Genomic DNA, 54,164 nt, shown 5'->3' on the forward strand with positions numbered 1-54,164 from the left:
GAACCCGGAAGCTAAGACTCTCAGCGCCGATGGTACTGCAGGGGGGACCCTGTGGGAGAGTAGGACACCGCCGGACACCATTCACGATGGCCACCCAGAGATGGGTGGCCATCGCTGTTTAACCACCACCTCTGATCCTCGCTGCTTGCTGGAGCGCGGTGCGGGTTAGGGTGGTGCGACGGCTGCGGCCGTCCTCCTCGCCCTCGGGCGGGTCAACTCCACAGAGCATCACCACGACAGGCGAGGAACGCATGGACGACTCAGGATCCGACCGCAACGACCGGGACTCCGGACGGCGTGACGAGCGCCCGCCCCGTGCCGGCGGCTCCGACCGCTCCTCGAACGACCGCGGTGGCTCGGGCGACTCCCGCCCCCGCCGCGATGGTGATGCTCGTCCTCCGTATCGTGGTGGCGGCGATTCGCGTCCGCAGCGTGATGGTGACTCCCGCCCTCCGTATCGCGGTGGTGGCGACTCTCGTCCGCAGCGTGACGGTGACTCGCGTCCTCCGTACCGCGGTGGCGGCGACTCTCGTCCGCAGCGTGATGGTGACTCGCGTCCGCAGCGTGATGGTGGCTCTCGTCCTCCCTACCGCGGTGGCGATTCCCGTCCGCAGCGTGATGGTGGCTCTCGTCCTCCTTACCGCGGTGGCGATTCCCGTCCGCAGCGCGATGGTGACTCGCGTCCTCCTTATCGCGGTGGTGGCGACTCTCGTCCGCAGCGTGACGGTGACTCCCGTCCTCCGTACCGTGGTGGTGGCGACTCTCGTCCGCAGCGTGACGGTGACTCTCGCCCTCCCTACCGCGGTGGCGACTCCCGCCCGCAGCGCGATGGTGATTCCCGTCCTCCGTACCGTGGTGGTGGAGATTCCCGCCCGCAGCGTGACGGTGACTCTCGTCCTCCTTATCGCGGTGGTGGAGATGCCCGTCCGCAGCGTGACGGTGATTCCCGTCCTCCCTACCGCGGTGGCGATTCCCGTCCGCAGCGTGACGGTGACGCGCGTCCTCCGTACCGCGGTGGCTCGCGCGACGGTGGAAGCCGCCCGTGGTCGGACGATCGGCGCGGCGGCGGAGACCGTCAGGGCGGCGGACGCGGACGCGAGGGCTTCGGCGGCGGACGCGGCGGCCCCCGCGAGGAGCCGGAACTCACCGAGGAGGAGCGCGAGCGGCGCTCCCTCCAATCGGTGCGCCCGCGCCACGACGACCCGGACCTTCCGGACGACGTGCAGCCCAAGGACCTCGACAAGGTCGCCCGCAACGAGCTGCGCACGCTCTCGAAGGACAACGCCGAATGGGTCGCTCGTCACCTGGTGATGGCCGGCCGCCTCCTCGAGGAGGACCCCGAGCTGGCGCACCGCCACGTGCTCTCGGCGGCCCGCCGCGCGGGACGCATCGCCGTGGTCCGCGAGTCGCTCGCGATCTCGGCGTACGCGACGGGCGACTTCGCTTTGGCGCTGCGCGAGCTGCGGACCTTCCGTCGGATCTCCGGGTCGGACGAGCAGGTGCCGCTGATGGTCGACTCCGAGCGCGGCGTCGGGCGGCCGGACAAGGCGCTCGAGCTGGGACGGTCGATCGACCGCACCACGCTGAGCCCCGGCGCGCAGGTGTCGCTGGCCATCGCCATGTCCGGCGCCCGTCTCGACCTCGGCCAGGCGGAGCTCGCCCTCATGGAGCTCGAGATCCCGCAGCTGGACCCGGACCGCGCCTTCTCCTACAGCCCGGATCTCTTCGCCGCCTACGCACTCGTCCTCGAGGAGGTCGGGCGCTCCGAGGAGGCGGCGGAGTGGCAGCGCCGTGCCGACATCGCGGCGCAGGCCGTCTTCGCGGCCGAGGGCGGCGGCGACGACGAGACGATCGAGGTGATCGAAGAGGAGCACGAGACGGCCGGCGCCGGGTCCGCTCCTGATGGCGTCGTGGGGGAGACCGCGGTCGACGCCGCGGACGAGCACCTCGACACCGAGCGCGAGGACGACCCGATCGTCGTCGACGACGCGGATGCGGACGACGACGCCGACGCGAGGGCTCACGCCGAGGCCGACCTCGTCGACACGGACGAGCCGACCTCTGCGGACGAGTCCCTCGAGTCCGACGATCTCGCCGAGACGGACCCGGACGAGGCTGTCGGTTCGGCTGAGCCGACCGCCGACGAGTCCGTCGAGCCCGCCGACGCCGACGCCGTCGAGACGGACGACTCCCCGGACGCCCGCGAGACCGACGACTCCGACGACTTCGACGAGCACGTCGCGAGCACCCGCCCCACCACGCCCGCCGACGCCGCCGAGGAGGACGCCGATGTTCCGCAGCAGCAGGACTGAGCCCACTCCGCTCGACGGCCGCGACTCCGTCCTGGCCGACCTCGACGGGGTCGTCTACACGGGCGCCGACGCGATCCCGTTCGCGGTGGAGAGCCTCAACCGAGCGGCCGAGACGCTGCGCGTCGGCTACATCACGAACAACGCCTCCCGCACGGACGCCTCCGTCGCCGGGCACCTCTCCGAGCTGGGGCTGAGCGTCCGACCCGAGGACGTCGTCACTTCTCCGCAGGCGGCCGTCGTGCTGCTCGCCGACCTGGTGCCGGCCGGCTCGACGATCCTGGTCGTCGGAGCGGAGGGCCTCACCTCCGAGGTCGAGCGCGCGGGCTTCACGGTGACGCGCAGTGCGGAGGACTCGCCGGCGGCGGTCATCCAGGGCTTCGCGCCCACGGTCGGCTGGGAGCAGCTGGCCGAGGCCTCGTTCGCTCTCCACACGGGGATCCCGTGGGTCGCGACGAACACCGACTGGACGATTCCCGTCGCGCGCGGCATCGCCCCGGGCAACGGGACCCTCGTCTCGGCCGTGCACACCGCGGTCGGCCGGCTCCCGGTCGTCGCGGGCAAGCCCGAGCGTGCGATCTTCGACGCGGCGACCGCACGCTTCGGCTCGGCCAACCCGTTGTTCCTCGGCGACCGGCTCGACACCGACATCGCCGGCGCGAACGGCGCAGACATGGAGAGCGCCCACGTGCTCACCGGGATCGACCGGGCCAAGCAGCTCCTCGCCGCGGAGCCCAAGCTCCGGCCGACGTACATCCTCAGCGACCTGCGCGAGCTGCACCTGCCCTATCCAGCGACCACCGTCTCGCGGAACGGCGTGCACGCCGTCCGCGGCGCCAAGGTCCGCCTCGACGGCGACTCCGTGGTGATCGTGGACGCCGGCGACGACGCGACCGATCTGCTCCGGGCCGCCTGCTCGGTGATCTGGTCGTCCGGCCGCGCGATCTACGGCCTCGACGTGCCGGAGTCGCTCTACAGCTGAGCGCGCCCGGCGGGCTCCCGGCGTCCCTCGCGGCGCAGGAGCCCGTCGAGCCGGCCGGCCAGACCGACCGCGACGATCGCGATCAGCGCGGCGTACGAGAAGGTCGCGGCGAAGACCCCGGTCCCGGCCCCGATCAGGCCGGTGACCGCCGCCGCGAGGAGGCCCGTCAGCGCGAGGGAGACCGAGGCGCCGGTCGAGTCGGCGATCTGCAGGGCCGAGCTGTTGAAGCCCTCCCGGCCCGGAGCGGAGAGCGCGAGCGTCATCGTCCCCATCCGCGGGAACATCGTGCCCATGCCGCCGCCGGCCAGGAACCAGCCCACGCCCGCGACGATCGGGCTGAGGGCGAGCACCGTGACGAGCAGCACGACGCCGATGCCGGCGAGCACGAGCGACGTGCCGAGCCGCATCGCTCCGCCGTGGCTGAGGCGGGTACCCGGGCGTCCCTGGAGGTTCGAGCCGAGAGCCCAGGAGACGGCGCCCGCGGTGAGCATGGCGCCCGAGAGCCAAGGCGGCAGGCCGTACTGCTCCGAGAGCAGCAGCGGCAGGTAGACCTCGGTGCCGAAGAACGCCGCGGCGACGAGGGCGCGGAGGAGGATCACCGACGGCAGGACGCCCCGGGCGCGCAGCGTGCCCGCGGGCAGGAGCGCGCGAACCCCCACGACCACGACCACCACGGCGGCCGCGGCCAGGAGCCCGGCGAGGTCGGGCGCGAGCTCGGCGCTCGTGCTCAGCACGACGACTCCGGCCGAGACGACGACGGCGCGGGCGATCCGGCCCACGGCCCGGCGGTCGAAGGGGAGGCGCTCGCGCGGCTCGAGCGCACGGAGGGTGGGCGCGATCGCGGCGCTCGCGAGGGCCACCAGGGCGACGACTCCGAAGAAGACCCAGTGCCAGCTCGCGAGCTCGGCGACGACTCCGGCCACCAGCGGCCCCACCAGCGACGGCACGACCCAGGCCGCGGCGAAGGCGCCGAAGATCCGCGGATGCAGCTCGCTCGGGTAGACCCGCGCGACGAGCACGTAGAGGGTGACGGTGATCCCTCCGCTGCCCAGCCCCTGCAGCAGGCGGGCCGCCACGAAGACCGGCATCGACTGGGCGGCGCCCGCGGCGACGAGACCCAGGGTGAAGAGCAGGATCGCGACCACGAGCGACGGCGTCGGGCCGCGGCGGTCGGCGGAGGAGCCGGCCGCGACCATCCCGACCACGGCGGCGGCGAGCGTCGCCGCGAAGGCCAGGGGGTAGAGGGCGCGACCGTCGAGGTCGGCGCTGACGATCGGCATGATCGTCGTCACGGCGAGCGACTCGAACGCGCAGAGGAAGACGAGGCTCGTCGTTCCGATGGTCGTCAGGAGGAGGGGAGCCGAGGTGATGCCGCGGCGATCACGGGAACGCACCCGCTCAACAGTACGCCGAGCGCACGGCCGGTCAGCGGTAGACGGCCCAGTCGTCCTTCGCGAGGACCGTCGGGGTGCCCTCGATCTCGACCAGCCAGCCGCGGTCGTCGCGCTCGAGGTAGCGCCCCTGCACGATCTCGGGGGCCCAGCCGCCGTCGCGGGACGAGATCCAGCGGACGAAGCGGACGGTGCCTCCGCGACGGAACAGTGTGCCGTTGTGGTCGCTCATGCGGGGATCTTCTTCACGGAGAGGTCGTCGGGCGACGAGGGTTCGGGGAGGAGGTGGAGACCGAGGCGGCCGTTGGAGGCGTTCGAGAGCTCGCGCAGCCAGTGCGGGTTGAGCTCGATCGAGGCGGTGCCGTCGTACTCGTAGCGGGTCGGGATGCCGGGGTGCAGCCACAGCTCGGACCGGCGGCCCTCGGCGTCCTCGATCGTCAGCAGGAAGCCCTCGCCGCGGCGGAACCGCGAGGTGATCACGGTCTGGAGGTGGGCCAGGGCGCGGTCCTCGAAGGAGTGCGAGCTGGCGGGTGCGCCGTAGAGCAGTCGTCCCATCGCGCGCACCTCCTCACCGTCGGCGGCGCACGGAAGGCGTGCCGCACCGTCGACACTAGGTATTGCTAAGTCGGTTGACTAACAGTCTCGGCGCCGACTGCGCTTTCGGGACACACGCCGTCCGATCGCCGGAGAAGTGGTTCGATGGGGGCAGCGAGTTCCCGTCCGGGGCGCCTGCCGCTCGGAAGGTGCACCTCGATGGACGCTCGGCCAGACCTGTTCGCTCTGCTCACGCGATTGCGCACGGCGGAGCGCGACTACGACGGCCGCGTGGAGCGCCGCCTGGGCATCGGCGCCACGGATCTCGCGGCCCTGCGGCTGATCGGGGTCGGGGAGCGGCGCGACGAGATCGTCCGCGCCGTCGACCTGTCCGCGGCCCTGTCGATCACGACGGCGGCCGTCTCCCTCCTCGTCGACCGCCTCGCCCGCGCCGGCTACGTGGACCGCACTCCCGACCCGTCCGACGGCCGCGGCCGCATCCTCTGCCTGACGGAGCGCGCGCAGAAGGCCATCGTCGGCACCGACGACCCGACCTACGAGCAGATCCGCGCGATGGTCGCGAAGGTGCCCGAATCGGAGGCCGCGACCGTCGCGGTGCTGCTCGACGGCCTCAGCCGCATCCTCGAGGGGCAGCCGCCGCCCGAGCTCGTCGACTGATCAGCGCTGCAGCGTGGCGCTCGGCGACTCGCCGAATCGCTCCGCGTAGGCCGCGCTGAAGCGGCCCGCGTTCCCGAAGCCCCAGTGCCGGGCGACGGCGGCGACCGTCGTCCCGAGGGGCGGACTCACGGCGAGCTCCTCCCGGGCGCGGTCGAGCCGCACCAGGCGCAGGTAGGCGATCGGGCGCATCCCGAGCACCCGCTGGAACGCGGACTGCAGGCCCCGGACGGTCAGGCCCGACGCCGCCGCCATCTCGGCGGGGCCGATCGGCTCGCTGCAGTGGGCGTGCACGTACTCGACGGCCGTGCGGATCCGTGCGTTCCGGGGGGCGAGGAGCTCGGGCGGGACCGGAGCGGACTCCGGAGGGTAGAGGTCGAGCAGCGCGGAGGCCGTGGCACGGGTGAGCTCGTCCCAGAGCAGCGGCTCGACGCGCTCGCTGCGCAGCGCGCGGGCGGAGTCGGCGACGGCCGTGCGCCAGCGGCGGATCGCCGCGGCGTCGGGGCGGTGCTCGGAGTCGAAGACGAGGGAGCCGACGAGGCCGCGCTCGGCGGCGACCCGGTCGACCACTCCCCGGTCGAGGTGCACCAGGCGCTGGTCGAAGTCGACGTAGTCGAAGGCGAACGGCCGGCCGACGGGGAAGAGGACGGGACGGTTCTCCTCCATCGCGATCGAGGCGCGGCCGACGTCGATCCGGCCGGAGCCGCCCACGATCCACTGCACGACGACGTCGTCCGAGTCGCCCACGCCGCCCGCGAGGCGCCCGGACATCCGCGAGGTGCGGAGGGTCATCCCGCCGTCGCCGATGGCCGCGTAGCGGTAGCTGAAGTCGGCCGCGGTGGTGGCGGCGCGCCACTCGTCGCCGTTGTAGAGCCGCGCGAGGCTGTGCCGCGCCTCGTCCGGATCCTCGCCGCGGGCCTCCAGCCGGACGCGAGGGTGGTGATCGTCCACAGGTCGTACCGGTGCCTCAGCGCGTGAGGCGCTCGATGAGCTCGCGGTAGCGCGCGGCCGTGCGCTCGACGATCTCGGACGGGAGGGTCGGCGGGAGGCCCTGGCCGTCCCAGTTGTCGGCGAGCCAGTCGCGCACGATCTGCTTGTCGAACGAGCGGCCGCGGATGCCGGCGTCGTAGTCCTCGGCGTCCCAGTAGCGGGAGGAGTCGCTGGTGAGGACCTCGTCGCCGAGGGTGACGACTCCGGTCCCGCGGTCGACCCCGAACTCGAACTTGGTGTCGGCCAGCAGCACGCCGCGGGCCAGGGCGATGGTGGACGCCTCGCGGAAGACCGCGAGCGAGAGGGTGCGCAGCGCCTCCGCGGCCTCCTCCCCGACGATCTCGACCGTGCGCTCGAAGGTGATGTTCTCGTCGTGCTCGCCCTGCGGGGCCTTCCACGCGGGGGTGTAGATCGGCTCGGGGAGCGGGTCGCCGTCCTGGAGGCCCTCGGGGAGCGGGACGCCGCAGACGGAGCCCGTCTCCCGGTACTCCTTCCAGCCGCTGCCGGAGAGGTAGCCGCGCACGACGCACTCGATCGGGAACATGTCGAGCGTCCTCACCAGCATCGACCGGCCGCGGACCGCCTCCGGGATCGCGCCCGGGATCAGGTGGTTGGGGACGTCGGAGAGCTGTGCGAACCACCAGAGGGAGAGCGTGGTCAGCAACTCGCCCTTGCCGGGGATGCCGGGCTCGAGGACCGCGTCGAACGCGCTGACCCGGTCGCTGGCGACCACGAGCATGCGGTCGGCGCCGAGCACGGGGTCGGCGTCGTCGGGGGTGTAGAGGTCGCGCACCTTGCCGGAGTAGGCGTGCTGCCAGCCGGGGAGCGGCGCCGTGGTGTCGAAGGACAGGGAGTCGTCGCGGGTCACCGCACCATTCTCCCCGATCCGGGGGGCTCCGCGGCTCCTGAAGGCCTCCTGTGTCCTGGCGGATCGGGGCTGTCAAGCACGCGCGGCCGCGGATCCCGCGCGCCTAGCGTCGAGACATGACTTCGCAGAACGACCAGACTCCGCAGAACGACCAGTACACGTTCCAAGACCCGACCGCGATGTTCGCCCACATCGACACGGAGGCCCAGTACCAGGAGGGCCCCGGCCTCGACTCGGAGATGGACGACCCCGCCGACCGCGGCGAGTCGACCTACCGCGGCTCCGGCCGCCTCACCGGGCGCAAGGCGCTCGTCACCGGAGGCGACTCGGGCATCGGCGCGGCCGTCGCCATCGCCTACGCCCGCGAGGGCGCCGACGTCGCGATCGTCTACCTCCCCGAGGAGGAGTCCGACGCGAAGAAGGTCGTCGCGCTGATCGAGGAGGCCGGCCGCACCGCCGTCGCCATCCCCGGCGACATCACCGACCACGACTTCGCCGTCGGCGCCGTCGCGAAGGCCGTCGAGGGCCTGGGCGGACTGGACATCCTCGTCAACAACGCGGGCAAGCAGCAGCACGTCGAGGACTTCCTCGAGCTCTCGGACGAGCAGTTCGACGAGACCTTCAAGACCAACGTCTACGCGATGTTCTGGATGACCAAGGCGGCCGTGCCGCACCTCGCCCCGGGCTCCGCTATCATCAGCACCTCGTCGATCCAGGCCTACCAGCCGTCGCCGATGCTGGTCGACTACGCCAGCACCAAGGCCACGATCAACACGTTCTCGAAGGCGCTCGCGCAGCAGCTCGCGCCCAAGGGAATCCGCGTGAACGTCGTCGCTCCGGGTCCGATCTGGACGCCCCTGCAGACCGCGGGCGGCCAGCCGTCCGACAAGCTGCCCGAGGTCGGCTCGCAGACGCCGCTCGGACGCTGGGGCCAGCCGGCCGAGCTCGCTCCCGCCTACGTGTTCCTCGCCTCCCCGGAGTCGAGCTACGTCGTCGGCGAGACGCTGCACGTCAACGGCGGCATGCCCACGCCGTAACACTCGGCGCTCACGGCGGGCCCGGTCGCGGCGCGGAGGAACGTTCTCCGCGCCGTGGCCGGGCCCGGTCGCGGCGCGGAGGAACGTTCTCCGCGCCGTGGCGGGGCCCGTCGTTTTGGTTGTCGTAACAATCGACTTCTGTGCAGGTTCGTGCGCGAGAGTCGGTGCATGACCGATTCCCTGCCGATCCTCGACCTGTCCCGCCTCGACCAGGGGGAGGCGGAGGCCGCCGCCTTCCGCCGGGACCTCCGGGAGACCACGCACGACGTGGGCTTCTTCTACCTCGTCGGCCACGGCGTGCCCCAGGACCTCCTCGACGACGTCGTCGCCGTCTCCCGCCGCTTCTTCGACCTGCCGGAGGAGGAGAAGCTCGCGATCGAGAACACCCTCAGCCCGCAGTTCCGGGGCTACACCCGCTTCGGCGCCGAGCTCACCAACGGCGACGTCGACTACCGCGAGCAGGTCGACATCGGCATCGACCGCCCGGCCGTTCCCGCCGGGCCCGGCGTCGCCGACTTCGAGCGCCTCGAGGGGCCGAACCTCTGGCCCGAGGCGCTGCCGGAGTTCCGCGAGGTCTTCGAGCGCTGGCACGCGGAGCTCGCGGCGGTCGCCATCCGCCTGCTGCGCACCTGGGCCGTCGCCCTCGACGCCCCGGAGGACGTGTTCGACGAGGCGTTCGCCGAGCGGCCGTTCTCGCTGGTGAAGGTCGTCCGCTACCCGGGCACCTCCGACCCGGAGCCCAAGCAGGGCGTGGGCGCGCACCGCGACGGCGGCGTGCTGACGCTGCTGCTGGTCGAGCCCGGCAAGGGCGGTCTGCAGGTCGAGCACGACGGCTCGTGGATCGAGGCGCCGGCCATGGAGGGCGCGTTCGTCGTCAACATCGGCGAGATGCTGGAGCTCGCCACCGGCGGCTACCTCAAGGCCACGCTGCACCGAGTCATCTCGCCGCTGATCGGGACGGACCGGATCTCGATCCCGTTCTTCTTCAATCCCGCGCTCTCGGCGACCATGCCCTCGTTCTTGCTGCCCGAGGAGCTCAAGTCCGGTCTCTCGGTCGATCCGACGAACGCGCCGATCCTCGAGACCTACGGCGAGAACGCGCTGCGCTACCGGCTCCGCGCCCACCCGAACGTGGCGGCCGTCCACCACGCGGACCTCCTCGCTCCCACCGTCTGACCCGCTCGCGAGACGCCACTCCGGTCCGCGACACGCCGACTCAGGCGCACCGGAGCGGCATCTCGCGGGAACGACGAAGGGCCCCCTCCCGCGCGAGCGCAGGAGGGGGCCCTTCGTCGTCAGTGCGTCAGCAGCGCGCGGCGGCCACGGGGACCGTCGCGGTGAAGGCGGGCTGGCCGGTCGCCGACCCGGTCACCGTCACCGTGCCGGCCGGCATCGAGGCCAGGCGGGTGGTGAAGGCGGCGGAGGCCGAGGAGCCGGGCGCGACCGCAGTGAACGACTTCGACCCGTAGGCCGAGGCGATCGTGACGTCCGCGGCAGCGGTGTCGGCGTTCTTCACGGTCACCGTGAGCACGACCTTGCCGGCGACGCAGCGCGTCGTGGCGGCGGGGGCGAGCTCGAGGGTGTCCAGCGGGACGGCGGCCGAGACCGACGTGCGCACCAGCTTGTCCGCGTACCCGGTGTAGGAGGCCGTGACACCGGTCACGCCCGCCGGGACCGAGACGCTCGCGGAGCCGCCGGAGAGCGGGACGGTCGAGGTCCACGAGCCGCCGGTGAAGGTGACCGAGCCGACGACGTCGCCCTTGTCGGCCGCCACGACCGTCGCCGTGACCGTGCGGCCGTCGGCGGTGAGGGTCGTGGTGGAGTCGACGGCGGTGACGCCGGTCCAGTTCTTCATGGCGGTGAGGACCGTCTGCGGGACGCTCACGAACGCGCCGTGCCGCGGGCTGGTCGGGAGGCCGGCGCGGCTCTTGGGCGAGACGTTCCAGTCGGCCGACTGCGAGAGGCGGTTCGTCTGCGAGCTGCCGGCGATCGCCGCTCCGGAGGTGAGGAAGGCCTTGTAGCCGCCGTCGCCGTAGTTGTCGACGAGGAAGGCGTAGCCGTCGCCCGTGCCGGTGGTGTCGTTCGGGTCGCCCGCGTTCAGCTTGATGATCTCGGGTCCCTCGCCGGCCTGGCCGGTCTCGAGCGAGGTCATCCGGGTGTCGGTGAGCTGCCAGGTGGTGTTCGGGTCGGCGCTCCAGTTCGAGGAGGTCGTCCCGGCAGTCAGGACCTTCGACTTCTCGAGGAAGATGTCCTTCCCGGCCTCCAGGATGCCGGCGGCGCCGCCCTCCTCGTTCTTGGTGAAGCGGTAGTAGTAGTCGCCGATCTTCGTGATCGTGGAGTCGATCCGCGCGTAGCCCGTGTCCTGCCAGGTGGCGGGGGGAGCGGTGAAGGTGCGGAAGTCGCGGGTGATCACCGAGAAGACACGGGAGTAGAGCTTGTCGTTGTTGGTCTTCGTCGCGTCGGAGTACAGGCGCGAGGAGAAGAACACGACGTAGGACTGCAGCGCGTCGTCCCAGTACGCCTCGGGCGCCCAGGTCATGCCGGCGGCCGGCTGGTTGACCGTGATGCCGGTGTCGGCGCCGTTGGTGCGGGTCCACTGCACCAGGTCGGTCGACTCCCAGACCTCGATCTTCAGGCTGCCCGTGGACTGGGCGTCGCCCCAGTTCGTGCCGCAGGAGATGCAGAGATCGGTGGCGACCATGTAGTACTTGTCGCCGTTGTGCGAGCGGAGGATGAACGGGTCGCGCAGGCCCTTCGTGTCGGTCGTCGAGGTGATGACCGCCTTGCCGCCGTTGACCGGCGAGAAGGTGAAGAAGTCGTTGCCCGAGGTCGCGGCCTGGTAGATCTTCTCGTCGCCGTCCGACTTGAAGTACGCCGAGGCGTAGCCCGCGTCGGGAGCGGTGCGGCCGAGCTCGGCGACGGTCAGGGTGAAGGCGCGCGTCTCGGTGACTCCGTTGAGCGTCGCCTTCGCGGTGAGGGTGACGGTCCTGTCGCCGGAGCCGTAGGCCGGCCGGGTGACGACGCCGCCGCCGCGGTACGGGTCGGCCGCGCCGACCGCCGGAGCGGCGTAGGACGTGTTCGTCGGGGTGACGAGCGCCGGGTCGGACGAGGTCCAGGTGATGTCGGTGCCGTTCTTGGCGCCCTTCACCGCGAGGGGGAGGTTCTCGGTCGTGCGCGTGGCGAGCTTCAGCGCGTCGAGGTCGTCGTTGATGCTCGGGGCGAGCACGACGACGTCGAAGGCGATCGTCGCGCCCTGAGCGGTGGTCGCCGTCAGAGTCACCGGGGTGTTCTGCGCGATCGTGCGCGAGACGACGCCGGTGGTCGAGACGACCGCGCTGTTCGAGGAGGTCCAGGTGAGCGGGACGCCGCTGCTGGAGGCGGGCAGCGTCAGGTTCGAGGAGACCTGGGTCAGCGACGGGTTGCCGGCCAGCAGGACGGGCTGGATGTCCGAGCGCAGCAGGGCGGAGGTCGCGGACGCCTTCGCGTCGGCGGTCGGCATGCTCGAGGCGACCTGCTCGGCGGTGAGGGAGGTGTCCCAGAACTTCACGTCGGTGACGTCGGCGGTCACCAGGGCGTCTCCGGTGTAGAGCGAGCGCCCGAGGTAGCCGAGCGTGGATCCGGTCGGGACGATGCTCGCCATCGACTTCGCCGTGTTCGCCGTCGAGATCTGCGTGCCGTCGCGGTAGAGCGTGAGGACGGTGTTCGAGCCGGTGCCGGTGCCGACGAGCGTGAGCGTCGTGAATCCGGGGTTGAGCGTGCCGCCGAAGGGCATGCGGGTCTCGCCGTTGTTCGTGGGCTCCTTGACGCGGATGCCCGCGAGGACCTGCCCGCTGGGCGAGCCGTCGGGGTTGCGCGGGTTCACGAAGACGTGGTTGCCGAGCTGCGTGGTGTTCCACGGGCCGACGCCGTCGCCGATGACCCAGCCGAACTGGTTGGCGGTGGTCTGCGTCTTCACCGTGTACTCGACGGCGAACGCGTTGTCGGCTCCGGTGACCAGGCCCTGGGGGAGGCTCGCGTAGCCGTCGTTCTTGAACCGGGCGACCTGGTCGCCGCCGGCGTTCGCGAAGGAGGCGTCGGTGAGGCCGGTCAGGGTGGCGTTGCGTCCGTTGCCCGAGATGTCGAGCAGGGCGGAGCCTGCGTGCGACATGTCGTAGTGCGCCGTGGGCGCCGGGACGTCGACGGCCTGCGCCGATACGGGGACGAGCGCGCCGGTGAGGGCGACGCTCGTGCAGGCGAGGGCGGAGAGGAAGAGGGATCGCACGCGGCGCCGAGGCGCGGCGGCAGGGGGCTCCGGGGAGCGTCGTCTCATCGTCGAGACCTTTCCTTCAGGGGAGGGATGCGCCGAGCCGAGAGGACCGACGGGTGTGTTCACGTTAACATGTGTGCTGCCTCAGAGCCATGGGGGAATCGCTTCTGCGTCGGGAGCGAACCATGCGTCAGGGGCCCGACTCGGCGCAAGACCTGCCTCCGCGAGCGCCCAGGGCGTAGCGTGAACGCACCGCATCCTGGCCCCCGGTGACGGAACCATGCCCATCCGCCTGCCCTGCGAGGACTTGACCATGACCACGCTCTTCCACACCGGTGGCTCCCTCTCCCTCGACGACGCGACTGCCGACGCCGTCGTCCGCTACTCGCTCGCGCTCGCGCAGCAGCACCGGATGAGCACGGTCAGCGTCGCCGACGACTCGGCCCCCTCCTCCGTCGTGACGCTCACCGTCGGGCTCGGCGTCCCCCTGGCGGTCGCGGGCAGCGGAAGCGCGGCGGCGGAGTCGAGCGACGAGATCCTCGAGCGCCTCGGGGCGCTCGACGGCGCCGGTGGTCCTGTGCCCGCCTCGGACGTCGATCCCCGCGCCAGGTGGGAGCTCGAGAACGAGTACTGAGCTCTGAGCCGCGGCGCCGCTGACGCTCCGCGCCCCGCTCCTGCTCCGCGGGGCGCCAGCGGCGCGGATCCGCCCCGCTCTTGCTCCGCCGGCCCGGAGCGTCAGCGCCGGTAGTCGCGGATGATCGCCTGGGCGAGCGTCGTGATCGGAGTCGACGTCGCTCGCGCGCGGACCCGCAGCACCTCGAAGGCCTGCTCGACCGTGGTGCGGTGGGCGTAGGCGAGGATCCCCTTCGCCTGCTCGATGAGCACCCGGCTGTCGAGGGCGTGCTGCAGCTGCTCCTGGGTGACGGTGCTCCGCTGGAGCGCACGCTGGTGCAGGATCCCGATCGTCGCGACGTCGGCGAACGCCTGCACGACCGCGATGTCGTCCGCATCGAGCCGCCCCGGCCGGGCCTGGAAGAGGTTGAGGGAGCCGATCGTCGTCCCCGCCGAGCGCATCGGCACGCAGTGCGCCGAGAGCACGTCCAGCTCGACCGCCAGCGTCCGGAACTCCGCCCACTCCTCGCCCACGGCACGGGCGTCCTCGACGACGACCGGACGCCCGGTCTCGAAGCACTGGATGCACGGGCCCGACCCGCTGTCGAGCTGGAGCAGCTCGATCAGCCGGGTGTCCTCGTCCGTGGAGGCGAGCACCTCGAGGGAGCCGGTGGAGTCGGCGAGGACGAGCCCCGCCGAGACGGCGTCGAAGAGGGTCGCGCTGCTCTCCACGAGGGTCTGCGTGAAGTCGACGACGTCGTAGTCGTCGACCAGCGTGTCGGAGAGGGCGACGAACGTCTGGATGACGCTGCGCTCGCGGGAGTTCGTCACCATGTGTCGTCCTGGGCGGTGAGAGGGCGGTCGGGGAACCCGTCGTGCCGGGCCACGATGCCGGAGGCGACATCGACGACGGAGCGCTGCTGGGCGAAGGCGTGGGCGCGCAGCAGCAGCTGCGCCTCCTCCGCCGTGCTGCCGTAGCGCGCGATGATCATGCCGGTCGCCTGGTGCACCACACGTCGCGAGCGCGGATTCGTGCTCTCCTCGACCTCGTTGTCGCGGAGCACCGCGGCCAGCACCAACAGTGCCGTCGCGGTGGTCGAGGCGTTGATCGCGCCGAGGAGGGAGCCGCTGAGCGACGTGGGCCGGCGGGAGTAGAGGTCGACCGCGCCGATCGAGAGCCCCGCGATCGAGAGCGGGAAGGCGAAGACCGCGCGCACCGCCGTGGGGCCGATCGCCTCGGTGAAGAGCGGCCAGCGCTCCTCCGCGCCGGTGTCCGGCACCGAGACGGGGCCGGCCGCGCGGATCGCCTCCCAGCACGGGCCCTCGCCGAGGTCGATCTGGATCTCGTCCAGCCGGCTCGCGGTGCTGTCGCTCGCCGCGACGGTCTCACCGCCGAACGGCCCGCCGAGCGTGGAGATCGCGACGCCGTCGATCGGGTACCCGCGCAGATACGGGTCGCAGAGAGCGTCGGGGTTCGTCACCGCGCCCGTTTTAGCCGACGGCCCCGCGCGGCGCGACGCTCGGCCGGACCGGCGGGGACGACGACGCGGTGTCGGGCGGGAGCCCGCCTCGCGGCGCTGCCCGGGCGCACGAGGCGACGGCCGGTGAAGCGGCTCGTCGGGCGCGGACGGTGCGCGGTGCGGGGCGACGGGAGCCGGAGGACGGCGGCCTGCACGGCGACGGAACGGCTCAGGCCGGGGTCGATCGAGCCGGGACGCTCGAGGGCGGCGATGAGATCGTCGAGGACAGCGAAGGCGGGGTCTGTCATCACGGCTCCTGGCCGGGTGTCCGCGGCCGTTGTTCTGCGCGCCGAGGCGCGGGCGGTGTCGATCGGGTGTCGCCGTGCGGGGTCCGCGCACGACGTCGACGAGGTCCTGCCCGACGGTACGGGGCGCGGATCGACCGGACGACGTGGTTGACCTCTCGGAGGACCGCCGCTACTCGTGCTCGGCGTTGAGATCGTCGAAATCGTTCGTGATGATCGACAGCGGGGTGTGCGGCGTGATGAGCAGGAGTGCTGGGTTCGCGCGTCCCTCGCCGTAGTTGACCGTCAGCCACTGCGGGGTCGGGGAGGCGAGTGCGGCCTCCACCTCGGCGCGGAACTCCTCGAGGCTCCTGTTGTTGACCGTGTACGCGGTGCCGTCGTAGATCAGGTCGATGCGCTTCACAGCTGGTCGCCCTTCACCGGGGGGCGCACCGGTTCGGCGGGCTCCGAGATGACGTACAGCCCGCCCGCCGAGTTCGCGAGGTCGGTGAGCGCGGAGATCCAGGCGGGGTTGATGCGGGGCATCCGGCCGCCGAAGTACTTGTAGCGGAGCGCGTGGGAGGGGTGGATCCAGATCGCGCTGCGGCCGTCGCCCATGCTGTGGTCGTCCCGCCAGCTGAGCAGGAACGACTCGTTGCGGCGCAGCTTCGCGGTGATGACGATCTGCAGGTGCGCGAGCACGCGGTCCTCGAAGTCGATCTCGACGGTCCCGTCGTAGTGCAGCTTCCCCATCGGCGTCTCCAGCCCCTGATCTCCGGCCGCAGGCACCGCCGTTGCCTTCACCCTCCCGCAGACCGGAGGGATCCGACAACCCGCGTCGCCGTTCTCTGCTCGATCTGTCCAGGTCTCCCGAGGAGCACGCCGCTCTGTCAACCTCCTCCCTCCACGTGGCCGACGCTGCCGAGCATGGACGGCATGAAGCACATCCTCTTCGCCGACAAGACGATCCTGGTGGGGGACGAGGCGGCCGATGCGCTCGTCGAGTACGCCGTCGCCCTCGCCGCGAAGGGCGCGGCCGACACCGTCGAGTACACCGGGATCGGCGCCGACGGCGGGACGGTCGACGCCACCTTCCTCGTCAACGCCGCTGCCGCCCTCGTCATCGAGACCACGCCGAGCGACCTGCCCGAGCCCGACAACTCGGAGGAGGTGGCGCGGCTGCGCCGGCGGATCGACGCGCTCACCGGCGAGCATCCCGTGCAGCCCGGCGACGGCGAGCTGACCACCGGCGCCGACTACGAGGATCCGCATGCTGACTAGGGGTTCCCCGCGGCGCGGACCCGGGTGCGGCCGGCGCCTGCTACCACTGCGAGGCTCCGCAGTGAACCCCCTGATCGGCTGAGGGGAGGCGGACGTACCGTGGCCCTGCGGGTCGCCGACGACACGATCACCGGTCGACCGCTACGGGCACGGCCGCGGGTCGGCCGGGGAGGACGGGCACGATGACCGGAGACCATCCCTTCTGGGTGCGCCTCGCGCGCAAAGAGCCGCAGTGCGCGATCGTGCGCGGGCGGGTCTTCGAGATCGGCGCTCCCGACGAGCGCGACGGCGCGTTCCTCCTCACCGTCTGGGAGAAGGGGCGAGCGGTCGGGCACGTCCTCAACGTCGATCCGCCCGCCTACAAGCCGTGCGGTCCCGGACACCCGGTCGAGCCGCAGCGCGTCGACGGGGTCGAGGAGCTGCTCGAGCTCCTGGTGCCGCAGCGCACCCGGCTCGCTGCGCACGGCTGACGCGGTCCGCTCGACCGGGAGCGCCCGCGGGGCGTGACGCCCGGGACGGGGGAGTCGTGCGGCCGGGCGGCGGCTGGCATCCTGACCTCGGTGCGACGAGCGCGCCCGCGAGGGGGAGCCCGATGAGCACCACCGAGGACGTCGACGACGGGACCGCCGAGTTCGGGTACAGACCCTCCCTCACCCGCGGGATCGGCCGCTTCGGCAGTTTCGCCGCGGGCGTGAGCTACATCTCGATCCTGACGGGCACGTTCCAGCTCTTCTCCTTCGGCTTCGCGCTCGGCGGTCCCGCCTACTGGTGGTCCTGGCCGATCGTGTTCGCCGGCCAGCTCATGGTGGCTCTGTGCTTCGCCGAGCTCGCCGCCCGCTACCCGGTCGCCGGCTCCGTCTACAACTGGAGCAAGCGCCTGGCGGGGCCTGCGGTGAGCTGGCTCGCGGGCTGGCTGATGGCCACCGCCTCCGTGGTGACGCTCGCGGCCGTCGTGCTGGCGTACCAGGCGACGCTCCCGCAGATCTGGAGCGGGTTCCAGCTCAGCGGCTCCTCGGGGGTGAGCGCGGTGATCTGGGGCGCCCTGCTGATCGCGTTCACCACTGCGGTCAACGCGCGCGGCGTGCGGCTGATGGCCCGGATCAACAGCATCGGCGTGCTGATCGAGCTGATCGCGGCGGTGCTGCTGGTGGCGGTGCTCGCAGTGAACGTGGTGCATCCGCCGACCGTGCTGCTCGACACCAGCGGCTACGGCGGGAGCACCCCGGGCGGGTACGCCGGCGCGTTCCTCATCGCCGCGATCGCGTCGGCGTACGTGATGTACGGGTTCGACACCGCGGGCTCGCTCGGCGAGGAGACGGTCGACCCGCGCCGGACCGCGCCGACGGCGATCCTGCGGGCGGTGACCGCCTCCTTCGTCCTCGGGGGCCTCATCCTGCTGCTGGGGATCCTCTCGGCGCCCGACCTCGCCGACCCGGCGCTCGGGCAGGCGTCGGGCGGGCTGCAGCGGATCGTGCTGCAGGTGCTCGGCGGCCCCCTCGGAACGGTCTTCCTGCTCTGCGTGGTCGTCGCGATCACGGTGTGCGCGCTGGCGGTGCACACGGCGGGCATCCGTCTGATCTTCGCGATGGCGCGCGACAACGCCCTGCCCGGCAGCCGCGTGCTCGCCCGCGTCGACCCGCGGCGGGGGACACCGGTGGCGCCGGCGCTCGTCGTCGGGGCGCTCGCGGTGCTGATCCTGGTGGTCAACATCGGCACTCCGGCGATCTTCACGGCCGTGACGAGTGTGGCGGTCATCCTCATCTACCTGGCCTACCTGCTGGTGACGGTGCCGCTGCTGATCGCGCGGCTCCGCGGCCGGTGGCCCGCAGCCGCGCCCGGGCGCTTCTCGCTCGGCCGTGCGGGCCTGCCGGTGAACGTCCTCGCGGTGCTCTGGGGCGCGGCCATGACGGTGGACCTCGCGTGGCCGCGCGTCGAGGTCTACGGGGCGGAGCTGCGCTGGAGCGCGGTCGTGGTGATCGCCGCGGTCGTCGGCGTCGGCCTGGCCTGGTTCCTCCTCCGCGGCCGGCACCGGTTGGGCACGCTGCCCGCGCACGCGCTGCCGACCCCGCGCGGAGACGACTCGGCTGGAGACGTCCGCCGCTGAGACGCCCGGGAAGGCTGGTTCTCGAGGCGGGAGACGAGCCTTCCCGGGCGGGTCAGTGGCGACGACGCCAGGTCTGCGCTCCCCAGAAGAGAAGGAACGCGGCGACCGGGAAGAGCACCAGCGTCGGAAGCTGGAGCCCGACCAGCACGGCGATCACGAGGAAGCAGGCGCCGACGGCGAGCGCGGTCAGCAGGTCCTTCGTGGTGGCGGTCACGACGGCTCCTCTCAGCAGTCGACTTCGTACGTGAACCAGAGTGCCGGACCGGTTCCGTAGGGGATGTTGATCTGGCTGCAGCGGCCGTTGCTCGCGGCGTCCTTGAAGGGCTGGATCTTGGTCCGCAGGACCAGCGCGGCGCCGAGGCCGCACGCGACAGCTCCCGGAGCGGAGCCGATCAGGCCGCAGAGGGTCGCGGCGGCGCTGCTCGCGTCGCCGGAGTCGGCGATCGCCCGCGTCTCGGCGCGGTCGAAGCGGACGCCCGTCCCTCCCGGCCAGAGGACCGGCTGGGGGTCGGCGACGACAGGGAAGACGATGCCGGCCGAGGAGAGGTCGACGTGCTGCAGGAGCGTCGTCCCGCTCACCGAGTAGGAGGTGGGGACTGCCGCTCCCGTTGCGTCGACCGCCCAGGGCGGCGCGAACCGGTAGTGCGGTTGCCCCGCCGGATCGAGGACGACCGCTCCACCGTCGTCGGTCAGGGACAGCGACGATCCCGTGCCGATGCTCACCGCGTAGGGGTACTCCTCGGGCGCGGTCCGGTCGCGCAGCACGGTGTGGATGCGCACGGTGCTGCCTGCCACCACGGGCACGGTCGTCGAGCCGTCGCCGTTGTCGTAGACGCGGACTCCAGGGTGCTCGGTCGACCCCGCGACGGCTCCGTCTCCGGCGGGCAGCCGGATGGACAGTGTGGGCGCGTCCTCCGCCGTGATGGTGAGGGGCTCCCTGCTGGTCGACGGGAGGTCGACGGTCGCTGCGTCGCCGAGAGTGCCGGCAGTGGGCGGAGTGGTCGCGGCGTCGACAGCGCTGACCGCGGCTTCTGCAGTGCTGGTCGCGCCGTCGTGAGCGCTGACCGCGGCGTCGGGGAGCGCCGACGGCGCCGCGTGCGCCGGGGCGACGCTTGCAGCGACCAGAGCGCACGCCAGGAGCGCCGCGAGTCCGCCGCGGGCGGCGGTCTCTCGATGGTCTCTGTTCATGTTCTCTCCTCCTCGTGGTCCGGGTACCGCCGGGACGCGGTGCCCGCGTCTCGGAAAGGAGGCACGCCGGGATCGCGGCCGACGCGTGAGCGCGGTCGGTCCCGGCGTGTCCCCGGTGCGCAGTCCCGATCCGCTCGTTCCTGCGCTTTCGATACTCGACCATACGTGTATGGGTCTTGACCAGTCCGCAAAAGGGGGAGCATGCCCGCGCGCGGGGACGACCCGCGCACGAGGACGGACCGGGAGGGTTCTGCCCTCGTGCTCCCGCCGCCGGGCTCGAGCGGACCCTCGGGTGACTCGGCGACGGCGGGAGGGGAGGATTATGGATGAGCGGGTGCTCAGCCGGGTGCCACGGGGAGGAGCGCGCGTGCGGGACCGCCTGGCGACTCCGTCCCTGCTCGCGCACGCCGTGCTCATCCAGGCCGTCGCGTTCCTGCTGCGGCCCGCCGCCGTCTACCAGGCGATCCAGCTCGACGTGCCGTCCTGGGCGCTCGGTGCCCTCGGCGCCTCCTTCGCGCTGGTGCCGCTGCTGATCGCGCTGCCGACGGGCGGGCTGGTCGACCGGGTCGGCGCCCGGGCCGTGATGGCGGTCGGCTCCCTCGTCGCGGTGGGAGCGGCCGCGGTGCTGCTCCTGGCGGGCGGGAGCGTCGCGGGGCTGCTGGTCGGCATCGCCCTGCTCGGCGCGGGGCATCTGGGCTGCGTGGTCGGGCAGCAGACCGTCGTCGCGGGCGGCACCGGAGGCACGCGGCTCGACAGCCGCTTCGGCTACTACACGTTCGCCGCGTCGCTCGGGCAGGCGATCGGGCCCGCGTTCATCCCTGTGCTCGCGGGCGGCTCGGTGCGGCCCGACCCGGCACCGCTGTTCCTCGTGGGCGGGATCCTCGCGGTGCTGCTGCTCGTCTCGACGGCGGGGATCCGCAGCCCGTCCCCGCGCGGACCCGCGGCGGAGGAGGAGACGGCTCCGGGGTCGACGCTCGGGCTCCTCCGGGTGCCGGGCCTCGCGCGCGCCCTGCTGACCAGCGCGACCGTCGTCGCCGCCGTCGACCTGACCGTCGTGTACCTCCCCGCCCTCGGCGCCGAGCGCGGACTCCCGGCGGGCGTCGTCGGGGCCCTGCTCACCGTGCGCGCGCTCGCGTCGATGGCCTCGCGCCTCCTCCTCGGCGCGGCCACCGCCCGGCTCGGGCGCACCCGGGTGATGATGGGCGGCATCCTGATCTCGGCGCTCTGCCTGGTGCTGGTGGCCCTGCCCGCGCCGACCGCGCTCCTCTTCGTCGCGGTCGCCGCCCTCGGCCTGGGCCTCGGGATCGGCCAGCCCATCACGATGTCCTGGCTGATCGAGCGCACCCCCGCCGACCGCCACGGCCGCGCCCTCGCGCTGCGCCTGGCCGGGAACCGCCTCGGGCTGATCGCCCTGCCCAGCCTCCTCGGCGTCCTCGCGGCGGCGGCCGGAGCGGGCGGCGTCCTCATCGGCACCGGCGCCGCGGTCGGCGCGACCCTCCTCCTCCTGCGCGGGGTGCGCCTGGACTGAGGTGCCCGAGAATGCTGCAGATCGGCCGCGCGAGCCGCATTCCCGGGCACCTCGGCCGGATCAGCCGGAGGGTCAGTTGCCCGGCTCCTCCACGCGGACGTCCTCGGCGGCCTTGTCGGCGCGCCAGCCGCGCCAGACCGGCTGGCGCAGGGTGCCGGAGGCGGTCCGCTCGCGGTAGCGGACCTCGCCGACCAGCACGGGCGACACCCAGTGCACGCCGCGCGACTCGAGCGGAGGGACGGAGACGGCGGGCTCGTCGGTGGCGTGCTCGGCCAGGCGGACGACCAGTCCGCGGCGCTCGCGATCACTGAAGCCGGTGCCGACGCGGCCGGAGTAGGCGAGCCCGTCCTCGCCGGGGATCGCGGTCAGCAGCGCCCCGACCGAGCCCTGCAGACCGCCCTCGCCCTCGCGCCAGCCCACGATCACGACCTCCTGCAGCCGGTGGTGGGTCAGCTTGATCCAGTCGCGCGAGCGGCTGCCCTCCTGGTAGCGCGAGTCGCGGCGCTTGGCGACCACGCCCTCGAGCCCGAGGGTGCGGCTGGTGGCCATCGCCTCCTCCAGGTCGCCGTCGAACACGGACGGGACGTGCACGCGCTCGTTCTCGGCGACGAGCTCGACCAGTGCCGCACGACGGGTGTCGTAATCGCTCCCGGTCAGGTCCTCTCCTGCGCGCTCGAGCAGGTCGAAGACCATCAGGTGCACCGGAGTGGACCGGGCGGCCGCCTCGATCTCGCGCGGCTTCGTCAGCCCGCCGCGGGTCTGCAGGGCACCGAAGTCGGGGCGCCCGCGAGCGTCGAGAGCGACGATCTCGCCGTCGAGCACGGCGTCGGCGGCGGCCTCTGAGAGCGGGGCGAGCAGGTCGGGGAACGCGGTGGTCAGGTCGTTGCCGTTGCGGCTCGTGAGGGTCGCGGTGCCGCCCTGCACCCGCACGAGCGCGCGGTAGCCGTCCCACTTCATCTCGATCGCGGCCCAGGGGTCCACCTCCCCGCGGCGTCCGGCCGTGGCGAGCATGGGGCGGTGGCGGCGCGGGGCGGAGTCCTCGGCCGGGCGGTCGGCGGAGGGTGCGGGGCGGGAAGCGGGCGACGCGGCGGACGCGGCCGCCCGGCCCCGTCGCTGCGTCCCGTGGCTGTGAGCGGGCCCCGGCGCCATGAGGTGCAGGAGCCAGTTCTTCTCGGCGCCCGCGTGCGCTCCCGTGTGCAGCAGGGCGTAGCGGCGGGGCTCGCCGCCGAGCCCGCCGTCGGGGCGGCCGGTCAGTACCGCGATCACCTCCTTCCCCTCGCGCCACTTCTCGAGGGCGTAGGTCCCCTCGTCCCAGATGCGCACCTCGCCGCCGCCGTACTCGCCGGCCGGGATCGTGCCCTCGAAGGTCGCGTACTCGAGGGGGTGGTCCTCGGTCTGCACCGCGAGCCGGTTCGGGTCGCCCTCCAGCGGCGGGCCCTTCGGCACCGCCCAGCTGACCAGGACGCCGTCGTGCTCGAGCCGGAAGTCGTAGTGCAGGCGCCGCGCGTGGTGCTCCTGGATGACGAAGGAGTCGCCCGAGGAGGAGCCCGCGGACCCCGCCTCGGGCACCGGCTCCGGGGTCTTCGACGCGTCGCGCATGCTGCGGTAGGTCGCCAGGCGGTCGGAGGAGGCGTCCGTCGCGGCGAAGCCCGCCATCCGCTCCGGGGTCGGCTCGAGACCGGCGCCGCGGGCGGCGAGCAGCGGGCGGAGGAGGTCGCCGTCGCTCCGCAGCCGCTCCACCGCCTCGTCGGGCGACAGGTGGCGCAGGCCCTCTTCGCCCAGCTCCTCCCAGGTGCGGGGCGCGGCGACGGCGGGCCGGAGGCGCCCGCGGAGGGAGTAGGGGGCGATGGTCGTCTTCGCCGCGCTGTTCTGGCTCCAGTCGACGAGGACCTTGCCCTCGCGCAGGGTCTTCTTCATGTCCGAGACGACGAGGTCGCGGTGGTCCGACTCGAGCGCGCGCGCCAGCTCGTGCGCGACCTCCGAGATCTGGTCGCTGGAGGCGGAGGCGTCCAGCGGGCAGTAGAGGTGGATCCCCTTGCTCCCGCTGGTCACCGGCAGCGGAGCCAGGCCCATCCCCTCCAGCAGGTCGCGGGCGAGGAACGCGACCTCGGCGCACTCGGCCAGGCCCGCCCCCTCGCCCGGGTCGAGGTCGAGCACGAGGCGGTCGGGCGGACGGCGCTCGCCGTCGGATCCCACCCGCCACTGCGGGACGTGCAGCTCGAGCGCCGCCTGCTGCGCCAGCCAGGTGAGCCCGGCGACGTCGTCGACCAGCGGGTACTCGACGTCGCGCGACGAGTGCGCGAGCCGGGTCCGGCTCAGCCAATAGGGGGCGGAGGAGGGGAGGTTCTTCTCGAAGAAGACCTCGCCCGAATGCTCGGCGGTGCCCACTCCGTCGACCCAGCGCTTCCGGGTGACCGGGCGGCGGGCGAGATGCGGCAGCATCGCGGAGGCGACGGAGGCGTAGTAGGAGAGCACGTCGGCCTTGGTGAAGCCGGTCTCCGGGTAGACGACCTTGTCGAGGTTCGTCAGCCGGAGCCTCCGCCCGCCGACCGAGACGATCTGCTGCGAGGCGGCCATCCCTCCATGGTGGAGGCAGGCGCTCGCCGAGGGAACCCCGGACCGTCGAGGGAACCCGCAGGAGCGGGCTCCCTCGACGACTCGGGGTTCCCTCGGCGGCGGGGAGTAGCGTCGACGCACCACGTCCGAAGGAGCCCTCCGTGCCCGACACGATCGCCGACATCCCCCTCACCACGATCGACGGCACCACGTCGACCCTCGCCGACTACCCGCCCGTGCGGCTGATCGTCAACGTCGCCTCCCGCTGCGGCCTCGCCCCGCAGTACGAGAAGCTCGAGGCCCTGCAGAAGAGCTACGGGGAGCGCGGATTCACGGTCCTCGGCTTCCCGAGCAACCAGTTCCTCCAGGAGCTGAGCGACGAGGACAAGATCAAGGCGTACTGCTCGACGACCTGGGGGGTCACCTTCCCGATGTTCGAGAAGGTCCGCGTCAACGGCCGCTCGGCGCACCCGCTCTACGCGGAGCTCACCAAGGCGGAGGACGAGAACGGCAAGGCCGGACGCGTGAAGTGGAACTTCGAGAAGTTCCTGATCACGGCCGACGGCACGGTGCACCGGTTCCGCCCGACGGTCGAGCCCGACGACCCGCGGATCGTCGGTCTGATCGAGGCGTCGCTCCCCGCCTGATCCCGCTCAGCGGCGGGCGCGGGGTCGGAGCGCCGCCCGTCGCGGCTCAGCGGTCGCGGAGGCCCAGGGCCGAGCGGGCGTCCGCGGGCTCGACGCCCTCGGGGCAGACGATGTCCGAGACGTCGAACGGTGTCGCGCGCGAGAACGGGATCATCTCGATCCCGTCGACGTGGCGCAGCAGCACGAGGCCGCCCTCGCCCTCGCGCAGGCTCCGGCGCACCTGGCGCAGGAAGATGCCGGCCATGTCGAGCTCGACGACGAAGGAGCGGCCGCTCACGTCGATCCGGCAGCCGATGACCGGCTGGGAGCCGACGGAGACGGAGTCCGGCACGCGGCGCGGCTCGATCGGCTGCTCCTTGCGGAGCGTCCTCACCGGGGTGAGGGTGGGCAGGCCGGTCGCTCGCGCGGTGTCCGTCATGGTCGTCTCCGTCCGTCGACGTCCGCCGATGGTTCCGGGGACGTCTTCTCGACGGTACTTCGCGTCCCCCGCAGAGGGGACGGGGTTGACGGCCGCGCGATCAGGGGGCAGCAGGGCTCAGGAGCCCTGGCGCTGCTCCTCGGGCTCCGGCAGGACCGAGAGCTCGCCGTGCATGCTGGCGACGCTGAGCATCTGCTCGATCCACGCGCGGTTGAGCTTGGGCTGGTGCGCCTCGGTGAAGCGGAAGTGCAGCGGCACCGACGGGTGCAGCCAGACGGAGCTCCGGCCGTGTCCGGTGGAGGCGTCCTCCATCCACGAGAGAGAGAAGGCTTCGTTGCGGCGCAGCTTCGAGAGGACGGCGACCTTCAGGTGCGCGAGGACGCGCTCCTCGAATTCGATCTCGAGGTTCTGCGGTCCGTAGATGAGCGTGGCCACGGGCCCCCTTCGTTCATCGGGCCGGCCCTGGCGGACGGCTCCTCGGGGGACGGTATCCGCTCGGACCCCGGTGCGGGGAATCGGGCGGGAGACACGCCGGACCCCCATTGACAGTCCCGCGGACGGGACGTAGCACTGCCGGGCGTGCTGGGCGCCACGATAGCCGACGCGTGACGGCGGAGTCGATGCTCCGTCGCGGATCTCCGGTCGGGCGGGGCCGGCCCGGGAGCGGGCGCGGGCACCTCGTGTCGGCTGCCGGCCGCGTCGCTCCGGATCCTCGTCACGGCCCGGTCGGCGCGTCCCACCCCTCCTGCGGGGTCGCGCAGGTGCCGCGGAAGACGTACTGCGACGGCAGCTTCCGCTGGTGCGAGGACCAGTCGATCGCCGGCCGCCGCCGCTCCGGAGGCAGGTAGCCGAGCCGGTACACCGCCATCAGCTCGAGCTCGTCGGGCACGGCGAGGAGGGACTCGATCCGCGCCCACGCTCCCGGCACCTCCATCGGGAACGACACGAACTGGATCCCCATCCCCAGCTCGACCGTGCTCAGCCAGACGTTCTCCATCGCGGCGCCCATGCTGAACACCGAGTAGAAGGAGGAGAGCTCGCCCGGCCGGTACTCGGAGCGGTCGAGCATCACCCCGAGCAGCAGCGGCGAACCCGCGACGAGCCGGCGGTTCTCCTCGCCGAGGGTCTGCGGGACGCGGAGGGAGTTCATCAGGAACTGGCCGCGCTTGGTGAAGACCTGCTTCGTGAAGGGGCGGAGCGGAGCCGGCAGCTTGTCGAACAGCATCCCGTCGCGCCGCTGCTCCATCTCCTCGCTGCTGAAGCGGAAGTAGGGCTTGTAGCGCTCGAAGAACGTGCCGTTCGACATGGCGGTGGTCATGCTCTCGCCGCTGATCGCGGCGATCCGGTCGATCGTCTCGCGCTCCTCGACGAGCACGAACCGCCACGGCTGGCTGTTGAGCTGCGACGGCGCTCGGCCGGCCACCTCCATCAGGAGCCGCTGGTGCTCCTCGGAGACGCGATCGGGCAGGAACGCGCCGTTGGTGGTCTTCCGGCGCCGGACGACATCGAGGAACTCCATGCCTCGATCCTGCCCCGATCGGCTGCGCACGGGGCGAGCGGCGCCCGTCCGGGGCGCGCGGGGTAGCATCGAGGGTCCTGTGCAGGCTCGAGGGAAGCGGTGGAACGGTGAAGACGAGGGTCATCTTCTACCTTCTCGGAGGAGTGTTCGTGCTCGGCGCGGGCATCAACTCGGTCGTGGGCTCCGGCTTCTCGGTGCCGAACCTGCTGACGATGCTCTGCGGCGCGCTCATCCTCGCGATCGCCGGCTGGCAGGCGCTGCGCTCCTACCGCTCCGACCCCGACCGCGACGTCGAGCCCCCGCGCTAGCGGCGGGTCCGGTCCGGCATCCCGCGCCAGCGCGGAGGCGGTCCGGCGCAACCTCGGCTGAGAAGGGGGTCCCTTCCTCGACGGAGGAGGGGGACCGGTGTCAGCCGACGTTGCGCTGCGGCCGCAGTCCGTCAGCGCCCGAACGACCCGGACCCGAGCAGTCGGCGGACGTCCTGCCGTCGCGCCGGCCGCCGCGTCCGCTCGAGCGCGGCGAGCACGAACGGAGCCGCCGCCAGCGCGATCGCTGGGTGCCGGCGTCCGTGCGTCCCCGCGAAGGGGATCGCCGCCAGCGGGACGGCGGCGGGAGCCAGCGCGGCCGCGGCCCGGGGATCGGACCGGCGCAGCGTCGCCCAGGCGAGCGCCGTGAGCGACGACGTGCAGATGTAGAGCGCGTGGTGGATCCAGTGCCAGCGGCCCGTGCGCAGAGCGCCGGTGGCGACGGCGGTGCCGAGGGCGCAGTTGGCGGAGTAGCCGACCGCGGCGGCGCGCAGCCAGCGGGGACCGGAGGCGCTCGCCCTGCGCCCGGCGCTCGCCCTGCGCCCCGCGCTCACCCGGCGCCCGGCGCTCACACCTCGCCCCGCGCGAGCAGCAGCCGGTAGGGCGCCGCGCGCTCGACCCGCCACCCCTCGGGCGCCACCGCCCGCAGCTCGGCGGCGGTGAAGCTGCGCCGCACCGACAGCGACCCGTCGTAGTGGAGGAACGAGCCCGCCGCGATCGGGCGCGTCGCCAGCAGGTAGGCCGTGTAGGCCAGCCGGGAGCGCTCGATGTCGTTGTGGAGGGCGCGCGGAGCCAGGCGCTCGCTGTCGGCGAGCAGACCCGCGAGCGACTCCGGCGTCAGGTGGTGCAGCACGTGGTTGGAGGTCACCAGGTCGAAGTGCTCGCCCTCGGCGACCAGGTCGGCGCTGCTCGCGCGGCGGAACTCGACTCCGGGCGGCGCGGGCGTCGACGTGGCGAAGGCGGAGGCGCGCTCGTCCGGATCGACGGCGGTGATCGCCAGGCGGAGACCGTCCTCGCGGGCCCAGCCGGCGAGGGAGCGGGCGACGTCGCCGCCTCCGGAGCCGATGTCGAGCAGGCGGAACGGCTCGTCGGGCCGCAGCAGCGGGCGCAGGCGCGAGCGGTAGAGGCCGCGCCACCCCGAGACCAGCCGGTTCACCGTGCCGAAGCGGGCGTAGGTGGCGTCGAGCAGGGTCCGGTCGCAGTCCGGGTCGTCCATCAGCTCCTGCTCGGAGACCTCGCGGTGGCGAAGGTCCGGCGCGAGAGGGGCTCGCGGAGTCACTCCCCGCCCCGCTTGGTGAGCAGCGCGAGCTCGACGGTGAGGCCGGGACCGAACGCCATCGCGCCGATCCGCTCGCCGTCGGCCGCCTCGCCGTGGAGCAGGCGCCGCAGGATGAAGAGGACGGTCGCGCTCGACATGTTGCCGTTGGTCCGCAGCACCTCGCGCGACGGGGCCAGCTGCTCGTCGCTGAGGGCGAGCGAGGCCTGCACCTTGTCGAGGATGCTGCGGCCGCCGGGGTGGATCGCCCAGCGCTGCACGTCGCTCCGCTCGACCTCTGCGCCGGCCAGCAGCGGGGCGACGGCCGCCTCGATGTTCGCTCCGATGATCGAGGGCACGTAGGTGCTCAGCCGCATCGAGAAGCCGTGGTCGCCGATCGTCCACGCCATCTCGGTCTCGCCCTCGTCGGTGAGCGTCGTGGCGAGCGCGTCGAGCTCGAGCACCGGGGTGCCGGGCGCGGCCTCGCGGGCGGTGACGACGGCCGCCGCTCCGCCGTCGGCGAAGACGGAGGTCGCGACGATCTGCTCCGGGTCGTTGGAGCTCGTGAGGTGGATGGTGCACAGCTCGACCGCGACGACGAGGACGACCGCCTCCGGGTCGGCCTCGCAGAACTGGCGGGCGGCGCGCAGGCCGGGGAAGGCGCCGTAGCAGCCCATGAAGCCGAGGTGGAAGCGCTGCGTCGAGGGCGCGAGGCCGAGGCGGCGGACCAGCTGGTAGTCGGGCCCCGGAGCGTAGAAGCCGGTGCAGGAGACGGTCACCACGTGGGTGACGTCCTCGGCGGTCATCGACGCGGACGCGAGGGCGCGGCGGGCGGCCTCCGTGAAGAGCTCGGGAGCGCGCTCGGTGTAGACGGCGTTGCGGGCCGCCGTCCCCGGGTCGAGCACCAGGCCGCTCTCGGCGTCGTAGAAGACGCTCGCGCCCTCCCGCTCGACGCGGTCGAGCTCGTCGACCACCGTGCTGCGGGTGTCGATCCCGGACGCGTCGAAGGCCGCGCCGATCAGGCGGGACCCGAGACGGGTCATCGCGGGCTGGGACGCGAAGAGGTCGCGCACCTCGGACTGGCGCAGGACCGTGGTCGGCACCGCCGTCTCGATGCTGCGGATGTGGACGCTCACCCGCAGGAACCTATCGCGGAATCCTGCGGGTGAGCGGTGCCCGGGAGCGTGATCAGAGGATCGGCTTCCCGCCGGTGACGGCGATCGTCGACCCGCTGATGTAGCTCGCCTCGTCGGAGGCGAGGAGGACGTAGGCGGGGGCCGCCTCGGCCGGCTGCCCGGGGCGGCCCAGCGGGACCTGCTCGCCGAACTCGGCGACGGCCTCCTCCGGCATGGTCGAGGGGATCAGCGGGGTCCAGATCGGGCCGGGCGCGACGGAGTTCGCACGGATGCCCTTCTCGCCGAGCGCCTGCGCGAACGAGGCGGTGAGGCTGAGGATCGCCGACTTCGTGGCGGCGTAGGGCAGCAGCTGGTACGACGGCTGGTCGGACTGCACCGAGCTCGTCGCGATGATCGACGCTCCCTCCTCCAGGTGGGGGAGCGCCGACTTCACGAGGTGGAAGTAGGCGCTGATGTTCGTCGCGATCGTGCGGTCCCACTCCTCGTCCGGGATGTCGGTGACGCTCTCGCGGCTCATCTGGAAGGCGGCGTTGCTGACGAGCACCTCGAGGTGGCCGAAGCGCTCGACGGTCTCTGTGACGACGGCGCGGCAGTGCGCCGGGTCCTGCAGGTCGCCGGGGAGGAGCAGCGCCTCGCGGCCGGCGTCCCGGACCCACTTCGCGGTGTCCTCGGCGTCGTCGTGCTCGTCGAAGTACGAGATCGCGACGTCGGCGCCCTCGCGCGCGAACGCGATCGCGACGGCCTTGCCGATGCCGCTGTCGCCGCCGGTGATGAGGGCGACCTTGCCGCTGAGGCGGCCGGTGCCGCGGTAGCTGGTCTCGCCGTGGTCGGCCTTCGGCGTCAGCTCGGCCTCGGTGCCGGGCGGTGTCTGCTCAGGGGATTCCGGAGTCATGACTCTCCCTCTCGTGTCGTCGGTCGGTGCCCCCATGCAAGCGGGTGGGAGGGAGGGGGCGCAGGGGGTTGACGACCCGACCGCCCCGTCCTGTCGTCAAGCCCGCGACACCGAGGGCTCCCTGGGTCTTGACTGAGCGTGTCGCCCTTCTTCGGGGCGCTCGGCCAGGAGGTTCGACATGAGCACGACAGACAGGGATCCGGCTGACGGCGGACTGCCGCGACGCGCAGAGGGCTCGGCGGCGGGCGGCACGGCGCGCATCGACTCGGCGGGGGACACGGGAGCTGCTGCGGCGACGGACCGCTCCGCGACTCCGGACCGCTCCGCGACTCCGGACCGCTCCGACTCCGCGGACCGCTCCGCCTCCGCCCACTCGGCGCCCGAGCACCGCGCGCCCGTCGACCCCGACTCCGCCGAGGCGAAGCAGGCCCGTGCGGCCGCGCGCAAGGACATCCACCAGCGCGAGCGCGACCGCTTCGGCGGCTTCAAGATCGGCTGCGCCTTCTTCGGCTGGCTCGCCGCCACCGGACTCGCCGTCCTCCTGACCGCTCTCGTCACCGCGATCGGGGCCGCCGTCATCGGGACCCAGGACGTCACCGGCGACCTCGCGGCCGACCCGGCCGCGTTCGGCTGGGCGGGCGCGATCGCGCTGCTGGTCATCCTCCTCGTCGCCTACTACTGCGGCGGCTACGTGGCCGGCCGCATGGCCCGCTTCAGCGGAGCGAAGCAGGGCGTCGGAGTGTGGGCCTGGGCGGTCGTCGTCGCGATCGTCGTGGGCATCGTCTCGGCGATCACCGGCGGCAGCCAGGCGCTCTCCGCGGTCAGCGGCTTCCCGACGATCCCGCTGGACGCGGGCGACGCCACGGCCGCGGCGATCGTGACGGCGCTCGCCGCACTGGTCGTCGCGCTGGTCGGCGCCGTGCTCGGCGGTCTCGCCGGCATGCGCTTCCACCGCCGCGTCGACCGCGAGGGCCTCTCCGGCCTCTCCGTCTGACGCTCCCGTCCGTCCCCTCTCCGCGAGATGCCACTTGGGTACGCGCCGCACGGCGTGTCGCGTACCCAAGTGGCATCTCGCGGAGGGGAAGTAGGGTGCTCCGCGTGACAGGGGAGCGAGGGGCGGCGCTGGCGAGCGAGCTGCGGGAGTGGGATGCGGGTGCGCTCGCCGGACTGCGGGACGAGTACCTGGCGTTCCTCGAGCAGCGCGGCGAGTCGGCGCTCGAGCGCGACGGCGGCCCCGAGCACATCACCGCGAGCTGCTTCGTGCTCTCGCCGGATCTCGCGGAGGTGCTCCTCTGCTTCCACCGCAAGGGCCGGTTCTGGGTGCAGCTCGGCGGGCACATCGAGGCCGGCGACGACTCCGTGGCCGCCGCTGCCCTCCGCGAGGCGCGGGAGGAGAGCGGGGTGGCGCGCCTGCAGCCGCTCGGCGTGCTGCCGCTCGACCTCGACCGGCACGCGCTCGGCGACGGCTTCGGCCGCTGCTCCCGGCACTGGGACGTGGGCTTCGGCGCGATCGCCGATCCGGACGCTCCCGTGACGGTCAGCGACGAGAGCGACGACGTGGCCTGGTGGCCGGTCGACTCGCTGCCCGCCGAGGTGCCGCCGGGGTTCGGCGAGCGGCTGGCCGGGGCGCTCGCCGCGGCGCGTCTACTCGGTGGTGCGGGGCCGCTCAGCGGCTGACCGAGGCCCGCCTCCACTTGCTCCACGTCCCGCCAGCGCGTCTCCGACGAGTCCTCCCCCTGACTCCGGCGGGGTGCGGCACGATGGGGCGATGAGCAGCACCGCTGACCCCGTCGTCGTCCTCGCCGGTGCGAGCGGGTTCCTCGGGACCGAGCTCGCCCGCCGCTTCACCGCCGACGGCTGGACGGTGCGGCGGATCGGCCGCTCGGGGCCGGACGCGCGCTGGGGCGACATCGCCGGGATCACGCGGACGCTCGACGGCGCCCGCCTCCTGGTGAACCTCGCCGGCAAGAGCGTCGACTGCCGGTACACCGCGGCGAACCGCGCCGAGATCCTCCGCTCCCGGGTGGCGACCACCGCGGAGCTGCACCGCGCGGTCGGGGCGGTCGCGACTCCTCCGCCGGTCTGGATGAACGCGAGCACGGCCACGATCTACCGGCACGAAGAGGAGCGGGCGAACACCGAGGACGAGGGCGTGCTCGGCGAGGGGTTCTCGGTCGACGTGGCGCGGGCGTGGGAGTCGGAGTTCTTCGCGGGAGAGACGCCCGGGGTGCGGCGAGTCGCGCTGCGGATGTCCATCGTGCTCGGAGACGGTCCGGCGACGGCGATCCTGCTGCGGTTGGCGCGACTCGGCCTGGGGGGTCCGCAGTTCGACGGGCCGTGGCCCTCGACGCGCGCCCGCCGGGACGCCGGCGTGCACCACGAGCACCGGCGCACCCGCGGTCGGCAGCGCTTCAGCTGGATCCACGTGGAGGACGTGTACCAGTCGATCCGCTTCCTCGAGGAGTCGTCCCTCGACGGACCGGTGAACCTCGCGTCGCCGAACCCGAGCGACAACACCGAGCTCTCGCGGCTGCTCCGCGCGGCCGTCGGCCGTCGGATCGGGATACCGGCCCCGCGCTTCGTCCTCGAGCCCGCGACCCTCCTGCTCCGCACCGAGCCCGAGCTCCTGCTCAAGTCCCGCTGGGTCGTGCCCGGCCGCCTCGAGGACGCCGGCTTCGCCTTCGCGCACCCCGACCTCGCCGAGGCCCTCCGCAGCCTGGCCTGACCCGGCCCGCCGCGGCGACCGACCCCCGCCGCGAGCCTGCGTCGCGGAGGCCTGGGTCCGAGCGCGGATCCGCCCCGCCACCCGGCCACCCTCGAGGCGCCGGCTGGAACGCGTGCCGAGCGTTTCGGATGCGCCGAACGCACCCCGCTCTGCAGAACCCGGCCACCCTCCTCGCCGACTGCGCCACGCCGCGCGGGGAGCGGCGTGATCGAGATCACGTCGGAGGTCGCGCTACTGCGCGACCTTCGCCGCGATGTCGCTCCGATACAGCCCGCCGTCGAGGTGGATCAGGTCGAGCGCGCGGTACGCCCGCTCCCGCGCCTCGGCGAAGTCGGCGCCGCGCGCGACGACGTTGAGCACGCGGCCGCCGGTGGCGACGAAGCGCCCGTCGACCAGCTGGGTCGCCGCGTGGGCGATGGTGACGCCGGGGACGGCCGCCGCCGCCTCGAGCCCGGTGATGGTCCGACCGGTGACGGCGTTCTCGGGGTAGCCCTCGCTCGCGAGGACGACGGTGACGGCGACCTCGTCCGTGAACGCGGGCCACGGGACGGAGGCGAGCGCACCGGTGGCCGCCGCGTGCAGCAGCGCGGACAGCGGGGAGGCGAGGCGGGGGAGGACGACCTGGGTCTCGGGGTCTCCGAAGCGGGCGTTGAACTCGATCACGCGCAGGCCCGCGTCGGTCACGATGAGGCCGCAGTAGAGGAGTCCGACGAAGGGGGTGCGCTCGCGCTCGAGCTGGCGGATGGTCGGGATGGCGACCGTGTCGATCACCTCGTCGACGAACGCGCGCTCGCTCTCCCAGCGGTCGGCGAGCCAGGGCAGCGGGGAGTAGGCGCCCATGCCGCCCGTGTTCGGTCCTTCGTCGCCGTCGCTCAGGCGCTTGAAGTCCTGCGCGGGGGAGAGGGGGACGACGTCGTGGCCGTCGGAGAGGAGGAAGAGGGAGACCTCCTGGCCGGCGAGGAACTCCTCGATGAGGACGTCGCCGGACTGCAGCCAGAACTCGGCGTGCGCGATCGCGGCGCTGCGCGACTCCGTCACCAGGACGCCCTTGCCCGCGGCGAGGCCGTCGGCCTTGACGACCGAGGGGAGTCCGTAGTCGTCGATGGCGCGGGTGGCGTCGACCAGGGTGGAGACGCGGGTCGCGCGGCCGGTGGGCACGCGGGCCATGTCCATCACACGCTTCGCGAAGGTCTTCGAGCCCTCGAGCGCCGCCGCGGCCTTGTCCGGGCCGAAGGTGGGGATGCGGCGCTTGCGGAGCGCGTCGGCGACTCCCGCGACCAGGGGCGCCTCGGGGCCGATGACGACGAGCTCGATGCCCTGCTCCACCGCGAAGCCGCTGACCAGCCGGGGGCTGTTCGTGTCGAAGTGGATGACCTCGACGTCGCGCGCGATCCCGGCGTTGCCGGGCGCCGCGATGATCTCGTGGTGCTCCTCCTCCGCGAGGAGAGCCGTGATGATGGCGTGCTCACGGGCACCCGAACCGAGGACGAGGATCTTCACCCTGACAGGATAGGGCGCCCCGCCCCGGGCCAGGTCCCTGTGACGTCCTCCTCCGCGGGGCGGCGCTGCGGACGCCGACACGCCGGGCGGGGCCCCGCGGGAGGCGTCCGGGAGCGGGCGGCGGCGGCAGGATGGGTGCATGGCCAAGGGCAGGATCGACGAGGCGAGCGGGCAGTCCGCGGTGCGGGCGGCGCTCGCCGGTGGAGCGGACCGGAACACGACGGCGACGGCGGTGCGGTTCCTCCTGCAGATCATCGAGACGAACGTCCCCGGTCGCAGCGTCGAGGTGCGCGTTCCGCCGTTCGGCGCGGCCCAGTGCGTCGAGGGTCCGGGCCACACCCGCGGCACTCCGCCGAACGTGATCGAGATGGACGCGGCGACCTGGCTGCCGCTCGCGACCGGCTCCCTGCCGTGGAGCGAGGGCCTCGCGAGCGGGCGGATCCACGCCTCGGGAGTACGCGCGGACCTCACGCCGTTCCTCCCCGTCCTGCGCGTGGGCTGAGCGTCGGCGAGTTAACTTCTCGTAAACGCGGCGGCGAGCCGTCGTCGGAACGTTTGACCTGGGGTCCGCCGTCGGGTTGTCTGGGAATAACCCCCTCACGCGGCACGAATCCTCTCCGGATCCACCGCTCGATGCTTGGAGTCCCCTTCACGATGCGCAGTACCTCCCCGGGCCGACGCGGCCTCACCCGACTCCTCTCCGCGACCGCCGTCGGCGCCGTCGCCGGAGCGGCCCTCCTCGGCGCCACGCCCGCCGCGGCGGCCGAGGGCGATGTCGCCATCGACATCCTCTCGATCAACGACTTCCACGGGCGGCTCGCCGCCGACCGCGCCGTCGCCGGAGCCGCTGTGCTCGCCGGTGCCGTCGACTCCTACCGCGCCGCCAACCCGAACACGCTGTTCGTCTCGGCCGGCGACAACATCGGCGCCTCGACCTTCGTGTCGAAGGTGCAGGGCGACATCCCCACGCTCGACTCGCTCAACGCGATGGGCCTCGACGTCAGCACGCTGGGCAACCACGAGTTCGACCAGGGCCGCGCCGACGTGGACGGCCGCGTCGTGGACGCCTCGGCGTTCCCCTACGTGAACGCGAACCTCTACGACACCGCGACCGGCGAGCGCGCCTACTCCCCCTACGTGATCACCGAGCAGGACGGCGTCTCCGTCGCCTTCATCGGCGCGATCACCGAGGACCTCGGCAAGCTCGTCAACCCCGCCACGATCTCGACGCTCTCCATCGAGCCGATCGCCGAGAACGTCAACGAGGTCGCCGCGCAGCTCCAGGACGGCGACGCCGCCAACGACGAGGCCGACGTGGTCGTCCTGCTCCTGCACGAGGGAGCCGACGCCGACGCGGCCGAGCTGAACACCCCGGAGGCGGACCCCAAGTTCGGCGCGATCGTCAACGCCGTCGCCCCGAACGTCGACGCGATCGTCTCGGGCCACAGCCACCAGGAGTACAACGCGGGCATCGACGCCGGCCGAGCCTTCCCGACCGTCGTGTCGCAGACCGGCAGCTACGCCGAGAACATCGGCCGCATGTCCCTGACCGTCGACCCGGCGACCAAGCAGCTCACCTCGCTCACCAGCGAGGTCGTGCCGCTCACGAAGGTCGTCGACGACCCGGCCTCCGACGACCCGGCCAAGACGATCGTCGTCGGCGCCTTCGAGCCCGACGCCGAGGTCGAGAGCATCGTCGCCGACGCCCAGGCCGTCGCCGTCCGCGAGGGCAGCGTGAAGGTCGGCACCATCACCGAGGACATCTCGCGCGCCTACCGCCCGGACGGCACCACGACCAACCGCGGCTCGGAGTCGACCCTCGGCAACCTCGTCTCGGACGCCCAGCTCTGGGCCACCCGTGAGCTCGGCACGCAGATCGCCTTCTCGAACGCGGGCGGCCTGCGCGACGACCTCTCCTACACCGCGACTCCGGACCAGCCCGGCGACGCGGACGGCGTGGTCACCTACGCCGAGGCCTCCGACGCCCAGCCCTTCGCGAACACCCTGGTGACCCTGCAGCTCACCGGTGAGCAGATCTCCGACCTGCTCGAGGAGCAGTGGGTGGGCAGCTCCAGCCACCCGCAGCTGAACCTCTCCACCTCGAAGGACCTCACCTACGTCTTCGACGCCACGGCCCCCGAGGGCTCGCGCATCTCGCAGGTGTTCTTCCAGAACGAGCCGATCGACCCGGCCGCGACCTACACCGTCGTGACCAGCAGCTTCCTCGCGAGCGGCGGCGACGGCTTCAGCACCTTCACCGAGGGCACCGGCACGGCCGACTCCGGCCGCATCGACCTGGACGCCTTCGTCGGCTACATCCAGGACCTCGGCACCGTCAGTCCCGACCCCGTGCAGCGCACGATCGGCCTGACCGACAACGTCCCGGACTCGGGCGAGTACGCGTTCGGCGACACCATGACCGTCGACCTCTCCTCGCTCCTGTTCAGCACCGGAGCCGCGGCCGACACCACCGTGACCGCGAGCGTCGACGGCACCGTCGTCGGCACCGCGACGATCGACCCCACCCGGGCCGTCACCGACGACTCGACCGGTCGCGCGTCGTTCTCGGTCCCGATCGACGAGAGCCTGGCAGGCGGCGCGCACACCGCGACGTTCGCGCTCGACACCACCGGCACCGAGATCAGCGTCGGCTTCGCCGTCGCGGCCGGCGCCGGAGCGGGCACCCCGACTCCCGGACCGACCACGGAGCCGACGCCCGCGCCGACCACGCCGCCCACCACGGGCCCCGCGCCGACGCCGACCACCGCTCCGGTCGCCGGCTCGCACCACCTCGCCGAGACCGGAGTGGACGCGACCCCCGCGTTCGTCGCCGGGATCGCCGCTCTGCTGCTCGGTCTGGGCATGACGGTCGCGCGCCTGCGCCGCCGCACAGCCGCGAAGTAGCCGCACCGCGCGCACGACGGGCCCTCGACTCCGGTCGGGGGCCCGTCGTCGTGTGCGGGGCGAGCCGATGGGGGCCCCTGGGAGCCGCGGCGGGGAGGCGTTCCCCGAGGAGCGGCAGCAGCCCCCGGAGACGCGAGAACGCCGCCTCCCGGTCGGGAGACGGCGTCGGAACGCGATGAGGTGCTGTCGCGGAGCGGCGGGGCTCAGTGCTGCGCGGGGACCTGACGGTAGCCGTCGCGGCTGGCGACGAGCACCGTCGACACCGTGCCCCATGCGGCGAGGCCACTGAGGACGACGAGGATTGCGATGCTCATGAGTGTTCTGCCTTTCGTTGCGGCGGCTTCTGATCCATCCGCCGGGATGCTGTGTACAACGTCCAGTGTCCGGCCCCGTGTTCCGTAGGACAATCGAACTGTTCTTGCCCTGACGTGTAGTTTCTCTACATGGACGTGCGACGGCTGGAACTGCTCCGCGAGCTCTCGATGCGCCGCTCGATCACGGCCGTGGCGGAGGCGACGCACCGCACGCCCTCCGCGGTCTCGCAGCAGCTCAAGGTCCTCGAGCGCGAGGCCGGCGTGCCGCTGATCGAGCGCTCCGGCCGCGGCGTGGTGCTCACGGCGGCGGGACGCGAGCTCGCCCGGAGCGCCACGGAGATCGCGATCGCGCTCGAGCGGGCCGACGCCGTCTGGCAGACGTTCAAGAACAACCCGATCGGCGAGGTCACCATCGCGACCTTCCCCACCGCGGGGCAGATGCTCCTCCCGAACGCGCTGGTGGCGCTCCGGAGCGTCGAGGGGCTCGTCGTGCAATGCGAGGACGCGGACCCCGGCACCGACGAGTTCGCCGACCTGACCGCCGACTTCGACATCGTGCTCGCCCACTCGCCCACCGGCCGCAGCGCCTGGGCCGGCCGCGGCCTCGCGATGGCGGAGCTGATGATCGAGCCCCTCGACATCGGCCTGCCGGTCGGGCACCGCCTCGCGGACCGGGCGACGGTCTCGGCGGCGGACCTGGTCGGCGAGACCTGGATCGGCGTCCCGGACGGGTTCCCGTTCGAGCGCGTGATGCAGGACATCGAGACCGCGTCCGGCGAGGCGGTGCGGGTGGAGCAGCGCTTCGCGTCCACGCGCGTGACGGAGGCGTTCGTCGCGGCGGGCCTGGGGATCGCGGTCCTCCCGCGCTACACGGCGGGCGGCGCGGGAGTCGTCGTGAAGCCGCTCCGCGGGGTGAACTCCGTGCGGCACATCGTCGCTCTGATGCGTCCGGACCGGGCGGAGCGGCTCTCGGTTCGCACCGTGGTCCGCGAGCTGCGGGCGCAGGCGGGCCGGCTCGTGCACGCGCTCTGAGCGATCACGGTGCCGTGCCCTCGCCCGCGCGGGGGAGAATGGAGACATGAGCGATCCCGCCGGCCCCGAGGTCACCCGCGAACAGGTCGACGTCCGCCGCTCGCCGCGCGTCTGGCGCATCCTGACGCTCGGCGTCGGGCTCGGAGCGATCGCGGCCTTCGTGCTGACCTTCGCGCTGCCCGAGACGGAGGGCTTCTCCCGCGGGCAGGTCTTCGGCTTCAGCCTGCTGCTCTTCGTGACGCTGTTCGGCGCCCTCGCGGGGCTCGTCGTGGTGCTGCTCGACCGGGTCGTCGGCCGGAAGGTCGTCCGGACCACCGCCGAGCGGATCGTCGAGCGCGAGGACGCGGCCGAGGAGCCCGCGGCCGAGGGGACTCCGCCCGACGTGGGGACCTCGTCCGACGAGGGCGACCCCCGGGCCGGGTCCGACCGGGTCTAGCAGGCGGAGACGGACCGCCCAGCGGCCGCGGCACTCCGCCCTGAGCCGGGGGTCCCGTCCGCGGCTCGCGCTCGCGGACGGGACCGCGGCGTCAGCGTCCCCGGCGCGACGAGGAGCGGCGGCTGCTGCTCGTGGTGGACGTCGGGCGCTTGGCGGCGGCGCGCTTGGCCTTCTGCGACTTCGAGATCTTCTTGGCCACGAAGGTGAGCAGGAACGGCAGGATTCGGTAGATCACGGGGGACTCCTCGGGTGCATGCGCGCGGGGCCGCGCACCCTCCGATCATGGAGCGGCGCACGGATCCGCGGCACCCGTTGCGCCGCGACCGGCGCTGTGCAGAGCTCAGCTGAGCTGCGTGCGCTCCACCCAGTCGAGGTACTCCGGAGTGACGGTGCCCGTCACGTACTCGCCGGTGAAGCAGCTGGTCTCGAGGTCGGTGACGTCCGAGCCCTCGAGGATCGCCGCCTTCATATCGGCGACCTCCTGGTAGATCAGCTGGTCGGCGCCGATCGCCTCCGAGATCTCGGGGATGCGGCGGTTGTGGGCCACGAGCTCCTGGCGCGAGGGCATGTTGATCCCGTACACGTGCGGGTAGCGCACGGGAGGCGCGGCGGACGCGAAGGTGACCGTGTTCGCGCCGGCCGCGCGGGCCATGTCGACGATCTCCTTGGAGGTGGTGCCGCGGACGATCGAGTCGTCGACGATCAGGACGTTCTTGCCCTTGAACTCGCTCGACATCGCGTTGAGCTTCTGGCGCACCGACTTCTTGCGGACCGCCTGCCCGGGCATGATGAACGTCCGGCCGACGTAGCGGTTCTTGTAGAAGCCCTCGCGGTACTCGATCCCGAGCTTCTGCGCGACCTGCATCGCAGCGGGGCGCGAGGAGTCGGGGATCGGCATGACGACGTCGATCGCTCCGCCCGGGGTGTACTGCGCGATGGTGTCGGCGAGGCGGTCGCCCAGGCGCAGGCGCGCCTCGTAGACCGAGATGCCCGACATCACGGAGTCGGGGCGGGCGAGGTAGACGTACTCGAACGAGCACGGGATGAGGCGCGGGTCCTTCGCGCACTGGCGGCTGGCCATCCGGCCGTCGGGCGTGATGAAGACCGCCTCGCCGGGAGCGACGTCGCGCACGATCTCGAAGCCCTGCGCCTCGAGGACGAGCGACTCGGAGGCGACCACCCAGTCGTCCGGAGCCCCGGTGTTGCTGCGGCGGCCGACGATGAGCGGGCGGATGCCGAAGGGGTCGCGGAACGCCAGGAGCCCGACGCCGGCGATCAGCGCGATGGTGGCGTAGGAGCCCTCGACGCGCTCGTGCACGCGGGCGACGGCGTCGAACACCTCGTCGGCGTCGAGGTCGCGGCCCGACATCGACGCCTGCAGCTCGTTCGCCAGCACGTTGACCAGCAGCTCCGTGTCGGAGGTGGTGTTGAGGTGCCGGCGGTCGATGCGGAAGAGCTCCTCGGTGAGCTCGCGCGTGTTCGTGAGGTTGCCGTTGTGGACGAGGATGATGCCATACGGCGCGTTCACGTAGAACGGCTGCGCCTCCTCCTCGCGCTCGGCGTTGCCCTTCGTCGCGTAGCGCACGTGGCCGAGGCCCATGGAGCCCAGCAGCGAGCGCATGTCGCGGGTGCGGAACGCCTCGCGGACCTGTCCCGCGGCCTTCTTGATGTGCAGGGTGCTGCCGTCGGCGGTCGCGATGCCGGTCGAGTCCTGGCCGCGGTGCTGCAGGAGGGAGAGGCTGTCGTAGATGGACTGGTTGACCGGTCCGGAGGACACGATCCCAACGATTCCGCACATGCCGGAGGGGCTCCCAAGGGGATAGCAGGGGGGTTTGACGGTCCATCCTGGCACGCGGGGGACTCATCCCCTAATGGTTCGCCGTGGGCGGATCCGTGGCTCCGGGGGTGCTCAGGGCGGCGCCGACCGGCGGATCGGCCGGGCGGGCGGTCGGGGAGCCGCGCGGCCGCTCAGCTGCTCGGAGCCGTCCAGGCTCCCGCGAGGCTCCGGTCCAGGACGCGGCGCCAGCCCTGCGGAGCCGCGGACTCGCGGCTGGTCGTGCCCGCCATCCAGAGCAGGGCCATCAGGTCGTCGTGGGTGAAGTCGGGGGAGAGGGATCCGTCGCGGTGGGCGGCCTCGACGAGATCCCGGCCGAGCTCGATCGAGCGGTCGCAGGCCTCGATGACGGCGACCGCGTCGGGGAAGCGGCGCAGCATCGCGTCGTTGAGGGCGGGGTCCTCCAGCTGGAGGTCGATCATCCCGGAGACGAAGCGCTCCAGGCGTCCGCGGGAGGACCGCTCGGCGAGAGCGCGCTCTGTCAGACCCTTCAGCTTCTCGCCGGCGACGGCCGGGACGACGGCGTCGATGAGCTCCTCACGGGAGCCGACGCGGTTGTAGAGGGTGCCGATGCTCACGCCGGCGTGACGGGCGATGTCCTCGAGAGGGGCGGCCAGGCCGCGGGAGCCGAAGACCTCGAGGGCGGCGGCGTGCAGCTTCTCGACGTTCCGCTGCGCGTCCCGGCGCAGGACCTTCTGCTCGTCCATGCGATCCTCCCGATGATCTCGAGGTGCCGCTCAACTCATGGTCCAATGAGTCTTGAGGCTGACCTCAACTTAGCAGCCCCGCTCATCGCGCCCCAGGGCGCACGACGACAGGACCTCCCATGCCCCTTCTCACCGTTATCGGCGCGGGCCCCGGCCTCGGCCTCGAGATCGCCCGCGTCTTCGGCCGGGCCGGCTTCACCGTCGCGCTCGTCTCGCGGAACCAGGAGAAGCTGGACGGCCTGGCCGCTCGTCTCGCCGAGGAGGGCATCGAGGCGACGGGTTTCGCCGCCGACATCGCGCGGCCCGAGACCCTGACCGCCGCGTTGCGGGCGATCCGTGCCGACCTCGGTCCGATCGACGTCCTCGAGTTCTCTCCCGCCGACTCCGCTCTCGCTCCGGTCGGCGTCCTGGACGTCACGCCCGAGAACCTGCAGCCGCAGATCGACTTCTACCTCGGCGGCGCGCTCCGTGCCGTCGGCGAAGTGGTTCCGGACATGATCGCCGCCGGCAGCGGGACGATCCTCGTCACCACCGGCGGCGGCTCCGTCGCCCCGCACGCGGCGCTGGCGAACATCAACATCGCCGCCGCGGGCCTGCGGAACTGGGTCCTCAACCTCCACTCCGCGCTCGAGCCCCGAGGCGTCTACGCCGCCCACGTGGCGATCACCGCGCTCATCGACGGCGGCCACCCGGACGCGGCGGCCGAGGTCATCGCCCGGTCCTACCTCGACCTCCACCGCAGCCGCGACCGCGCCGAGCTGCACTACGTGGCCTGGGACGCGTGACCGCGGGAGCGCAGCGGGAGCCGCCGGGGCGGCGGACCCGGATCCGCGCCGCGGCGGGAGGGGCCAGTCGGTAGGGTCGTCGCGTGAGTGATGAGACGAGCAGCTACGCCCGCGCAGGAGTCGACACGGCGGCGGGGGACCTCGCCGTCGAGCTGATGAAGTCGGCGGTGTCGGCGACGCACGACAGCCGCGTCCTCGGCGGGGTCGGCGGCTTCGCGGGCCTGTACGACGTCTCCTTCCTCCGCGACTTCCGCGCCCCGCTCCTCGCGACCTCGACCGACGGCGTCGGCACCAAGGTCGCGCTCGCGCAGGCGATCGACAAGCACGACACCATCGGGCAGGACCTCGTGGGCATGGTCGTCGACGACATCGTCGTGGTCGGCGCCCGCCCCTTCTTCATGACCGACTACATCGCGTGCGGCAAGGTGGTCCCGGCCCGCATCGCCGACATCGTCGCCGGCATCGCGCGCGCCTGCTCCGAGACGGGCACCGCGCTCGTCGGCGGCGAGACGGCCGAGCACCCGGGCCTGCTCGGACCCGACGACTACGACGTGGCGGGCGCGGCGGTCGGCGCGATCGAGGCCGACCAGGTGCGCGGCGCCGACCGCGTGCGCGACGGCGACGTCGTGGTGGCGATGGCCTCCTCCGGACTGCACTCGAACGGCTACTCGCTCGTGCGCCACATCCTCGCCGAGCGCGGCATCGGCTTCACCGATCGCTCTGAGGAGCTGGGCGGCGTGGTCGGCGAGGTGCTGCTGGAGCCGACCCGCCTCTACACCCGTCCCCTCCTCGACCTGCTCGACGACGCCGGGCTCGGCCCGGCCGTCCACTCGATCAGCCACGTCACCGGCGGCGGCATCGCGGCGAACCTCGCCCGGGTGCTGCCGCGCGGCTCGTGGGTCGAGGTCGAGCGGGCGAGCTGGAGCCCGTCCGACGTGTTCCGCGCGCTCGCCGGGATGTCCGGCGCGACGCTCGAGAGCACCGAGGGCACCTGGAACCTCGGCATCGGCATGTTCGCCGTGGTCGCGGCGGAGGCGGCCGACGGCGTGATCGCGCGCCTCGAGCGCTCGGGCGTCCCGTCGTGGGTCGCGGGCCGCGTCTCGACGGCCGCGCGCGGATTCGAGGGCTTCGAGCAGGGCGCGAAGGGCGTCGACGGCGGAGCGGTCCGCCTGGTCGGGTCCTACGCGGGCTGACCTCCGGAGGCGCCGCGGATCAGCGCGGTGCGGCGTGCGCGCGCTCCCAGGAGTGCTCGTGCCGGGTCAGCAGCCACGAGCCCGCAGCGCAGAGGGCGCAGGCGGCCGCGGTGGCGAGCAGAGCGGACGCCCAGGTCGGAGCGTCGCGGCTGACGAGCAGGTTCGCGGAGGCGACCAGCACGCCGAGGCCCGCGCCCGCGCTGGTGCCGAGCACGAACGGACCGTCGCGGCGGCTCGCGACGCGTACCGCGACCATGCCGGCGACCGCTCCCGCGCCTCCGACCACTCCGATGCCGACGCCGGATGCGGCTCCCATGAGCAGGCCGAAGCCGACCAGTCCGGGCGGGCCGTCGGCGGCGAGGACGCCGGGCAGGTAGAGGACCAGGGCGACGGCGGCGCCGACCGCGCCGCCCACCAGGATCGCGCCGACCAGCAGGGCGGCGGTGACGTAGCCGATCCGCGCGAGAGGTCGCGCGGATCCTCCGGGTTCGAACATTCGCGACTCCATCGACGCGGGCCCGCGGGGCAGCGGGCGGTCCTCGGACAGTACGCCCGAACGCCTCGCGGCGGAACCGCCGTCGGGGATCGGGAGGGCTAGCGGCGGAGTGTCTCGCTCGGGAGCTCGCCGAAGCGCGTCGCGTAGTGCTGGGCGAAACGACCGCCGCTGATGAATCCCCAGCGGGCGGCGACGTCGCCGACCACCAGCGAGCCGATCGATCCGGCCGAGAGCTCCTCGTGCGCGCGCTCGAGGCGGACGTCGCGCAGGTAGCGCCTCGGGGTCTCGCCGAAGGCGCGCTGGAAGGCCAGCTGCACGCCGCGGACCGTGAGCCCCGCCGCGTCGGCGATGTCGGCCACTCCGAGGGGCAGGTCGGCGTTGGCCTGCACGAACTCCACGGCCCGGCGGAGGCGCCGCGCGCTGACGGAGGGCGGGACGGCCGGCAGCGGGGCGATGCGGTGGGCGAAGGTCTGCAGGGCGGCGATCGCGGCGATGCGCGCGACGCCGTCGCGCTGCAGCACGGTGGGCGTGTGCGCGGAGGCGAGGGTGTCGCGCAGGAGCCGGACGGCCGCCCACCAGGCCGTCGTGTCGCGCGCCACGGGGGCGAACTGCAGCGGGCCGGGCTCGGTGCCGTGCAGCTCGGCGGCGATCGCCTCGAGGTGGGCGGCCTCGAAGTGCACGAGCGCGTCGCGGTACTCGAGGGCCTCGAAGCCGAAGGGCCGGCCGCTCGGGAACATGGCCGGGCGCCCGACGACGAGGCGGTGCTCGTCGCGCCCCAGGTCGAGCAAGGCGCGCCCGGCGGTCAGCCAGAGGGCGACGTAGACGTCGCTCGGGGCCACCGTGCCGCGCACCCGGCCGAGGAACGAGGCGGAGTGGAGGCTCACGGGCCCGGGCCCGGTCGTCGTGTAGCGGAACGCGAACGGCACGACCGAGCGCTCGGCCCGGAAGCCGGAGCCGTTGTACGAGCCGGCGTAGAAGTCGCGCGCCTCCTCGAGGTCGTTCCCGCGACGCTCCGACTGCCACACGGGCAGCTGTGCGGGCGGGGAAGAGCTCATCCGGTCAGTGTCCCAGGGGGCACCGACAATCTGCACTCCGTGGCGGAAAGCGGGAGAACGTGCTCAACCGAGCGACCCGCGCTCCAGATGGAAGAGGGCGAGCGCGGCCACCGCGGCCGTCTCGACGATCGCCCCGGAGCGGACCATCTCCGCGATCTCCGCATCGGGGAACCACTCCTGCCGCATGTCCTGCTCGGTGTCCTCGCGCTCGTGCTCGCCGTGCTCCAGCCCCTCGGCGAGGAAGACGTCCACGGACTGCGCGACGAAGCCGTACGCCTCCGCGAGTCGGCCCAGGTGGGTCAGGCGCTCGGCCCGGAGGCCCGTCTCCTCGCGCAGCTCGGCGCGCGCGAGAGCCTCGGCGTCGCCGCCGGACGAGCCGTGCGGCCAGCCCCCGGCCGGGAACTCCCACGCGCGGCGGCCGATCGGGTACCGGTACTGCTCGACCAGCCAGAATCCGCCGCGCTCCCGCGGGAGCACGAGGGCGTAGTCGTCGCGCTCGACGACGGAGTGGACGCCGCGCGTCCCGCCCGGCCAGAGCACCTCGTCCTCGCGGACGCGGATCCACGGGGTCTCGTAGGCGACCCGCGTCGACAGCTGCCGGACGGCGCCGTCGGCCGCGTCCCCGCGGGGCGGATCCTCGACCGACGACTGCCCGGTCGCCCGGTCCTCGCCCGCCGGATCCTCGCTCGCACGCGAAACGGGGCCGCCCCGAGGGAGCGGCCCCGTCTCGCGGGAGGAGTCACGCACGCTTCTGGTGCGGCTCCTCGACGAGGTCCGTGTCGTCGCCGTCGTCCTCGGCGTCGATCCACTTCGAGTAGTCGGGCTCGTCCGGGTGGCTGAGCTCGCGCTCGAGCGCGCTGTAATCGACCGCCGGGCTGAACGACTTCAGCTCACGGGCGATCTTGGTGTTCTTCGCCTTCTGACGGCCGCGCCCCATGGGTGACCCCCTCACGATGACAGGCCAGACGGGCAGTGAGCCGGCTGGGGAAAAGAGCAGACAGGGAAAGTTGAAATCTACGCGGTAGTTTAGCAGACGGGGGACACGCCACCCCGGGCCTCGATCTGCCGGACGGCCGCCCATCCTCGACCGCGTCAGGAGCACCGTGGACAGCGTCGCCCCACCGCGCCCCGTCGTGGTGATCGGCGCGGGCCAGGCGGGCCTGTCCGTGGCCTACTACCTGCGCCGTCTCGGCCTCGTCCCCGGGCGCGACCTGGTGATCCTCGACCGTGGCCCGGAGCCCGGTGGGGCCTGGCAGTTCCGCTGGGAGGCGCTGCGGCTCGGCTCCGCGCACCGCGTGCACGATCTCCCCGGAATGGAGCGGATGGGGCTGTCGTTCCGCACGGCCGACCACCGGCGTCCGGCACGGGACGTGGTCCGCGAGTACTACGGGCGCTACGAGGAGGAGCTCGGTCTCGAGATCCGCCGTCCGGAGTCGGTGCGGCGTGTCACGAGCGCGACGCCGCACGACACGGGGTCGCCGCTCGTCGTCGAGTCCGACCGCGCGGTCGAGCGCGCGAGCCTGCTCGTCAACGCGACCGGCACCTGGGGCTCGCCCTTCGTCCCGCACTACCGCGGGCGCGACCGCTTCCGCGGCGTGCAGATCGACCCGACCGAGTACGTCCGCGCCGAGGACTTCGCCGGCAAGCAGGTGCTCGTGGTCGGCGGCGGCACCTCGGCGATCGGCTTCCTGCTCGAGCTCGAGCGGGTGGCGCGCTCGCTGACCTGGGCGACGCGGCGGCCGGTCGTCTACCACGACGGCGAGCAGCTCGCGATGGAGTCGGCGGTGGAGGCGGTGGCCGAGCAGGACCGCGCCGCGCGCGCCGGCCTGCCCCTCCCGAGCATCGTCGGCGGCACCGGCGTGCAGCGCACTCGCCGGGTGGTGGCCGGCATCGCGCGCGGGCTGCTGCACGAGCGGGGCATGTTCTCCTCGATCGAGGAGGAGGGCGTGCGCTGGCCCGACGGCTCCTTCACGCGCGCCGACGCGATCATCTGGGCGACGGGCTTCCGGCCGGAGCTGCGCCACCTCGCTCCGCTCGGACTGCGCGAGCGCGAGGGCGGCATCGCGGTCGCCGACGGCGCCTCGCTGACCGATCCGCGCGTCTTCTTCGCCGGCTACGGCCCGACGGCCTCCACCATCGGGGCGAACCGCTCGGGCCGGCGCATCGCGCGTGCGGTCGTGGCGCGCCTTCCCTGAGCGCGACTGCCTGAGCGCGCTTGCCTGAGCGCGGCGGCCCCGACCGGCGCGGCGCCTCAGATCCTGCCGTCCCAGTCCACCGGCACCACGGAGCCGCGGTAGCGGATCCCGTGCACCCGGATCGGCCCGGCGAGCGCGGGCGAGCGCGGGCGAGAGCGGCGCGACGACCAGGGTGTCGCCTCCGCTCCGAAGCCCTCCCGGGCGAGCCCGGTGACGGCGATCGCGGTGTCGTGGGCCCAGACCGAGCCTCCGTGGTACGAGAGCGGCCAGTAGCCGCCCGAGCCGGTGTCCGAGGGGTCCGCAGGCCGACCGACGTGCCGCTGCCGCTGTGGACGCTCAACTCGGTGATCGTCACCGTGTTCGTCACGGTCGGCCGGGTCTTCTTCGACTCGCTGGCCGGCTACGCGCTGTCGCGACTGCGCTTCCGCGGACGGGGGCTGCTGTTCGCGCTGTTCATCGGAGTGATGAGCGTGCCCGCGGTGGTGCTGCTGATCCCGCGGTTCCTGATCCTCGAGCAGCTCGGTCTCTACGACAGCTACGCCGGGATGATCGTCCCGCTGATCGTGGACGCGGCGGGGATCTTCATCCTGAAGCAGTTCTTCGACTCGATCCCGCTCTCCCTCGAGGAGGCCGCGCGGATCGACGGGGCCGGGGTGTTCCGGACCTTCCGCTCGATCGTGGTGCCGATGGCGCGTCCGGCGATCGTGACGCTGTTCATCCTGTCGTTCCAGGGGTCGTGGAACGAGTTCTCGCACTTCGTGGTGTCGCGGCAGTCGCCGGAGCTCAACACGCTGACGACCGGAGTCGCGTCGCTCGTGTCGGGGCAGCTGGGCACCGGCGACCAGTACCCGCTGCAGCTCGCGGCCGCGGTGCTGATGTCGATCCCGGTCGCCGTGCTGTTCTTCGTCTTCCAGCGGCGGATCATGAACACGACCGAGGGCGCGGAGAAGGGCTGACTCGGGCGCTGCGGAGAGCCCCCTGCTGATCGGGCAGCCCGCGCAGCGCGCATCGAGATCCGTGTCCGTGCGGAGGGTCTCGACACGTCCCTGCGGGGCTGCTCGATCAGCAGGGGAGCCGCTACTTCGCGAGGAACTCCAGGACGACGCGGTTCCACTCCTCGGGGTGGCTCACGGTCACTCCGTGGGGGGCGCCGTGGACGACGTGCAGCTCGGAGCCGGGGATCGCCGCGTGCGTGCGCGCACCGGAGCCCTCGAACGGAACCGTGCCGTCGCCGTCGCCGTGGATGACGAGCGCGGGCACCGACACGTTCGGCAGGTCCTCGCGGAAGTCGGTGGTCGCGAACGCCGTCATGCAGGCGAGCGCCGCGTGCTTGGCCGACTGCTTCGCCAGAGCGATCGCCTCCTGACGCTGCTCCTCCGTCACCTTCAGCACCCCGTCGACCGAGAAGAAGTCGGTGGTGAACTGGTCGTAGAAGTCGTCCTCGCTCTTCGTGAGTCCGGCCGTCATCTGCGCGGCCTGCGCCTTCTCGAGCGGGCCGTCGGGGTTGTCGTCCGTCTTCATCAGGTACGGCGGGACGGCCGAGGCGAAGACGACGCTGTGCAGGCGCTCGGCGCCGTACTTCGTGAAGTAGCGGGCGACCTCGCCGCCTCCCATCGAGAAGCCGACCAGGGTGACGTCCTGCAGGTCGAGCTCGGTGAGGAGGGTGTGCAGGTCCTCGGTGAGCGTGTCGTAGCTGTAGCCGGTGAGCGGCTTGTCGCTGCGCCCGAAGCCGCGGCGGTCGTAGGTGACGACGCGGTAGCCGGCCTCGGCGAACGCGGGGACCTGCTCCTTCCACGACTCGCCCGAGAGGGGCCAGCCGTGGATGAGGACCACGGGACGTCCCGATCCGCCGGTGTCGTCGACGTGCAGGTCCGTGTCCTTGAAGAGTCCGTGGTGGGCGGTGATCTCGGCCATGGCGAGTGCTCCTTCCGGCGCCGACGATCGGCGTCACCTGATGTTCGAGGACGTCGCTGTGTGTGGATGGTGGGGGCGAGGAGGGTTGACAGCGCCCGTCATCCCGCCATGACCGCTGCCGCGAGCCCCTCGAGCGCCGTGCGCAGCCCCCCGCTCACGGGCAGGCGGGCGTCGAGCAGGGCGTTCGCGGCGGCGACCAGCACGGGCGCCGCAGGGGAGGAGAGGACGGTGAGGCCGGACGGCGGGCGCACGTCGCCCGAGGGCCGCGCCACCAGGACGAGCCGGGAGCCGGAGGCGCTCGTGGTGATCGTCGCTCCCGATCGGGCGGGCAGCACGGCGAGGGTGCCGCGGGTGACGACCGCGCGCTCCTCCCGGCATACGACCGTGAACGCGCCCTCGAGCGGGAGCAGGAGCACCACCGATCGCGAGTCGGCCCGGGGACTCGGGCGGAACTCGATCGACCCGGCCGAGTGCCAGATCCGCCGGAGGAGCAGACCCTCGGCCGTGGCCTCCTGGCCGGTGACGGCGAAGGCGGGATCGGGCCCGGTCTCGGCGTGGCGGGCGTGCAGCCAGCGCCGGGCGGAGTCTCCGCGGAGCGGCATCGTGCGGATCTGCGGGTCGGACACTGCGGCGGCTCCAGGACTACGGCGGATCCGAGCCCGTCGGGACAATGAGGAACCATCATTCTAGTGGCCCCGGCCGCCGCCGGCCCGAAGTGGCGCGTCCTCACATGCGGATGCCGCCCCGGCCGCGCTGAGCGCGACGCCGGAGCGGCATCCGAAGGGTGGTGCGGACTACTGGAATCCGCCGCCGCGGTCCTCCGGGTCCTCGATCGGGTCGGAGTCGGGAGTGTCGATCGAATAGGTCACGTGGACCGACTCGCCGACCTCCTTGGCGGAGACGGCGTTGTAGACGAGGTGCGTCTCCTGGCCGTCGACGGCGGCGTAGACGTCGACCTCCTTCTCGTAGCCCCCGTCGGTGCTGACGCGGTTCTCGGTCTGGCCGTCGAACGGCCCGCCCTGGAAGAAGGCGAGGTAGCTCTCGCCGTCGGCGAGTGCGCGGATGTCGTTGCTCATGCCCCCAGGTCTACCACTCGCCGCCTCCCCGCCGCTCGGCCTTGCGCTCAGGCCACGAGCCGCTGCGTGACCGAGGCCCTCGGCCCGCTCAGCGCGATCTCGGCGAGGGCGCCGTTGACCAGGGGCATCTGCGGAGGCTGGTGCCCGGTGTCGACGTCGAGGATCACAGGCACGCCGAGGTCGCCGAGAGCCCGCCGCACCGCGTCCTCCTGGCTCAGTTCGAGCAGCGAAGCGCCCTCGGTCCGTCCGATCAGGACGCCGTTCGCCTGCTCGAACCAGCCCGCGAGTCGGAGGGAGGTGAGCATCCGGAGCACCGAGACGGCGTCGGACCCGGCCGCCTCCAGGTAGACGACCGTCCCTTCCGGAGCGTGCCGTCGAGCGAAGCCGGGCACGTCGCCGTAGGGCGTGCCCGCAAGCAGGGACACCGTCTCGAGGCATCCGCCGATCAGACGGCCGGACATCGTCACGTCCGCGGCTCCGTCGAGCGATCGCCAGTGGGTCGGCTCCTCGTAGGCGCGCTCGCGGCCGAGCGGCTCGTCCACCCACGCGCCCCACGGGCGGCTCCGGCGTCGCGGCGCGGCGTGCTGCGTGAACGCGGCTCCGGGCTCGAGGGCGGCGACCTCCGTCCAGCGGTGGAACTCGACCGGCAGCTCCCACGGCTCGTCCATCAGGTTGGCGCCGTGGATCGTCGCGAGCCCGGTCATCGTCGTCAGGGGCAGGAGCAGCGTCGAGACGTCCGACCAGCCGACGAACCAGGGCCGGGCCTCTGCGAGGGCGTGCCAGTCGAGCCTCTCCACGAGCTCGAGGGCGAGCTCGCCACCCCACGGAGGAAGGATCGCGTCCCCACTCCGGAAGGCGTCGTGCAGATCGGCTGCTCGATCCGCGGCGGGCGCCGGCACGAGTCCGCCCGTGAGGGCGTGCGGCCGGACCCGGACGTCGTAGCCCGCCGAGCCGAGACGGCGGACGGCGTCCTGCAGCCGGTCGTGCAGGTGCTCGGAGACTCCCATCGAGGGCGCGGGCACCTCCACCCGGCCTCCGGCGCGGAGGGGTGCAGGGTACGTGATGCTCGCCATCCGACGACGCTAACGCGCCGCGGGGCGACGGACCGCGGATGCACCGTCCGGCGAGTACCTCAGCGCCCTCCTCCCCGATCCGCCGGCCGTCCGCCGAGCGCGAGCGACGCGCCTCCGATCCAAGACCTTGAGCCGCGCGGTCGTCTCGACGGGGCTGTCACCTGCGCCGATGCTGCTGCCGCTCACTCGGGGAGGGGCTCAAAGCCACCGGGCCGGTCGCCGAGGGGTGAGGCGCGCGCGGTGACCGCGCCAGGACGGCCGCTCGCTCAGCCCGTGATCAGGCCGGTGAGGCGGTCGGCGGCGGCTCCGACGGTCGAGACCGCGCTGAGCGTGACGAGGCAGGCGATGCCCCAGAACCAGGTGCGACCGGGCGCCCCGGCGCTGCGCCGCTCGAAGGCGAGCCACCACGCGCCGACCACCGAGACGCACGCCGCGACGACCGAGCCGAGCGACATGCGCACGTACTCCTCCGGGCCGGGGGAGGACCAGGCCGTGGTCGCGAGGACGATGAGGAGCGGTACCACGATCATGCCCAGCGCGCCGAGCAGAACCGCGTGGAGGTGGCTGCGGGGAGGAGCCCCGGCCGTGGTCGTCGTCGCGGTCCGTATCCGTGTCGTGTCCATGCTGCGTCCCCCGTCGCCGCGGCCCGGTCCGCGTTGCCCCGACGCTATCCGCTCGCCGTTCCGCCGTCACCCCGGATGGCGATGATGCTTCTGGACGAGAACCTGAACGAATCTCGCCCGCCTGTCTCGTTTTATCGACGTCGGCTCGGTTTCTCCGGCAGGCTAGACGGGTGTGCACGACTCGAGGGGAGTATTCGGACATGAGCAGTCGACGGAACCGGACGACGGCGTCGAGGACGCTCACGCCCTGGACCGCCCTGGCGTTCGCGCTCGTGGGGGCGTTGGCCGGTGCCGGGGTCTCGACCGCCGTGGGCGCGAAGGATCCGTGGAGCGCGGTGATCACCGCAGTGATCGTCGCGGTCGTGCTCCTGGCCGGGTGGGCGCTACAGAACGTCCGCTCCCGGCGGCACTGACCATCCGCCCGCGCCGCCCCCGCGGAACGCCGAGAACGTAGGATGTCCGGGATGACGATCGGACGCCGCCTCTTCCTCTCGGGAGCCGCCACGGGAGTCGGGCTCCTGGCCCTCGCGGGCTGCACCCCGTCGCGTCCGACGCCGACCCGCTCCGTCACGAAGGCCCCCGTGCCGACGCCGAGCACCACCGCCGTCCCCGCGCCGTCCGCGTTCGTGCGCTCCGCCTGGGCCGAGGATCCGTACGCGCTCGGCTCCGTCTCCTACCTGCCCGTCGGCGCGACGCCGCAGCACCGCACCGACCTGGGCACCGCGGTCCTCGACCGCGTCTTCCTCGCGGGCGAGGCCACCGACACGGAGGCGCCCGGCACGCTCCAGGGCGCCTGGAACTCCGGGGTCCGCGCAGCCGCCGAGATCAGCGCCGTCGCCGACGAGGGCGAGCGGATCGCGATCGTCGGGGCCGGTCTCGCCGGAGCGGTCGCCGCGCGGCGCCTGTCCGACGCGGGCTTCGACGTCACCGTGGTGGAGGCGCGCGAGCGCACCGGCGGCCGCATCGCGACCGCGACTCCGGACGGCTGGCCGATCGCCGTCGAGACCGGGGCCTGGGCCCTCACCGGCGCGGGTGCCGCCCTGCGCGAGAGCATCGCGGACGCGGGCGTGGTCACGACCGCGGTCGACCTCGCCGACGTCCGCTCGAGCGATGCCGACGGCGCGGCCCTCGACACCGGCACCACGGGAGCCGATGCTCTGACCCGCGCGCTCGAGTGGGGAGCGGAGCAGCCGGAGGACCTGGCGCTCGCCGAGTCGTTCGCCGGCTCCGGAGCGCCCGACCCCGCCGAGGCCGAGCCGGGCTCCGGCGACGGCGACGCCGCCCGCGTGGCGGCGCACCTCGCCGGCACGACCGCGCTGCGCACCGGCGCCGCTCCCGAGGAGCTCTCCTCCTGGTACGGACTGGGCGACGCCTCCGCCGCCACGACCGCGGAGGAGCTGAGCGACGACTCCGGCGACGCGCTGCTGACCGACGGGCTCGCGCCTCTGGTCGACACGCTGCTCGCCGACGTCGAGGTCTCGCTGCGCGCCGTGGTGAGCGGCATCGGCTACACGGAGACCGGCGTCAGCATCCGCCTGGGCACCGGCGAGTCGTTCACAGCCGACCGGGTGCTGGTCACCGTTCCGATCGGGGTCCTGCAGACGGACGCGATCGCCTTCGACCCGCCGCTCCCGTTCGCGCAGCGCGCGGCCGTCGCGGCCCTCGGCTCCGGTGTCGTCGAGACGCTGTGGCTGCGCTTCGACGAGGCGTTCTGGGAGACGGGCGGACCGGCGCGCTGGTCGCTCGTCGGCTCCGAGGCGGGCATCACCGAGTGGCTCGACCTCCAGCCGTCGACCGGTGAGGCGGTGCTCGTCGGGCTGGTCGGAGCGGATCAGGCCCTCTCGCTGCAGGACCTCAGCGACGACGAGCTGGTCACCCTCGCGCAGACGGCGCTCGAGCCGTTCGCCGTCGTCGCCGGCTGACGAGCTCGCGGAGCCGCGCCAGCGGCCCGCGCCACTCCGACGCGTGCGCCGCCCCGAGCGGCCGCACCCGGCTGAGCGCGAGGACGAACGCGGCGATGCCCGAGATCAGGCTCAGCACGATCACGTCGTAGAGCACGAACATCACGGGTCCGTCGACCTGGCC

At 72.9% G+C, this 54,164-nt stretch carries 60 protein-coding genes, 1 rRNA gene and 1 pseudogene (1 of these 62 running past the window's edge); 26 read left to right on the top strand and 36 right to left on the bottom strand.

Going from position 1 to position 54,164, the window contains the following annotated elements; translation table 11 throughout:
- A 5S ribosomal RNA gene (rrf, locus tag C5D44_RS12125) occupies positions 1-76 on the top strand; the annotation flags it as partial.
- 184 nt (positions 77-260) lie between these two features.
- Here the strand turns inward: rrf and C5D44_RS17765 are convergent.
- Positions 261-1,196, bottom strand: a complete 936-nt coding sequence (locus tag C5D44_RS17765; RefSeq protein WP_146088041.1) for a hypothetical protein — start codon at positions 1,194-1,196, stop codon at positions 261-263.
- On the opposite strand from C5D44_RS17765, the gene C5D44_RS12135 reads away from it, so the two are divergent.
- Together C5D44_RS12135 and C5D44_RS12140 are read left to right on the top strand one after the other, a co-directional pair.
- Positions 1,182-2,312, top strand: coding sequence for a hypothetical protein (locus C5D44_RS12135; protein WP_181118500.1), 1,131 nt, complete (start codon positions 1,182-1,184; stop codon positions 2,310-2,312). The genes C5D44_RS17765 and C5D44_RS12135 overlap by 15 nt on opposite strands.
- Positions 2,290-3,291, top strand: a complete 1,002-nt coding sequence (locus tag C5D44_RS12140; protein WP_104277085.1) for an HAD-IIA family hydrolase — start codon at positions 2,290-2,292, stop codon at positions 3,289-3,291. Before C5D44_RS12135 ends, C5D44_RS12140 begins: the two co-directional genes overlap by 23 nt.
- On the opposite strand, the gene C5D44_RS12145 is transcribed toward C5D44_RS12140, so the two are convergent.
- Genes C5D44_RS12145 through C5D44_RS12155 form a run of 3 tightly spaced genes read right to left on the bottom strand, consistent with a single transcriptional unit; the run spans position 3,282 to position 5,237 of the window.
- A complete protein-coding gene (locus C5D44_RS12145) occupies positions 3,282-4,685 on the bottom strand; it encodes an MFS transporter (RefSeq protein WP_104277084.1) in 1,404 nt (467 codons plus the stop codon). The genes C5D44_RS12140 and C5D44_RS12145 overlap by 10 nt on opposite strands.
- A gap of 31 nt (positions 4,686-4,716) precedes the next feature.
- Positions 4,717-4,914: a hypothetical protein gene (locus C5D44_RS12150; protein WP_068256013.1), complete on the bottom strand. Its 198-nt coding sequence runs from the start codon at positions 4,912-4,914 to the stop codon at positions 4,717-4,719.
- Positions 4,911-5,237 (bottom strand): hypothetical protein, encoded by a 327-nt coding sequence (locus tag C5D44_RS12155; protein ID WP_104277083.1) that lies wholly within the window; start codon positions 5,235-5,237, stop codon positions 4,911-4,913. Before C5D44_RS12155 ends, C5D44_RS12150 begins: the two co-directional genes overlap by 4 nt.
- Positions 5,238-5,435: 198 nt before the next feature.
- On the opposite strand from C5D44_RS12155, the gene C5D44_RS12160 reads away from it, so the two are divergent.
- Entirely contained in the window at positions 5,436-5,894 is a 459-nt protein-coding gene (locus C5D44_RS12160; RefSeq protein ID WP_159940166.1) for a MarR family winged helix-turn-helix transcriptional regulator, read from the top strand.
- Here the strand turns inward: C5D44_RS12160 and C5D44_RS12165 are convergent, their stop codons facing one another.
- Together C5D44_RS12165 and C5D44_RS12170 are read right to left on the bottom strand one after the other, a co-directional pair.
- Positions 5,895-6,842 carry a helix-turn-helix domain-containing protein gene (locus tag C5D44_RS12165; protein WP_104233810.1) on the bottom strand — a complete coding sequence of 316 codons (948 nt, stop codon included), beginning with the start codon at positions 6,840-6,842 and terminating at the stop codon, positions 5,895-5,897.
- A gap of 16 nt (positions 6,843-6,858) precedes the next feature.
- Positions 6,859-7,749 carry a phosphoribosylaminoimidazolesuccinocarboxamide synthase gene (locus C5D44_RS12170; protein WP_258067387.1) on the bottom strand — a complete coding sequence of 297 codons (891 nt, stop codon included), beginning with the start codon at positions 7,747-7,749 and terminating at the stop codon, positions 6,859-6,861.
- 116 nt (positions 7,750-7,865) lie between these two features.
- Between C5D44_RS12170 and C5D44_RS12175 the strand changes: the two genes are divergently transcribed.
- Entirely contained in the window at positions 7,866-8,786 is a 921-nt protein-coding gene (locus C5D44_RS12175) for a glucose 1-dehydrogenase (protein WP_104281779.1), read from the top strand.
- A gap of 168 nt (positions 8,787-8,954) precedes the next feature.
- Positions 8,955-9,962 carry an isopenicillin N synthase family oxygenase gene (locus C5D44_RS12180; RefSeq protein ID WP_104281780.1) on the top strand — a complete coding sequence of 336 codons (1,008 nt, stop codon included), beginning with the start codon at positions 8,955-8,957 and terminating at the stop codon, positions 9,960-9,962.
- Positions 9,963-10,089: 127 nt separating this feature from the next.
- Here C5D44_RS12180 and C5D44_RS12185 read toward each other — a convergent pair whose 3' ends face one another.
- Positions 10,090-13,047 (bottom strand): glycoside hydrolase family 43 protein, encoded by a 2,958-nt coding sequence (locus tag C5D44_RS12185; protein ID WP_258065319.1) that lies wholly within the window; start codon positions 13,045-13,047, stop codon positions 10,090-10,092.
- A 298-nt stretch (positions 13,048-13,345) separates the two neighbouring features.
- On the opposite strand from C5D44_RS12185, the gene C5D44_RS12190 reads away from it, so the two are divergent.
- Complete coding sequence (locus C5D44_RS12190) at positions 13,346-13,666, top strand: hypothetical protein (RefSeq protein WP_104277079.1); 321 nt, start codon at positions 13,346-13,348, stop codon at positions 13,664-13,666.
- Positions 13,667-13,767: 101 nt separating this feature from the next.
- On the opposite strand, the gene C5D44_RS12195 is transcribed toward C5D44_RS12190, so the two are convergent.
- The 5 genes from C5D44_RS12195 to C5D44_RS12215 form a co-directional block, all read right to left on the bottom strand.
- Positions 13,768-14,478, bottom strand: a complete 711-nt coding sequence (locus C5D44_RS12195) for a GAF and ANTAR domain-containing protein (protein ID WP_104281781.1) — start codon at positions 14,476-14,478, stop codon at positions 13,768-13,770.
- On the bottom strand, positions 14,472-15,125 hold the full coding sequence (locus C5D44_RS12200; RefSeq protein ID WP_104281782.1) for a GAF and ANTAR domain-containing protein: 654 nt from the start codon (positions 15,123-15,125) through the stop codon (positions 14,472-14,474). Before C5D44_RS12200 ends, C5D44_RS12195 begins: the two co-directional genes overlap by 7 nt.
- Positions 15,122-15,412, bottom strand: coding sequence for a hypothetical protein (locus tag C5D44_RS12205; protein WP_104281783.1), 291 nt, complete (start codon positions 15,410-15,412; stop codon positions 15,122-15,124). Before C5D44_RS12205 ends, C5D44_RS12200 begins: the two co-directional genes overlap by 4 nt.
- A 169-nt stretch (positions 15,413-15,581) precedes the next feature.
- The gene (locus tag C5D44_RS12210) at positions 15,582-15,812 is read right to left on the bottom strand and encodes a hypothetical protein (RefSeq protein ID WP_104281784.1); all 231 of its coding nucleotides are present in this window, start codon (positions 15,810-15,812) and stop codon (positions 15,582-15,584) included.
- The gene (locus tag C5D44_RS12215; protein ID WP_104281785.1) at positions 15,809-16,141 is read right to left on the bottom strand and encodes an ATP-dependent DNA ligase; all 333 of its coding nucleotides are present in this window, start codon (positions 16,139-16,141) and stop codon (positions 15,809-15,811) included. The genes C5D44_RS12210 and C5D44_RS12215 overlap by 4 nt, the downstream gene beginning before the upstream one ends.
- A gap of 183 nt (positions 16,142-16,324) precedes the next feature.
- Here C5D44_RS12215 and C5D44_RS12220 point away from each other — a divergent pair, with 183 nt between their 5' ends.
- The 3 genes from C5D44_RS12220 (at position 16,325) to C5D44_RS12230 (ending at position 18,773) form a co-directional block, all read left to right on the top strand.
- On the top strand, positions 16,325-16,669 hold the full coding sequence (locus C5D44_RS12220; protein WP_146088042.1) for a hypothetical protein: 345 nt from the start codon (positions 16,325-16,327) through the stop codon (positions 16,667-16,669).
- Positions 16,670-16,851: 182 nt separating this feature from the next.
- A complete protein-coding gene (locus tag C5D44_RS12225; protein ID WP_104281787.1) occupies positions 16,852-17,139 on the top strand; it encodes a hypothetical protein in 288 nt (95 codons plus the stop codon).
- 122 nt (positions 17,140-17,261) lie between these two features.
- Positions 17,262-18,773, top strand: a complete 1,512-nt coding sequence (locus C5D44_RS12230; protein ID WP_104281788.1) for an APC family permease — start codon at positions 17,262-17,264, stop codon at positions 18,771-18,773.
- A 52-nt stretch (positions 18,774-18,825) separates the two neighbouring features.
- Here C5D44_RS12230 and C5D44_RS18105 read toward each other — a convergent pair whose 3' ends face one another.
- Together C5D44_RS18105 and C5D44_RS12235 are read right to left on the bottom strand one after the other, a co-directional pair.
- Positions 18,826-18,987, bottom strand: a complete 162-nt coding sequence (locus tag C5D44_RS18105; protein ID WP_159911972.1) for a hypothetical protein — start codon at positions 18,985-18,987, stop codon at positions 18,826-18,828.
- A gap of 11 nt (positions 18,988-18,998) precedes the next feature.
- Entirely contained in the window at positions 18,999-19,961 is a 963-nt protein-coding gene (locus C5D44_RS12235) for a hypothetical protein (RefSeq protein WP_104277070.1), read from the bottom strand.
- A gap of 367 nt (positions 19,962-20,328) precedes the next feature.
- On the opposite strand from C5D44_RS12235, the gene C5D44_RS12240 reads away from it, so the two are divergent.
- A complete protein-coding gene (locus C5D44_RS12240) occupies positions 20,329-21,489 on the top strand; it encodes an MFS transporter (RefSeq protein WP_258067964.1) in 1,161 nt (386 codons plus the stop codon).
- A gap of 72 nt (positions 21,490-21,561) precedes the next feature.
- Here the strand turns inward: C5D44_RS12240 and C5D44_RS12245 are convergent, their stop codons facing one another.
- Positions 21,562-24,066 carry an ATP-dependent DNA ligase gene (locus C5D44_RS12245; protein WP_104281790.1) on the bottom strand — a complete coding sequence of 835 codons (2,505 nt, stop codon included), beginning with the start codon at positions 24,064-24,066 and terminating at the stop codon, positions 21,562-21,564.
- Between the two features lie 140 nt (positions 24,067-24,206).
- On the opposite strand from C5D44_RS12245, the gene C5D44_RS12250 reads away from it, so the two are divergent.
- A complete protein-coding gene (locus C5D44_RS12250; RefSeq protein ID WP_258065135.1) occupies positions 24,207-24,692 on the top strand; it encodes a glutathione peroxidase in 486 nt (161 codons plus the stop codon).
- A 46-nt stretch (positions 24,693-24,738) separates the two neighbouring features.
- Here C5D44_RS12250 and C5D44_RS12255 read toward each other — a convergent pair whose 3' ends face one another.
- The 3 genes from C5D44_RS12255 to C5D44_RS12265 form a co-directional block, all read right to left on the bottom strand.
- Complete coding sequence (locus C5D44_RS12255; RefSeq protein WP_104223778.1) at positions 24,739-25,110, bottom strand: hypothetical protein; 372 nt, start codon at positions 25,108-25,110, stop codon at positions 24,739-24,741.
- 117 nt (positions 25,111-25,227) lie between these two features.
- A complete protein-coding gene (locus C5D44_RS12260; RefSeq protein WP_244229547.1) occupies positions 25,228-25,545 on the bottom strand; it encodes a hypothetical protein in 318 nt (105 codons plus the stop codon).
- Between the two features lie 280 nt (positions 25,546-25,825).
- Positions 25,826-26,629 carry a nitroreductase family protein gene (locus C5D44_RS12265; RefSeq protein ID WP_104281791.1) on the bottom strand — a complete coding sequence of 268 codons (804 nt, stop codon included), beginning with the start codon at positions 26,627-26,629 and terminating at the stop codon, positions 25,826-25,828.
- A gap of 107 nt (positions 26,630-26,736) precedes the next feature.
- On the opposite strand from C5D44_RS12265, the gene C5D44_RS12270 reads away from it, so the two are divergent.
- A complete protein-coding gene (locus C5D44_RS12270) occupies positions 26,737-26,937 on the top strand; it encodes a hypothetical protein (RefSeq protein WP_104223776.1) in 201 nt (66 codons plus the stop codon).
- A 131-nt stretch (positions 26,938-27,068) separates the two neighbouring features.
- Here the strand turns inward: C5D44_RS12270 and C5D44_RS12275 are convergent, their stop codons facing one another.
- Genes C5D44_RS12275 through C5D44_RS12290 form a run of 4 tightly spaced genes read right to left on the bottom strand, consistent with a single transcriptional unit; the run spans position 27,069 to position 30,217 of the window.
- A complete protein-coding gene (locus tag C5D44_RS12275) occupies positions 27,069-27,506 on the bottom strand; it encodes a hypothetical protein (protein WP_258067965.1) in 438 nt (145 codons plus the stop codon).
- Positions 27,503-28,213 (bottom strand): class I SAM-dependent methyltransferase, encoded by a 711-nt coding sequence (locus C5D44_RS12280; protein ID WP_258067383.1) that lies wholly within the window; start codon positions 28,211-28,213, stop codon positions 27,503-27,505. Before C5D44_RS12280 ends, C5D44_RS12275 begins: the two co-directional genes overlap by 4 nt.
- Positions 28,210-29,325, bottom strand: a complete 1,116-nt coding sequence (locus C5D44_RS12285) for a type III polyketide synthase (RefSeq protein WP_104277066.1) — start codon at positions 29,323-29,325, stop codon at positions 28,210-28,212. Before C5D44_RS12285 ends, C5D44_RS12280 begins: the two co-directional genes overlap by 4 nt.
- A gap of 52 nt (positions 29,326-29,377) precedes the next feature.
- Positions 29,378-30,217, bottom strand: a complete 840-nt coding sequence (locus tag C5D44_RS12290) for an SDR family oxidoreductase (RefSeq protein ID WP_104281792.1) — start codon at positions 30,215-30,217, stop codon at positions 29,378-29,380.
- Between the two features lie 178 nt (positions 30,218-30,395).
- Between C5D44_RS12290 and C5D44_RS12295 the strand changes: the two genes are divergently transcribed.
- From C5D44_RS12295 to C5D44_RS12305, 3 genes are all read left to right on the top strand, one after another.
- Entirely contained in the window at positions 30,396-31,211 is an 816-nt protein-coding gene (locus C5D44_RS12295; protein ID WP_258067966.1) for a hypothetical protein, read from the top strand.
- A 104-nt stretch (positions 31,212-31,315) separates the two neighbouring features.
- Complete coding sequence (locus C5D44_RS12300; protein ID WP_258067968.1) at positions 31,316-31,894, top strand: NUDIX hydrolase; 579 nt, start codon at positions 31,316-31,318, stop codon at positions 31,892-31,894.
- 91 nt (positions 31,895-31,985) lie between these two features.
- Positions 31,986-32,942 (top strand): epimerase, encoded by a 957-nt coding sequence (locus C5D44_RS12305; RefSeq protein ID WP_104281793.1) that lies wholly within the window; start codon positions 31,986-31,988, stop codon positions 32,940-32,942.
- Positions 32,943-33,173: 231 nt separating this feature from the next.
- Here the strand turns inward: C5D44_RS12305 and purD are convergent, their stop codons facing one another.
- Positions 33,174-34,442, bottom strand: a complete 1,269-nt coding sequence (gene purD / locus C5D44_RS12310; protein WP_104277063.1) for a phosphoribosylamine--glycine ligase — start codon at positions 34,440-34,442, stop codon at positions 33,174-33,176.
- A 139-nt stretch (positions 34,443-34,581) separates the two neighbouring features.
- Between purD and C5D44_RS12315 the strand changes: the two genes are divergently transcribed.
- The 4 genes from C5D44_RS12315 (at position 34,582) to C5D44_RS12330 (ending at position 39,128) form a co-directional block, all read left to right on the top strand.
- Complete coding sequence (locus C5D44_RS12315; protein ID WP_104277062.1) at positions 34,582-34,944, top strand: sterol carrier family protein; 363 nt, start codon at positions 34,582-34,584, stop codon at positions 34,942-34,944.
- A 152-nt stretch (positions 34,945-35,096) separates the two neighbouring features.
- Positions 35,097-37,346 (top strand): bifunctional UDP-sugar hydrolase/5'-nucleotidase, encoded by a 2,250-nt coding sequence (locus tag C5D44_RS12320; protein WP_104281794.1) that lies wholly within the window; start codon positions 35,097-35,099, stop codon positions 37,344-37,346.
- A 443-nt stretch (positions 37,347-37,789) separates the two neighbouring features.
- Positions 37,790-38,692 (top strand): LysR family transcriptional regulator, encoded by a 903-nt coding sequence (locus tag C5D44_RS12325; protein ID WP_104277060.1) that lies wholly within the window; start codon positions 37,790-37,792, stop codon positions 38,690-38,692.
- Between the two features lie 46 nt (positions 38,693-38,738).
- Positions 38,739-39,128: a hypothetical protein gene (locus C5D44_RS12330; protein ID WP_104281795.1), complete on the top strand. Its 390-nt coding sequence runs from the start codon at positions 38,739-38,741 to the stop codon at positions 39,126-39,128.
- Positions 39,129-39,219: 91 nt separating this feature from the next.
- Here C5D44_RS12330 and C5D44_RS18110 read toward each other — a convergent pair whose 3' ends face one another.
- The 3 genes from C5D44_RS18110 to C5D44_RS12340 form a co-directional block, all read right to left on the bottom strand.
- Positions 39,220-39,363, bottom strand: a complete 144-nt coding sequence (locus tag C5D44_RS18110) for a hypothetical protein (RefSeq protein ID WP_181065538.1) — start codon at positions 39,361-39,363, stop codon at positions 39,220-39,222.
- A 105-nt stretch (positions 39,364-39,468) separates the two neighbouring features.
- Entirely contained in the window at positions 39,469-40,926 is a 1,458-nt protein-coding gene (gene purF / locus C5D44_RS12335; protein ID WP_104223766.1) for an amidophosphoribosyltransferase, read from the bottom strand.
- A gap of 170 nt (positions 40,927-41,096) precedes the next feature.
- Complete coding sequence (locus C5D44_RS12340) at positions 41,097-41,669, bottom strand: TetR/AcrR family transcriptional regulator (RefSeq protein WP_104281796.1); 573 nt, start codon at positions 41,667-41,669, stop codon at positions 41,097-41,099.
- 119 nt (positions 41,670-41,788) lie between these two features.
- Between C5D44_RS12340 and C5D44_RS12345 the strand changes: the two genes are divergently transcribed.
- Positions 41,789-42,454 (top strand): SDR family NAD(P)-dependent oxidoreductase, encoded by a 666-nt coding sequence (locus C5D44_RS12345; protein ID WP_104281797.1) that lies wholly within the window; start codon positions 41,789-41,791, stop codon positions 42,452-42,454.
- Between the two features lie 83 nt (positions 42,455-42,537).
- A complete protein-coding gene (purM, locus tag C5D44_RS12350; protein WP_104277057.1) occupies positions 42,538-43,647 on the top strand; it encodes a phosphoribosylformylglycinamidine cyclo-ligase in 1,110 nt (369 codons plus the stop codon).
- 19 nt (positions 43,648-43,666) lie between these two features.
- Here purM and C5D44_RS12355 read toward each other — a convergent pair whose 3' ends face one another.
- The 4 genes from C5D44_RS12355 to C5D44_RS12370 form a co-directional block, all read right to left on the bottom strand.
- Positions 43,667-44,143: a hypothetical protein gene (locus C5D44_RS12355; protein ID WP_104281798.1), complete on the bottom strand. Its 477-nt coding sequence runs from the start codon at positions 44,141-44,143 to the stop codon at positions 43,667-43,669.
- A gap of 98 nt (positions 44,144-44,241) precedes the next feature.
- Complete coding sequence (locus C5D44_RS12360) at positions 44,242-45,198, bottom strand: helix-turn-helix transcriptional regulator (protein WP_104277055.1); 957 nt, start codon at positions 45,196-45,198, stop codon at positions 44,242-44,244.
- A gap of 63 nt (positions 45,199-45,261) precedes the next feature.
- Entirely contained in the window at positions 45,262-45,945 is a 684-nt protein-coding gene (locus tag C5D44_RS12365) for an NUDIX hydrolase (RefSeq protein ID WP_258067969.1), read from the bottom strand.
- Positions 45,938-46,135 (bottom strand): DUF3073 domain-containing protein, encoded by a 198-nt coding sequence (locus C5D44_RS12370; RefSeq protein WP_097167615.1) that lies wholly within the window; start codon positions 46,133-46,135, stop codon positions 45,938-45,940. Before C5D44_RS12370 ends, C5D44_RS12365 begins: the two co-directional genes overlap by 8 nt.
- 166 nt (positions 46,136-46,301) lie before the next feature.
- On the opposite strand from C5D44_RS12370, the gene C5D44_RS12375 reads away from it, so the two are divergent.
- Together C5D44_RS12375 and C5D44_RS12380 are read left to right on the top strand one after the other, a co-directional pair.
- Complete coding sequence (locus C5D44_RS12375; RefSeq protein WP_104281799.1) at positions 46,302-47,393, top strand: FAD-dependent oxidoreductase; 1,092 nt, start codon at positions 46,302-46,304, stop codon at positions 47,391-47,393.
- Positions 47,394-47,716: 323 nt separating this feature from the next.
- A pseudogene (locus C5D44_RS12380) lies at positions 47,717-48,349 on the top strand (carbohydrate ABC transporter permease); the annotation flags it as partial.
- 121 nt (positions 48,350-48,470) lie between these two features.
- Here the strand turns inward: C5D44_RS12380 and C5D44_RS12385 are convergent.
- From C5D44_RS12385 to C5D44_RS12405, 5 genes are all read right to left on the bottom strand, one after another.
- A complete protein-coding gene (locus C5D44_RS12385; protein ID WP_104257891.1) occupies positions 48,471-49,307 on the bottom strand; it encodes an alpha/beta fold hydrolase in 837 nt (278 codons plus the stop codon).
- Between the two features lie 98 nt (positions 49,308-49,405).
- Positions 49,406-49,933: a hypothetical protein gene (locus C5D44_RS12390; protein ID WP_104277051.1), complete on the bottom strand. Its 528-nt coding sequence runs from the start codon at positions 49,931-49,933 to the stop codon at positions 49,406-49,408.
- A 168-nt stretch (positions 49,934-50,101) separates the two neighbouring features.
- Positions 50,102-50,383 (bottom strand): oligoribonuclease, encoded by a 282-nt coding sequence (locus C5D44_RS12395; protein ID WP_104277050.1) that lies wholly within the window; start codon positions 50,381-50,383, stop codon positions 50,102-50,104.
- Between the two features lie 47 nt (positions 50,384-50,430).
- Positions 50,431-51,456: a S66 peptidase family protein gene (locus tag C5D44_RS12400; RefSeq protein WP_104281801.1), complete on the bottom strand. Its 1,026-nt coding sequence runs from the start codon at positions 51,454-51,456 to the stop codon at positions 50,431-50,433.
- Positions 51,457-51,722: 266 nt separating this feature from the next.
- A complete protein-coding gene (locus C5D44_RS12405; protein ID WP_104277048.1) occupies positions 51,723-52,079 on the bottom strand; it encodes a hypothetical protein in 357 nt (118 codons plus the stop codon).
- Positions 52,080-52,279: 200 nt separating this feature from the next.
- Between C5D44_RS12405 and C5D44_RS12410 the strand changes: the two genes are divergently transcribed.
- Entirely contained in the window at positions 52,280-52,492 is a 213-nt protein-coding gene (locus tag C5D44_RS12410) for a hypothetical protein (protein ID WP_104277047.1), read from the top strand.
- 51 nt (positions 52,493-52,543) lie between these two features.
- Positions 52,544-54,001, top strand: a complete 1,458-nt coding sequence (locus C5D44_RS12415) for an NAD(P)/FAD-dependent oxidoreductase (RefSeq protein WP_181118501.1) — start codon at positions 52,544-52,546, stop codon at positions 53,999-54,001.
- Here the strand turns inward: C5D44_RS12415 and C5D44_RS12420 are convergent.
- A protein-coding gene (locus C5D44_RS12420; RefSeq protein ID WP_104277045.1) for a Pr6Pr family membrane protein crosses the window boundary here: on the bottom strand, positions 53,952-54,164 show its final stretch. It continues 507 nt past the right edge of the window; only the last 213 of its 720 coding nucleotides appear in the window; its start codon lies beyond the right edge, outside the window; its stop codon occupies positions 53,952-53,954. The genes C5D44_RS12415 and C5D44_RS12420 overlap by 50 nt on opposite strands.

Origin of the sequence: Rathayibacter sp. AY1B5 (assembly GCF_002932795.1) — a bacterium.
Taxonomy (GTDB): domain Bacteria; phylum Actinomycetota; class Actinomycetes; order Actinomycetales; family Microbacteriaceae; genus Rathayibacter.

Excerpts from the sequence above, each read along its gene's own strand:
- C5D44_RS12320 (WP_104281794.1), top strand. The coding sequence starts at position 35,097 with ATGCGCAGTACCTCCCCGGGCCGACGCGGCCTCACCCGACTCCTCTCC.
- C5D44_RS12155 (WP_104277083.1), bottom strand. The coding sequence starts at position 5,237 with ATGGGACGACTGCTCTACGGCGCACCCGCCAGCTCGCACTCCTTCGAG.
- C5D44_RS12305 (WP_104281793.1), top strand. The coding sequence starts at position 31,986 with ATGAGCAGCACCGCTGACCCCGTCGTCGTCCTCGCCGGTGCGAGCGGG.
- C5D44_RS12245 (WP_104281790.1), bottom strand. The coding sequence starts at position 24,066 with ATGGCCGCCTCGCAGCAGATCGTCTCGGTCGGCGGGCGGAGGCTCCGG.
- C5D44_RS12415 (WP_181118501.1), top strand. The coding sequence starts at position 52,544 with ATGACGATCGGACGCCGCCTCTTCCTCTCGGGAGCCGCCACGGGAGTC.
- C5D44_RS12205 (WP_104281783.1), bottom strand. The coding sequence starts at position 15,412 with ATGACAGACCCCGCCTTCGCTGTCCTCGACGATCTCATCGCCGCCCTC.
- C5D44_RS12315 (WP_104277062.1), top strand. The coding sequence starts at position 34,582 with ATGGCCAAGGGCAGGATCGACGAGGCGAGCGGGCAGTCCGCGGTGCGG.
- C5D44_RS12175 (WP_104281779.1), top strand. The coding sequence starts at position 7,866 with ATGACTTCGCAGAACGACCAGACTCCGCAGAACGACCAGTACACGTTC.
- C5D44_RS12220 (WP_146088042.1), top strand. The coding sequence starts at position 16,325 with ATGAAGCACATCCTCTTCGCCGACAAGACGATCCTGGTGGGGGACGAG.
- C5D44_RS12255 (WP_104223778.1), bottom strand. The coding sequence starts at position 25,110 with ATGACGGACACCGCGCGAGCGACCGGCCTGCCCACCCTCACCCCGGTG.
- C5D44_RS12195 (WP_104281781.1), bottom strand. The coding sequence starts at position 14,478 with ATGGTGACGAACTCCCGCGAGCGCAGCGTCATCCAGACGTTCGTCGCC.
- C5D44_RS12160 (WP_159940166.1), top strand. The coding sequence starts at position 5,436 with ATGGACGCTCGGCCAGACCTGTTCGCTCTGCTCACGCGATTGCGCACG.
- C5D44_RS12385 (WP_104257891.1), bottom strand. The coding sequence starts at position 49,307 with ATGGCCGAGATCACCGCCCACCACGGACTCTTCAAGGACACGGACCTG.
- C5D44_RS12345 (WP_104281797.1), top strand. The coding sequence starts at position 41,789 with ATGCCCCTTCTCACCGTTATCGGCGCGGGCCCCGGCCTCGGCCTCGAG.
- C5D44_RS12215 (WP_104281785.1), bottom strand. The coding sequence starts at position 16,141 with ATGGGGAAGCTGCACTACGACGGGACCGTCGAGATCGACTTCGAGGAC.
- C5D44_RS12330 (WP_104281795.1), top strand. The coding sequence starts at position 38,739 with ATGAGCGATCCCGCCGGCCCCGAGGTCACCCGCGAACAGGTCGACGTC.
- C5D44_RS12325 (WP_104277060.1), top strand. The coding sequence starts at position 37,790 with ATGGACGTGCGACGGCTGGAACTGCTCCGCGAGCTCTCGATGCGCCGC.
- C5D44_RS12360 (WP_104277055.1), bottom strand. The coding sequence starts at position 45,198 with ATGAGCTCTTCCCCGCCCGCACAGCTGCCCGTGTGGCAGTCGGAGCGT.
- C5D44_RS12355 (WP_104281798.1), bottom strand. The coding sequence starts at position 44,143 with ATGTTCGAACCCGGAGGATCCGCGCGACCTCTCGCGCGGATCGGCTAC.
- purF (WP_104223766.1), bottom strand. The coding sequence starts at position 40,926 with ATGTGCGGAATCGTTGGGATCGTGTCCTCCGGACCGGTCAACCAGTCC.
- C5D44_RS12265 (WP_104281791.1), bottom strand. The coding sequence starts at position 26,629 with ATGGAGTTCCTCGATGTCGTCCGGCGCCGGAAGACCACCAACGGCGCG.
- C5D44_RS12410 (WP_104277047.1), top strand. The coding sequence starts at position 52,280 with ATGAGCAGTCGACGGAACCGGACGACGGCGTCGAGGACGCTCACGCCC.
- C5D44_RS12230 (WP_104281788.1), top strand. The coding sequence starts at position 17,262 with ATGAGCACCACCGAGGACGTCGACGACGGGACCGCCGAGTTCGGGTAC.
- C5D44_RS12190 (WP_104277079.1), top strand. The coding sequence starts at position 13,346 with ATGACCACGCTCTTCCACACCGGTGGCTCCCTCTCCCTCGACGACGCG.
- C5D44_RS12140 (WP_104277085.1), top strand. The coding sequence starts at position 2,290 with ATGTTCCGCAGCAGCAGGACTGAGCCCACTCCGCTCGACGGCCGCGAC.
- C5D44_RS12180 (WP_104281780.1), top strand. The coding sequence starts at position 8,955 with ATGACCGATTCCCTGCCGATCCTCGACCTGTCCCGCCTCGACCAGGGG.
- C5D44_RS12405 (WP_104277048.1), bottom strand. The coding sequence starts at position 52,079 with ATGGACACGACACGGATACGGACCGCGACGACGACCACGGCCGGGGCT.
- C5D44_RS12150 (WP_068256013.1), bottom strand. The coding sequence starts at position 4,914 with ATGAGCGACCACAACGGCACACTGTTCCGTCGCGGAGGCACCGTCCGC.
- C5D44_RS12290 (WP_104281792.1), bottom strand. The coding sequence starts at position 30,217 with ATGACTCCGGAATCCCCTGAGCAGACACCGCCCGGCACCGAGGCCGAG.
- C5D44_RS12395 (WP_104277050.1), bottom strand. The coding sequence starts at position 50,383 with ATGAGCAACGACATCCGCGCACTCGCCGACGGCGAGAGCTACCTCGCC.
- C5D44_RS12400 (WP_104281801.1), bottom strand. The coding sequence starts at position 51,456 with ATGGCGAGCATCACGTACCCTGCACCCCTCCGCGCCGGAGGCCGGGTG.
- C5D44_RS12370 (WP_097167615.1), bottom strand. The coding sequence starts at position 46,135 with ATGGGGCGCGGCCGTCAGAAGGCGAAGAACACCAAGATCGCCCGTGAG.
- C5D44_RS12295 (WP_258067966.1), top strand. The coding sequence starts at position 30,396 with ATGAGCACGACAGACAGGGATCCGGCTGACGGCGGACTGCCGCGACGC.
- C5D44_RS12225 (WP_104281787.1), top strand. The coding sequence starts at position 16,852 with ATGACCGGAGACCATCCCTTCTGGGTGCGCCTCGCGCGCAAAGAGCCG.
- C5D44_RS12235 (WP_104277070.1), bottom strand. The coding sequence starts at position 19,961 with ATGAACAGAGACCATCGAGAGACCGCCGCCCGCGGCGGACTCGCGGCG.
- C5D44_RS12340 (WP_104281796.1), bottom strand. The coding sequence starts at position 41,669 with ATGGACGAGCAGAAGGTCCTGCGCCGGGACGCGCAGCGGAACGTCGAG.